This is a genomic window from Virgibacillus aidingensis (assembly GCF_010994035.1).
In the GTDB taxonomy this organism is placed as follows: Bacteria; Bacillota; Bacilli; order Bacillales; family Amphibacillaceae; genus Virgibacillus_N.
The window spans coordinates 173015-229702 of record NZ_WIXN01000001.1 but is presented as its reverse complement, the minus strand read 5'-3'; the positions used below and the strand labels follow the sequence as shown (position 1 = coordinate 229702).

General features: G+C 39.1%; 72 protein-coding genes and 1 tRNA gene (2 of these 73 only partly in view). 32 read left to right on the top strand and 41 right to left on the bottom strand.

What is annotated here, in order from left to right; translation table 11 throughout:
* The 6 genes from trpE to trpA form a co-directional block, all read left to right on the top strand.
* Positions 1-672 carry the final stretch of an anthranilate synthase component I gene (gene trpE / locus GHD25_RS01270; protein ID WP_164214526.1) on the top strand. 738 nt of this gene lie to the left of the window's left edge, so the window shows 672 of its 1410 coding nt (coding positions 739-1410); its start codon lies off the left edge, out of view; it ends in the stop codon at positions 670-672.
* Positions 673-746: 74 nt separating this feature from the next.
* Positions 747-1772 (top strand): anthranilate phosphoribosyltransferase, encoded by a 1026-nt coding sequence (gene trpD / locus GHD25_RS01265; RefSeq protein ID WP_164214525.1) that lies wholly within the window; start codon positions 747-749, stop codon positions 1770-1772.
* Positions 1773-2555: an indole-3-glycerol phosphate synthase TrpC gene (gene trpC, locus GHD25_RS01260; protein ID WP_164214524.1), complete on the top strand. Its 783-nt coding sequence runs from the start codon at positions 1773-1775 to the stop codon at positions 2553-2555.
* Between the two features lie 7 nt (positions 2556-2562).
* Entirely contained in the window at positions 2563-3186 is a 624-nt protein-coding gene (locus GHD25_RS01255) for a phosphoribosylanthranilate isomerase (protein WP_164214523.1), read from the top strand.
* Positions 3179-4372 carry a tryptophan synthase subunit beta gene (gene trpB, locus GHD25_RS01250; RefSeq protein WP_462943504.1) on the top strand — a complete coding sequence of 398 codons (1194 nt, stop codon included), beginning with the start codon at positions 3179-3181 and terminating at the stop codon, positions 4370-4372. Before GHD25_RS01255 ends, trpB begins: the two co-directional genes overlap by 8 nt.
* Positions 4359-5162, top strand: coding sequence for a tryptophan synthase subunit alpha (gene trpA, locus GHD25_RS01245; RefSeq protein ID WP_164214521.1), 804 nt, complete (start codon positions 4359-4361; stop codon positions 5160-5162). Before trpB ends, trpA begins: the two co-directional genes overlap by 14 nt.
* Before the next feature lie 59 nt (positions 5163-5221).
* Here the strand turns inward: trpA and GHD25_RS01240 are convergent, their stop codons facing one another.
* Positions 5222-5422, bottom strand: coding sequence for an SHOCT domain-containing protein (locus GHD25_RS01240; protein ID WP_164214520.1), 201 nt, complete (start codon positions 5420-5422; stop codon positions 5222-5224).
* Positions 5423-5638: 216 nt separating this feature from the next.
* On the opposite strand from GHD25_RS01240, the gene GHD25_RS01235 reads away from it, so the two are divergent.
* Positions 5639-6055: a cupredoxin domain-containing protein gene (locus GHD25_RS01235; RefSeq protein ID WP_164214519.1), complete on the top strand. Its 417-nt coding sequence runs from the start codon at positions 5639-5641 to the stop codon at positions 6053-6055.
* 50 nt (positions 6056-6105) lie between these two features.
* On the opposite strand, the gene GHD25_RS01230 is transcribed toward GHD25_RS01235, so the two are convergent.
* Positions 6106-6777 carry a response regulator transcription factor gene (locus GHD25_RS01230; protein ID WP_164214518.1) on the bottom strand — a complete coding sequence of 224 codons (672 nt, stop codon included), beginning with the start codon at positions 6775-6777 and terminating at the stop codon, positions 6106-6108.
* 102 nt (positions 6778-6879) lie between these two features.
* On the bottom strand, positions 6880-7089 hold the full coding sequence (locus tag GHD25_RS01225) for a heavy-metal-associated domain-containing protein (RefSeq protein WP_164214517.1): 210 nt from the start codon (positions 7087-7089) through the stop codon (positions 6880-6882).
* Between the two features lie 144 nt (positions 7090-7233).
* On the opposite strand from GHD25_RS01225, the gene GHD25_RS01220 reads away from it, so the two are divergent.
* Positions 7234-7563, top strand: coding sequence for a four-helix bundle copper-binding protein (locus GHD25_RS01220; RefSeq protein ID WP_164214516.1), 330 nt, complete (start codon positions 7234-7236; stop codon positions 7561-7563).
* A gap of 676 nt (positions 7564-8239) precedes the next feature.
* The gene (locus tag GHD25_RS01215; protein ID WP_164214515.1) at positions 8240-8455 is read left to right on the top strand and encodes a spore coat protein; all 216 of its coding nucleotides are present in this window, start codon (positions 8240-8242) and stop codon (positions 8453-8455) included.
* A 132-nt stretch (positions 8456-8587) separates the two neighbouring features.
* Here GHD25_RS01215 and GHD25_RS19860 read toward each other — a convergent pair whose 3' ends face one another.
* Positions 8588-8842, bottom strand: coding sequence for a hypothetical protein (locus GHD25_RS19860; protein ID WP_240452169.1), 255 nt, complete (start codon positions 8840-8842; stop codon positions 8588-8590).
* Between the two features lie 21 nt (positions 8843-8863).
* Between GHD25_RS19860 and GHD25_RS19855 the strand changes: the two genes are divergently transcribed.
* From GHD25_RS19855 to GHD25_RS01195, 4 genes are all read left to right on the top strand, one after another.
* Positions 8864-9199 (top strand): spore coat protein, encoded by a 336-nt coding sequence (locus GHD25_RS19855; protein WP_240452168.1) that lies wholly within the window; start codon positions 8864-8866, stop codon positions 9197-9199.
* Positions 9200-9223: 24 nt separating this feature from the next.
* Positions 9224-9652 carry a spore coat protein gene (locus GHD25_RS01205; protein ID WP_164214513.1) on the top strand — a complete coding sequence of 143 codons (429 nt, stop codon included), beginning with the start codon at positions 9224-9226 and terminating at the stop codon, positions 9650-9652.
* A gap of 228 nt (positions 9653-9880) precedes the next feature.
* Positions 9881-10210 carry a DUF2642 domain-containing protein gene (locus tag GHD25_RS01200; protein WP_164214512.1) on the top strand — a complete coding sequence of 110 codons (330 nt, stop codon included), beginning with the start codon at positions 9881-9883 and terminating at the stop codon, positions 10208-10210.
* A 13-nt stretch (positions 10211-10223) separates the two neighbouring features.
* Positions 10224-10436: a hypothetical protein gene (locus tag GHD25_RS01195; protein WP_164214511.1), complete on the top strand. Its 213-nt coding sequence runs from the start codon at positions 10224-10226 to the stop codon at positions 10434-10436.
* 191 nt (positions 10437-10627) lie between these two features.
* Here GHD25_RS01195 and cysC read toward each other — a convergent pair whose 3' ends face one another.
* From cysC to sat, 3 genes are all read right to left on the bottom strand, one after another.
* Positions 10628-11230, bottom strand: a complete 603-nt coding sequence (gene cysC, locus GHD25_RS01190) for an adenylyl-sulfate kinase (RefSeq protein ID WP_164214510.1) — start codon at positions 11228-11230, stop codon at positions 10628-10630.
* A gap of 12 nt (positions 11231-11242) precedes the next feature.
* Positions 11243-13021: an SLC13 family permease gene (locus GHD25_RS01185; protein WP_164214509.1), complete on the bottom strand. Its 1779-nt coding sequence runs from the start codon at positions 13019-13021 to the stop codon at positions 11243-11245.
* Positions 13022-13315: 294 nt separating this feature from the next.
* Positions 13316-14470 carry a sulfate adenylyltransferase gene (sat, locus tag GHD25_RS01180; protein ID WP_164214508.1) on the bottom strand — a complete coding sequence of 385 codons (1155 nt, stop codon included), beginning with the start codon at positions 14468-14470 and terminating at the stop codon, positions 13316-13318.
* Between the two features lie 436 nt (positions 14471-14906).
* Here sat and GHD25_RS01175 point away from each other — a divergent pair, with 436 nt between their 5' ends.
* Positions 14907-16052 carry a polysaccharide biosynthesis C-terminal domain-containing protein gene (locus GHD25_RS01175; protein ID WP_164214507.1) on the top strand — a complete coding sequence of 382 codons (1146 nt, stop codon included), beginning with the start codon at positions 14907-14909 and terminating at the stop codon, positions 16050-16052.
* Positions 16053-16216: 164 nt separating this feature from the next.
* On the opposite strand, the gene GHD25_RS01170 is transcribed toward GHD25_RS01175, so the two are convergent.
* On the bottom strand, positions 16217-16870 hold the full coding sequence (locus tag GHD25_RS01170; protein ID WP_240452177.1) for a sulfotransferase family 2 domain-containing protein: 654 nt from the start codon (positions 16868-16870) through the stop codon (positions 16217-16219).
* Positions 16871-17149: 279 nt separating this feature from the next.
* On the opposite strand from GHD25_RS01170, the gene GHD25_RS01165 reads away from it, so the two are divergent.
* The 3 genes from GHD25_RS01165 (at position 17150) to GHD25_RS01155 (ending at position 21092) form a co-directional block, all read left to right on the top strand.
* Positions 17150-18742, top strand: coding sequence for a glycosyltransferase family 2 protein (locus GHD25_RS01165; RefSeq protein WP_164214505.1), 1593 nt, complete (start codon positions 17150-17152; stop codon positions 18740-18742).
* A gap of 334 nt (positions 18743-19076) precedes the next feature.
* The gene (gene wecB / locus GHD25_RS01160) at positions 19077-20195 is read left to right on the top strand and encodes a non-hydrolyzing UDP-N-acetylglucosamine 2-epimerase (RefSeq protein ID WP_164214504.1); all 1119 of its coding nucleotides are present in this window, start codon (positions 19077-19079) and stop codon (positions 20193-20195) included.
* 222 nt (positions 20196-20417) lie between these two features.
* Complete coding sequence (locus tag GHD25_RS01155; RefSeq protein WP_240452176.1) at positions 20418-21092, top strand: sulfotransferase family 2 domain-containing protein; 675 nt, start codon at positions 20418-20420, stop codon at positions 21090-21092.
* 442 nt (positions 21093-21534) lie between these two features.
* Here GHD25_RS01155 and GHD25_RS01150 read toward each other — a convergent pair whose 3' ends face one another.
* The 4 genes from GHD25_RS01150 to GHD25_RS01135 form a co-directional block, all read right to left on the bottom strand.
* Entirely contained in the window at positions 21535-22542 is a 1008-nt protein-coding gene (locus GHD25_RS01150) for a polysaccharide biosynthesis protein (RefSeq protein ID WP_164214502.1), read from the bottom strand.
* Positions 22543-22896: 354 nt separating this feature from the next.
* On the bottom strand, positions 22897-24177 hold the full coding sequence (locus GHD25_RS01145) for a glycosyltransferase family 2 protein (protein WP_164214501.1): 1281 nt from the start codon (positions 24175-24177) through the stop codon (positions 22897-22899).
* Between the two features lie 279 nt (positions 24178-24456).
* Positions 24457-25029 (bottom strand): CotY/CotZ family spore coat protein, encoded by a 573-nt coding sequence (locus GHD25_RS01140; protein WP_164214500.1) that lies wholly within the window; start codon positions 25027-25029, stop codon positions 24457-24459.
* A gap of 652 nt (positions 25030-25681) precedes the next feature.
* Positions 25682-25966: a hypothetical protein gene (locus tag GHD25_RS01135; RefSeq protein WP_240452167.1), complete on the bottom strand. Its 285-nt coding sequence runs from the start codon at positions 25964-25966 to the stop codon at positions 25682-25684.
* A 49-nt stretch (positions 25967-26015) separates the two neighbouring features.
* Here GHD25_RS01135 and GHD25_RS01130 point away from each other — a divergent pair, with 49 nt between their 5' ends.
* Complete coding sequence (locus tag GHD25_RS01130) at positions 26016-26354, top strand: thioredoxin family protein (protein WP_164214499.1); 339 nt, start codon at positions 26016-26018, stop codon at positions 26352-26354.
* Between the two features lie 45 nt (positions 26355-26399).
* On the opposite strand, the gene GHD25_RS01125 is transcribed toward GHD25_RS01130, so the two are convergent.
* Genes GHD25_RS01125 through GHD25_RS01110 form a run of 4 tightly spaced genes read right to left on the bottom strand, consistent with a single transcriptional unit; the run spans position 26400 to position 29529 of the window.
* Complete coding sequence (locus GHD25_RS01125; RefSeq protein ID WP_164214498.1) at positions 26400-27623, bottom strand: hypothetical protein; 1224 nt, start codon at positions 27621-27623, stop codon at positions 26400-26402.
* 11 nt (positions 27624-27634) lie between these two features.
* Positions 27635-28456: a hypothetical protein gene (locus GHD25_RS01120; RefSeq protein WP_164214497.1), complete on the bottom strand. Its 822-nt coding sequence runs from the start codon at positions 28454-28456 to the stop codon at positions 27635-27637.
* Positions 28453-29142, bottom strand: a complete 690-nt coding sequence (locus tag GHD25_RS01115; RefSeq protein WP_164214496.1) for an ABC transporter ATP-binding protein — start codon at positions 29140-29142, stop codon at positions 28453-28455. Before GHD25_RS01115 ends, GHD25_RS01120 begins: the two co-directional genes overlap by 4 nt.
* 12 nt (positions 29143-29154) lie before the next feature.
* A complete protein-coding gene (locus tag GHD25_RS01110; protein ID WP_164214495.1) occupies positions 29155-29529 on the bottom strand; it encodes a GntR family transcriptional regulator in 375 nt (124 codons plus the stop codon).
* 195 nt (positions 29530-29724) lie between these two features.
* On the opposite strand from GHD25_RS01110, the gene GHD25_RS01105 reads away from it, so the two are divergent.
* Complete coding sequence (locus GHD25_RS01105) at positions 29725-30480, top strand: exodeoxyribonuclease III (protein WP_164214494.1); 756 nt, start codon at positions 29725-29727, stop codon at positions 30478-30480.
* Between the two features lie 213 nt (positions 30481-30693).
* Here GHD25_RS01105 and GHD25_RS01100 read toward each other — a convergent pair whose 3' ends face one another.
* The 5 genes from GHD25_RS01100 to GHD25_RS01080 all read right to left on the bottom strand — a co-directional run bounded on the left by GHD25_RS01100 (position 30694) and on the right by GHD25_RS01080 (position 33633).
* On the bottom strand, positions 30694-32091 hold the full coding sequence (locus GHD25_RS01100) for a hypothetical protein (RefSeq protein ID WP_164214493.1): 1398 nt from the start codon (positions 32089-32091) through the stop codon (positions 30694-30696).
* Positions 32069-32314: a hypothetical protein gene (locus GHD25_RS01095; protein ID WP_164214492.1), complete on the bottom strand. Its 246-nt coding sequence runs from the start codon at positions 32312-32314 to the stop codon at positions 32069-32071. Before GHD25_RS01095 ends, GHD25_RS01100 begins: the two co-directional genes overlap by 23 nt.
* Positions 32315-32513: 199 nt before the next feature.
* Positions 32514-32717, bottom strand: a complete 204-nt coding sequence (locus GHD25_RS01090) for an efflux RND transporter permease subunit (protein ID WP_164214491.1) — start codon at positions 32715-32717, stop codon at positions 32514-32516.
* Positions 32718-32728: 11 nt separating this feature from the next.
* Entirely contained in the window at positions 32729-33367 is a 639-nt protein-coding gene (locus tag GHD25_RS01085; protein WP_164214490.1) for an SdpI family protein, read from the bottom strand.
* Positions 33367-33633 carry an autorepressor SdpR family transcription factor gene (locus GHD25_RS01080; protein WP_164214489.1) on the bottom strand — a complete coding sequence of 89 codons (267 nt, stop codon included), beginning with the start codon at positions 33631-33633 and terminating at the stop codon, positions 33367-33369. Before GHD25_RS01080 ends, GHD25_RS01085 begins: the two co-directional genes overlap by 1 nt.
* A 362-nt stretch (positions 33634-33995) precedes the next feature.
* Here GHD25_RS01080 and GHD25_RS01075 point away from each other — a divergent pair, with 362 nt between their 5' ends.
* Positions 33996-34391 carry a hypothetical protein gene (locus tag GHD25_RS01075; protein ID WP_164214488.1) on the top strand — a complete coding sequence of 132 codons (396 nt, stop codon included), beginning with the start codon at positions 33996-33998 and terminating at the stop codon, positions 34389-34391.
* A gap of 171 nt (positions 34392-34562) precedes the next feature.
* Here GHD25_RS01075 and GHD25_RS01070 read toward each other — a convergent pair whose 3' ends face one another.
* Together GHD25_RS01070 and GHD25_RS01065 are read right to left on the bottom strand one after the other, a co-directional pair.
* Entirely contained in the window at positions 34563-35510 is a 948-nt protein-coding gene (locus tag GHD25_RS01070; RefSeq protein ID WP_164214487.1) for an MBL fold metallo-hydrolase, read from the bottom strand.
* A 386-nt stretch (positions 35511-35896) separates the two neighbouring features.
* Complete coding sequence (locus GHD25_RS01065; protein ID WP_240452166.1) at positions 35897-37198, bottom strand: alpha/beta hydrolase family protein; 1302 nt, start codon at positions 37196-37198, stop codon at positions 35897-35899.
* A 204-nt stretch (positions 37199-37402) separates the two neighbouring features.
* Here GHD25_RS01065 and GHD25_RS01060 point away from each other — a divergent pair, with 204 nt between their 5' ends.
* Complete coding sequence (locus tag GHD25_RS01060; RefSeq protein ID WP_164214486.1) at positions 37403-38017, top strand: spore coat protein; 615 nt, start codon at positions 37403-37405, stop codon at positions 38015-38017.
* Positions 38018-38426: 409 nt separating this feature from the next.
* Here the strand turns inward: GHD25_RS01060 and GHD25_RS01055 are convergent, their stop codons facing one another.
* Together GHD25_RS01055 and GHD25_RS01050 are read right to left on the bottom strand one after the other, a co-directional pair.
* Complete coding sequence (locus GHD25_RS01055) at positions 38427-38603, bottom strand: hypothetical protein (RefSeq protein WP_164214485.1); 177 nt, start codon at positions 38601-38603, stop codon at positions 38427-38429.
* Between the two features lie 21 nt (positions 38604-38624).
* Complete coding sequence (locus tag GHD25_RS01050) at positions 38625-40577, bottom strand: aconitate hydratase (protein WP_164214484.1); 1953 nt, start codon at positions 40575-40577, stop codon at positions 38625-38627.
* 243 nt (positions 40578-40820) lie between these two features.
* Between GHD25_RS01050 and GHD25_RS01045 the strand changes: the two genes are divergently transcribed.
* On the top strand, positions 40821-40991 hold the full coding sequence (locus tag GHD25_RS01045) for a YfhD family protein (protein WP_164214483.1): 171 nt from the start codon (positions 40821-40823) through the stop codon (positions 40989-40991).
* A gap of 172 nt (positions 40992-41163) precedes the next feature.
* On the opposite strand, the gene GHD25_RS01040 is transcribed toward GHD25_RS01045, so the two are convergent.
* Together GHD25_RS01040 and GHD25_RS01035 are read right to left on the bottom strand one after the other, a co-directional pair.
* Positions 41164-41664 (bottom strand): GNAT family N-acetyltransferase, encoded by a 501-nt coding sequence (locus GHD25_RS01040; RefSeq protein ID WP_164214654.1) that lies wholly within the window; start codon positions 41662-41664, stop codon positions 41164-41166.
* A gap of 161 nt (positions 41665-41825) precedes the next feature.
* Entirely contained in the window at positions 41826-41993 is a 168-nt protein-coding gene (locus GHD25_RS01035; protein ID WP_164214482.1) for a hypothetical protein, read from the bottom strand.
* A gap of 282 nt (positions 41994-42275) precedes the next feature.
* Here GHD25_RS01035 and GHD25_RS01030 point away from each other — a divergent pair, with 282 nt between their 5' ends.
* The 9 genes from GHD25_RS01030 to GHD25_RS00990 all read left to right on the top strand — a co-directional run bounded on the left by GHD25_RS01030 (position 42276) and on the right by GHD25_RS00990 (position 48755).
* The gene (locus tag GHD25_RS01030) at positions 42276-42434 is read left to right on the top strand and encodes a hypothetical protein (protein WP_164214481.1); all 159 of its coding nucleotides are present in this window, start codon (positions 42276-42278) and stop codon (positions 42432-42434) included.
* A gap of 138 nt (positions 42435-42572) precedes the next feature.
* The gene (locus GHD25_RS01025; RefSeq protein ID WP_164214480.1) at positions 42573-42857 is read left to right on the top strand and encodes a YesK family protein; all 285 of its coding nucleotides are present in this window, start codon (positions 42573-42575) and stop codon (positions 42855-42857) included.
* A gap of 32 nt (positions 42858-42889) precedes the next feature.
* On the top strand, positions 42890-43321 hold the full coding sequence (locus GHD25_RS01020) for a YueI family protein (protein WP_164214479.1): 432 nt from the start codon (positions 42890-42892) through the stop codon (positions 43319-43321).
* Between the two features lie 147 nt (positions 43322-43468).
* Positions 43469-43717: a DNA alkylation repair protein gene (locus tag GHD25_RS01015; protein ID WP_164214478.1), complete on the top strand. Its 249-nt coding sequence runs from the start codon at positions 43469-43471 to the stop codon at positions 43715-43717.
* Between the two features lie 146 nt (positions 43718-43863).
* A complete protein-coding gene (locus tag GHD25_RS01010) occupies positions 43864-44760 on the top strand; it encodes an ABC transporter ATP-binding protein (protein WP_164214477.1) in 897 nt (298 codons plus the stop codon).
* A 13-nt stretch (positions 44761-44773) separates the two neighbouring features.
* Complete coding sequence (locus GHD25_RS01005; RefSeq protein WP_164214476.1) at positions 44774-45520, top strand: ABC transporter permease; 747 nt, start codon at positions 44774-44776, stop codon at positions 45518-45520.
* Positions 45521-45552: 32 nt separating this feature from the next.
* The gene (locus GHD25_RS01000) at positions 45553-46002 is read left to right on the top strand and encodes a LytTR family DNA-binding domain-containing protein (protein ID WP_164214475.1); all 450 of its coding nucleotides are present in this window, start codon (positions 45553-45555) and stop codon (positions 46000-46002) included.
* A 1-nt stretch (position 46003) separates the two neighbouring features.
* Positions 46004-46414: a DUF3021 domain-containing protein gene (locus GHD25_RS00995; protein ID WP_164214474.1), complete on the top strand. Its 411-nt coding sequence runs from the start codon at positions 46004-46006 to the stop codon at positions 46412-46414.
* A 355-nt stretch (positions 46415-46769) separates the two neighbouring features.
* A complete protein-coding gene (locus GHD25_RS00990) occupies positions 46770-48755 on the top strand; it encodes an acetoacetate--CoA ligase (protein ID WP_164214473.1) in 1986 nt (661 codons plus the stop codon).
* Between the two features lie 70 nt (positions 48756-48825).
* On the opposite strand, the gene panF is transcribed toward GHD25_RS00990, so the two are convergent.
* On the bottom strand, positions 48826-50259 hold the full coding sequence (gene panF, locus GHD25_RS00985; RefSeq protein ID WP_164214472.1) for a sodium/pantothenate symporter: 1434 nt from the start codon (positions 50257-50259) through the stop codon (positions 48826-48828).
* Entirely contained in the window at positions 50256-50540 is a 285-nt protein-coding gene (locus tag GHD25_RS00980; RefSeq protein ID WP_164214471.1) for a YhdT family protein, read from the bottom strand. Before GHD25_RS00980 ends, panF begins: the two co-directional genes overlap by 4 nt.
* A gap of 192 nt (positions 50541-50732) precedes the next feature.
* Between GHD25_RS00980 and GHD25_RS00975 the strand changes: the two genes are divergently transcribed.
* Positions 50733-50805, top strand: a tRNA-Ala gene (locus GHD25_RS00975).
* Between the two features lie 116 nt (positions 50806-50921).
* On the opposite strand, the gene GHD25_RS00970 is transcribed toward GHD25_RS00975, so the two are convergent.
* The 12 genes from GHD25_RS00970 to GHD25_RS00915 form a co-directional block, all read right to left on the bottom strand.
* A complete protein-coding gene (locus GHD25_RS00970) occupies positions 50922-51200 on the bottom strand; it encodes a helix-turn-helix domain-containing protein (RefSeq protein WP_164214470.1) in 279 nt (92 codons plus the stop codon).
* A 136-nt stretch (positions 51201-51336) separates the two neighbouring features.
* Positions 51337-53664: a phage tail tape measure protein gene (locus GHD25_RS00965; RefSeq protein ID WP_164214469.1), complete on the bottom strand. Its 2328-nt coding sequence runs from the start codon at positions 53662-53664 to the stop codon at positions 51337-51339.
* A gap of 97 nt (positions 53665-53761) precedes the next feature.
* The gene (locus GHD25_RS00960) at positions 53762-53917 is read right to left on the bottom strand and encodes a DUF3954 domain-containing protein (protein ID WP_164214468.1); all 156 of its coding nucleotides are present in this window, start codon (positions 53915-53917) and stop codon (positions 53762-53764) included.
* A gap of 15 nt (positions 53918-53932) precedes the next feature.
* Positions 53933-54268 carry a hypothetical protein gene (locus GHD25_RS00955; protein ID WP_164214467.1) on the bottom strand — a complete coding sequence of 112 codons (336 nt, stop codon included), beginning with the start codon at positions 54266-54268 and terminating at the stop codon, positions 53933-53935.
* The gene (locus tag GHD25_RS00950) at positions 54268-54885 is read right to left on the bottom strand and encodes a hypothetical protein (protein ID WP_164214466.1); all 618 of its coding nucleotides are present in this window, start codon (positions 54883-54885) and stop codon (positions 54268-54270) included. Before GHD25_RS00950 ends, GHD25_RS00955 begins: the two co-directional genes overlap by 1 nt.
* Positions 54886-55059: a hypothetical protein gene (locus tag GHD25_RS00945; RefSeq protein ID WP_164214465.1), complete on the bottom strand. Its 174-nt coding sequence runs from the start codon at positions 55057-55059 to the stop codon at positions 54886-54888.
* Positions 55049-55276, bottom strand: a complete 228-nt coding sequence (locus tag GHD25_RS00940) for a sigma factor-like helix-turn-helix DNA-binding protein (protein WP_164214464.1) — start codon at positions 55274-55276, stop codon at positions 55049-55051. Before GHD25_RS00940 ends, GHD25_RS00945 begins: the two co-directional genes overlap by 11 nt.
* Entirely contained in the window at positions 55269-55622 is a 354-nt protein-coding gene (locus tag GHD25_RS00935; protein WP_164214463.1) for a hypothetical protein, read from the bottom strand. The genes GHD25_RS00940 and GHD25_RS00935 overlap by 8 nt, the downstream gene beginning before the upstream one ends.
* A 253-nt stretch (positions 55623-55875) precedes the next feature.
* Entirely contained in the window at positions 55876-56064 is a 189-nt protein-coding gene (locus GHD25_RS00930; protein ID WP_164214462.1) for a hypothetical protein, read from the bottom strand.
* Positions 56061-56234, bottom strand: coding sequence for a hypothetical protein (locus GHD25_RS00925; protein ID WP_164214461.1), 174 nt, complete (start codon positions 56232-56234; stop codon positions 56061-56063). Before GHD25_RS00925 ends, GHD25_RS00930 begins: the two co-directional genes overlap by 4 nt.
* On the bottom strand, positions 56231-56440 hold the full coding sequence (locus GHD25_RS00920) for a hypothetical protein (RefSeq protein WP_164214460.1): 210 nt from the start codon (positions 56438-56440) through the stop codon (positions 56231-56233). The genes GHD25_RS00925 and GHD25_RS00920 overlap by 4 nt, the downstream gene beginning before the upstream one ends.
* Positions 56441-56518: 78 nt before the next feature.
* Positions 56519-56688: the 3' portion of a hypothetical protein gene (locus GHD25_RS00915; protein WP_164214459.1), read on the bottom strand. 19 nt of this gene lie beyond the right edge of the window; only the last 170 of its 189 coding nucleotides appear in the window; its start codon lies off the right edge, out of view — the gene reads right to left on this strand; it ends in the stop codon at positions 56519-56521.

The following is a 56688-nucleotide window of genomic DNA, read 5'->3' as shown; positions in this document are numbered from 1 at the left end:
AAGTCCAATCCCTCTCCATATATGTTTTATATTGATTTTGAATCCTACATTCTTCTCGGTTCTTCACCGGAGAGCCTGATTCAAACGAGAGGAAAAGAAATTATGACAAATCCTATTGCCGGCACAAGGCCGCGCGGCAAAAACCAAAGAGAGGACGACATCTTAACATGTGAGTTGCTGGCAGATAAAAAGGAAATTGCCGAACACGAAATGCTTATCGATTTAAGTTTAAAAGACTTTGAAAGCATCTGTAAGGCAGGAAGCATAGAGGTTCCAACCAGAATGGAAGTGGAAAAATACGAACATGTCATGCACATGGTTTCGGAAGTGAGAGGTTATTTAAAAGAAAATCATACAAGTTTTGATGCATTAATCTCCTGCCTCCCTGCCGGCACTGTGTCCGGAGCACCGAGGCTCAGGGCCATGCAGATCATTAATAATCTGGAAGAGAAAAAACGCGGGGTGTATGCAGGGGGGATCGGTTATATCAATTACAGCCATGACCTTAATGTCACCCTGGCCATCCGATCCCTTGTCATTAAAGATAACCATGCCTATTTACAGGCAGGCGCCGGGATTGTTTCCGATTCGGTGCCGGAAAAAGAATTTGAAGAGACGATGCATAAAGCAAGGTCCTTAATGGAAGTGAGTGAAAATATATCTTTAAATTAGTAATCCGGGCAGTATATTCTGGGTATCTCTGATTCATCCAAATGAATCACACAAGATTAGAAAGGAGTTTATCAATGAAAATTTATTTGGAAAAATTGATGGCACAGAAAAATTTGACAGTAGAGGAAATGAAACAGGCAGTCCTGCATTGTTTTAGTCCGGAAGCAAACGACGCAGAAATTGCTGCATTTTTAACAGCGCTGCAAATAAAAGGAGAAACGGCTGATGAATTAACCGGACTGGTTGAAGTAATCCGTTCCAAATCCGCATTTAATGCCAGCCCTCTTCCAAACATAATGGATAATTGCGGTACAGGCGGTGATCAATCCAACAGCTTTAACATCAGTACAACCGCTGCTTTTGTTATCGCAGGTGCCGGAATCCCTGTCGCCAAACACGGAAACAGAAGTATATCAAGCAGAGCCGGAAGTGCCGACGTGCTGGAGCATTTGGGTGTATCCCTTTCATTCAGCCGGGAGCATATGGAAGAAACACTCAGCAGCAATAATATATCTTTTCTGTTTGCACCTCATGTGCATCAAGGCCTGAAGCCTTTTACAAAGGTTAGAAAAAATTTGGGACTGCCAACTATTTTTAACGCAATTGGCCCATTAACAAATCCGTTTGACCTTGACACTCAGTTAATTGGTGTCTACCGGTATGACTTGCTTCCGCTGATGGCAGAGGCATTGAGGAAACTGAAAAGAAAACGGGCAATTGTACTGCACGGGGCCGGCGGATTGGATGAAGCATCACTTTCAGGCGAGAATCATTTGATTTTGCTTGATCAAGGAAGATTAACACCTTTTACTCTTCACCCGGAAGAAGTCGGGTTACCTGTATACACAAATGAACAGATTCGCGGCGGGAATGCCAAAGAGAATGCGGCTATTACAAAAAGTGTGCTGAAAGGTAAGCCGGGGCCATACCTGGATACCGTTCTTCTCAATGCAGGGATTGGTTTGTTTGCAGGCGGAACAGCGGAAAGCATTTCTTCGGGGGTTGACATGGCAAAAGAAAGTATTGCTTCCGGGCGTGCCATGGAGAAATTGGAAAACCTCATTCAATACAGCAGAAAAATTCCATCAGAGGTGATATGAATGTCCATTTTGCAAAGAATTTTGGTTCAAAAAGAGAAAGAAGCAGCCGAACTTCTCGGTCAAACGTTTCAACAGCAGCATAAAAGAGCAGCTACAACTTTCAAAAAAATTATTAGCCGATCCGATGATATGGGAATAATTGCAGAGATCAAGCGTGCTTCTCCATCGAAAGGGAATATTCAGCTTGATGTCAACCCTGCAGACCAGGCAAAGAAATATGAGGAGTACGGAGCATCGGCCATTTCCGTATTAACTGACCGTCATTTTTTTAGCGGTTCGATGGATGATTTGCGTGCAGTAAGAGAAGCTGTCGACTTACCGGTCCTATGCAAGGATTTTATAATTCATCCGATTCAAATAGACCGGGCGAAAGCTGCGGGGGCAGATATTATTTTGCTCATTGCAGCTGCATTGCCGGAAGAAAGACTTGAGTTACTGTATAACCACTGCCGGAAGTTGGATTTGGAAGTTTTGTGCGAGGTTCATAATGAAGCAGAAATGCGGACAGCGCTGAAACATGGTTTTGATATCATTGGTATCAATAATCGGGATCTCAACACATTTGAGGTAGATTTGAATACAACTAGCCGGCTTGCAGCACAGGCAACAAATCCGGATACCATCCTTGTCAGTGAGAGCGGCATAAAAAACAATACCGATATTCTCCATGTGAAAGATGCGGGTGCGGATGCTGTCCTTGTCGGGGAAACATTAATGGCAGCAGATAATTTGAATAAAACATTTCAAATGCTGACAGCAAAAAAACATGTGAAGGGAGTTTGATCAGCTTATGCTCGTCAAAATTTGCGGTATTACTTCCACAGAGATGGCAAAGAAGGCGGCTGAAGCCGGTGCAGATATGATTGGATTTGTATTTGCGCCAAGCAAACGCCAAATTACACTTAAAGAGGCAGCCATCATCACACGCGCCCTTCCTCCTTCCGTAAAAACTGTCGGAGTATTTGTAAATGAAAGCATTGCAAAAATGCAGGCAATCAGCGAGCTTACAGGATTGGATTATATCCAGCTGCATGGAGATGAAGCCCCTTCCGTCGCGAAAAAACTTCGTACCAAAGTGATTAAATCCTTTCCAGCAGATAGCCTGTGTTCAAAAATAAAGGAGACCCGGCATTATGATTTTATTCTCATCGACAGTCCTGCCGGGAAATACCGGGGAGGAAACGGCAGGACCTTTGATTGGAAGCTGGCCAAAAATGTACCAAAACAAAACGTTATACTGGCAGGGGGACTTACTCCTGAAAATGTGCAACAGGCCATTGACATCGTTCAGCCTGCCGGTGTGGATGTCTCCAGTGGTGTAGAGACAGACGGTGTGAAAGACCCGGAAAAAATAAGAAAATTTATTCAAAATGCCAAAGGAGGCAGTCCCATTGAAAAAATATACAATGCCTGATATAGAAGGGAAATTCGGCGTGTTTGGCGGGAGGTTTGTACCCGAAACTTTGATGCCTGCCCTGAAGGAATTGGAAACAGTATACGAAAATGCCATGAATGATCCTGATTTCATAAATGAATTCCATGATTACTTACGCCAATATGTCGGCAGAGAAACTCCGCTTTTTCATGCCGGAAACCTTACGGAAAAAATACAGGGAGCAAATATATACTTGAAACGGGAAGATTTGAATCATACCGGTGCCCATAAAATCAATAATACCCTTGGGCAAGCACTTCTTGCACGGAGGATGGGCAAGAAAAAAATCGTTGCGGAAACCGGTGCCGGCCAGCATGGTGTTGCTACGGCTACAGTTTGTGCCTTGCTTGGTCTTGAGTGCATTGTTTTCATGGGTGAGGCAGATATTCGAAGACAGAAACTGAATGTATTTCGCATGGAACTCCTCGGAGCAGAAGTGCGCAGTGTGAAAAACGGCAGCGGAACGCTCAAAGATGCGGTAAATGAAGCCCTCCGATATTGGGTAAGCAGCGTAAATGATACCCACTATATTCTCGGATCCGTCGTTGGCCCCCACCCCTTTCCCAAGATCGTACGGGACTTCCAGTCAGTGATTGGCCGGGAAACGAGGCGGCAGGCGCTGGAGCAAAACGGAACTCTCCCCGATGTGGTTGTTGCCTGTGTCGGAGGCGGCAGCAATGCCATGGGAATGTTTTATCCTTTTATTGAAGATGAAGACGTGAAATTATTTGGTGTAGAAGCAGGAGGAAAAGGCACTCATACTGAGGAACATGCCAATGCCCTGAATGGAAAAACAGGCGTGCTCCATGGAACGATGACGAAATTGCTCCAGGATGATCATGGACAAATTCAGGAAGCCTTTTCCATCTCCGCAGGGCTGGATTATCCGGGAGTGGGTCCCGAGCACAGCTATCTGCACGAAGCAAAGCGTGTCACTTACACTGCCATTACAGATGAAGAAGCTTTGGAAGCATTTCAGACTTTATCAAAAACGGAAGGGATCATCCCGGCTCTGGAAAGCTCCCATGCTGTTGCTTTTGCATTAAAACAGGCAGAAAAAATGAGTCCGGAAGAATCTATTGTCATTTGTCTTTCCGGCCGGGGTGATAAAGATGCGGAACAGGTCAAACATATATTGGAGGAATACGAACATGGGAATAGATAATTTAAATCGCACCTTCCAGAAGAAGCTTTCCAATAACGAAAAACTGTTTGTCCCATATATCATGGCAGGAGACGGCGGTTTGAATATTCTGGAAGAACGTATTGCATTTTTAGAGGATAGCAATGCCTCGGCCATTGAACTTGGCATTCCGTTTTCCGATCCGGTTGCCGATGGCCCTTCGATTCAGGAAGCTGGAATACGGGCGCTCCAGGAGGGCACGACACTTGAAAAAGTACTCAGCACATTAAAAAACAGCATAAAAAAAAGAAGCGTGCCGATTATACTCATGACCTATATTAATCCCGTTTTACAGTACGGACCGGAGAAATTTGCAGCGGATTGTGCAGCCTCAGGTGTGGACGGTGCCATTATACCCGATTTGCCGCTAGAGGAAGAGAAGCTCATCTCTATTCCTTTTAAAAGGCATTCCCTCGGACTGATCCGGCTGGCTGCCAGAACGAGTTCGAAGGATCGCCTGAGAAAGCTTGCTGCCATATCGGATGGGTTTTTATATGCCGTATCCGTGATGGGAACGACCGGCGCAAGAAGCATGCATGATAAGGAAGTAAAAGATTATTTGACTAAACTAAAAGAATTAAGCACTGCTCCTGTCTTGGCAGGTTTTGGCGTCTCCAACAGCGAGCAGGCACAACAGTTAGGTTCCTATTGTGATGGGGTAATCGTCGGCAGTAAGATTGTAGAGTTATTTCATGAAGGGAAAACCGGAGAGATTAAAAAGCTGATCGCAGAAAGCACCAAAAAACGGAATTCTGAATCTGTTTTAAAGTAACAGGAAAAAGGCACTGACAATTCGGAAGTCAGTGCCTTTTTTAGATCCGCTTCTTCCGCTTATTTCCCTCTTTTTCTCCGTGCTTCCTCATATTCCTCTTCACTTATTTCTCCCCTCTCCATTCTTTCTTTCATAATCACGAGCGAGTCCCTGGCCGAAGTCTCCGATTTTTTTCTTGTGAAACGAATGAGGATGATAATGAGCACGATCAGAACAATGATGGTGAGTACTATTCGTACAGAGTACGGTAAAGGCCACATATGAATACCTCCTTGTTGTTACCATTACCTTTTTCCGCTAAAATATAACCTTTGCTTTGGGACAGAGGGACAGGTTTACCGTCCCACTGGGACAGTAAACCTGTCCCTCTGTCCCATGTTCATTTTTTTGTCATCTGTTCTCCATAAATTATGGATACTTATTTCTTATAATTACTATTGTAATAGTAAAAACATACATTTATGGAGGGGATTTAAATGAAGAAATTTTTATTAACCGCTTTATTTATAGGATTGCTGATCACACTGGCTGCCTGTGGCGGAGATGATGACAATGCAAGTACAGAAGCAGAAGATACTGCTAATGAGACTGCGGAGCAAACGGAAGATACAGCCGTTTCCGGAGATACAGTGAATGAAATTAACCTTATATCAACAAACTTTTCATTTGGCGATGAAGATGCTTATACAGTAAAGGCAGGGGAAGAAGTTACAATCACGCATACGAATGAAGAAGGTCATCATGGTATTGCGATTGATGAATTTGATGTAAATATTGAAGGTGATGGCGAGGCAACTTTCATACCGGAAGAACCGGGCGAATACGAGATTTATTGTAATGTGTTTTGCGGTGAGGGCCATGATGATATGGTTGTAACACTGGTTGTAGTTTAATGCTTCACACAAAACCAGGCTTCAATTGATTGAAGCCTGGTTTTAAACAATTAACTGACCCATTGATATCCGACACCCCAAACTGTTTTAAAATGATGATCTATAGGAAAACCGGAGGCACGTATTTTATCCCTCATGTTTTTTACATGCGAGTCAATCGTTCTTCCTTCTGTACTGGAACGGTATCCCCAAAGCTTTTCAATCAACTGCTCTCTGGCAAAAACCTGATTAGGATGCTTCATCATGCATCCAATAATTCGAAACTCTTTCGGTGTTAATTTAATCTGATGATCATGATAAATTAATTTATGGCAATCTTCCTGCCAGCACAAACCATTCACTTCCACCGTGGGGGCTATATTCCTTCTGGAAATCCAAACATCAATCCGCATTGAAAGATCACTTTCGTTAATTGGATTAATTACAAAATCATCTGCACCTTCTTGAATTGCTTTCATAATTAGCTTCTTTTCATTGCATGCAGTCATAATGATTAATGGTACATCCTGAATCTGTTTTATCTCCCGGCAAAGACCCCAGCTGTTTTTCTCTAAAATATTAATATCCAGTATAACTGCAGCAGTGTGGTGTTTCTCTAGATACGATATTGCAGAAGTTATTTGCTGCTCCAGATGGTAAGTATAATCGTGATGCTGTAAATAAAAAGCCCAAATATCAAGAATAGGCTGTTTTTCATGAATTACTAAAATATGATCAGCCATTTTCAAAGCCTCCTGTTTTCCATATGAGGAAAGTTCACTTTAAAATTTCCCTGCAGCAGATAAAGCGTGGAAAAAGCTGCCCTAAGCTTAAAGAGCAGCTTTTTAAGCAACTACCGGGTATCCAAGCTTTTCGATGATCTCCTGTAATGCTTTTTCAGATACTTCCGTTTCATCGTATTTCACTTTTACTACACCCGAGTTAAATAAAACACTCGCTTCCTCTACCCCGGATTTCTTTTCCAGAGTCCGCTCCATTTTTATGATACAAGACGGACATGACAATGGTTCCAATTGAAATTCAGCAGACTGCATTGTCCATTCCTCCTTAGTTCTATTGTATCTCCAGTATAAATTATTTTCTGAAAGAATAATTTGACATGGGTCAAATTTTCATAAGTTTATGTTTAATTTTCTGCGGGAAGCTTCATTATAAATATAAAATTGGAGGGATAAGTCATGGCACATCAAAAATATGCAGATACAATACACGTGCTGCATAAATGTATGGAAGCATGTAACCATTGTTATGATGCTTGTTTAAAGGAGGACGAAATCGATATGATGCGGGATTGCATTCGACTTGACCGGGAATGTGCAGATATGTGCGGATTTCTGGAACAGGCCTTAATCCGGGATACACCTTTTGCCGCCCAATTGGCTAAAGTTTGTGCAGATATTTGTGAAGCTTGCGGTATGGAATGCCGGAAACATGATCATGACCATTGCCAGCAATGTGCCGACGCTTGCTTTCGCTGTATGGAAGCGTGCAGGGAATTGGCGGCTTAATCATTAAAGTATACACATGTATTGCCCCTTGCCTTGGTCTAAAGGCAAAGGGGCCGGGATATATACCGATCTTTACATGGAGAAAATCCTTTAACAAACGACTTACCAGCCCCGGTAATATACGGAGATTCCCGGAACCAAGCTGAAATGCTCGTCCCACCGTAAAAACCTGCGTGAAGAAAGGATCTCACTGGTGCACCACAAACGTGAGGAGACTCATCAGCCGGCTGCAGCAAAGAAGATACCGGGAAAAGAGCGAAAGGAGTTTGAGCGGATCTTCCGCTTGTCCCAATGATGACCATGAGGGATATTCCCGGTCTACTCTTGATTTTTTTGGACTGACTGCCAGACCCTAAACTATGTCCCGGCACCTTTTCCTTCGTTTAAAGCAAATTTTTTAGTCCGATTTCCAACCAAGTGTTTGTCATGATGATTTTTGCCCTTTCCCCAGCGGATACTCCCACACCTTTACTGCTAAACAAAGGATGACTCCTCCTGACAAATGGTTATCCATTATATTTGCCTTACCTCTAATATATATGTGTCATATCATAGTATATCTATCCCATTTTATATGTAGATTCTTTGCCCGCAGCATCATAGACAAAAACATAGTCAAATATTCGCTTTCAGCCATAATATGTAACTATATTAGGAGAAGGAAGGAGAAATTGACATGAATGATTCATCTAAACAACCATTCGTCCCCGAAAAGGTAGTTCAATTGATGGTGGATAGTATATTTAAGAAAAACGGCATTAAACCAGAAGAAATGAAAAGAAATATAAGTGATGAACAAAAGCAAATGCTTAGGGAAATGGTTAACGACTTAAGGAAACAAGTAGACCAATTCAATAAAGGTAATAACGATATTACTAAATCAAGTGACTAGCATCTATTAAAGAAAACACCTATTAATAGGTGTTTTTTTTATTTTCTCCTAATCTAGTGCATGTGTACAATCTTACTGGCCGAATAAACAATAGTATATTCTATAACTAAAGAAAGGAGTGTTCATATGACGTCATATAGACGCTATGATACTGCTCGTCCTGGCAGCAAAAAAAGTAGACAGTTTTTCATTCAGGGCAAGCAGAAATCCGAGGAGCATTGTTGCAAACCAGCGCCCGAGTTTGACACTAAACATTGCCATAAATGCCATAAATGCGATAAGTGCTGTAAATGCACTGAACAAAGTAAAGATAAAAGTAAAGAACACAGCCATAAATCCCCATTTGATTACTACTTCAACGGCAATCCAGATGCTACAGTACTCCAAGATGGCGATCAGGTCTCATCTTTGGATCAGGAATCAACCGAATTAATTTGGGTGAAAGAATCCTGCAATATCGAGGTTAATACGACGGATACGCAAGCTGCCGTTTCCCTTCAAGCCGGTTTGGAATTAGCAATTGCCCTGGTTATTAACATTGCCATAGCAAGCAGCGAGCAGGCTGATGGTGTATCACAAGAACTCTTGCAGCACGTAAACACAGCGCAAAGAAATAAACAAAAAATATTTATCTATAATACAAAAGATGCTAGAGTGACCACCACTGACACGGACCTGGCAATCAATATTCAAGCATTGCTGCAAGTGTTAATAGCATTGGTTGTCATGATTGATATTTTATAAAAAAATTGAAAAGAGGTGTATAGTATGTCAAAAACAAAATGGCGTGCGCTCGATCATTGTGATGATACCGGACAAAACGATGAGACAGTGCTTCAGGAAGGCCAACAGTCTATAACTACGCAGCAAGACTCATTTGAATGGATTATCATTAAAGATTCAGAAGATATTAATGTTACAACTACCGATACGCAGGCAGCAGTTTCATTAGAGCTTGGGATTCAGGTGGCAATTGGGGTCGTTCTAAGCATTGCTATAGGGAGCTCAACTCAGGCTGATCAGGTAGTTCAGGACCTCAAGCAAGTTACAAGAAATAGACAGAGCAATCGCCAGAAAACGATTGTAGAGCAATCTAAAGACGTTGATATCGTTACTAGAGATACGGATATAGCTATTAACCTTCAATTATTAATCCAAATTCTTGTTGCCATCGTTATCAGCCTCGATATCCTCTAAAAATAAGTTTAATGTAAATCAAGGAAAGTGAGCGGGGAATAAGTGAGTGTATAGGTACTTTCTCCGTTCCCCAGCTTTTTATCGGGTTCAATAAGAATTCTTCAGCTCTCTTTTGATTATAGTGGAGAAGCTGGAATCAATTTAAATAGAAAGGAATGAATTATTTTGTCACCATTAACAGACCGTCAGAGAAGCTTACTGACATTAGCCAATCAGTTGTCTCAAAACTTGATTAATAATACTGGTAATAATAGTGACAGTAATAGTGGTATAAACACGGATGTTTCCGTTGATTTACCGGGCTTGGATCTTGATGTAGATTTAAATTTGGGAAGAAGAAGACCAGATCCGGCTCCGCCTGCTCCCCCTGCCCGTCCTACTACAATGAGAGAAGTATTACTATCTTTAGTTAATGAACGGGTTCAAGTGACCACTCCCATGGATGTCATAACCGGAACATTGATCGCAGTAAGAAATGACTATATCGTAGTTATTGAAAATTCCGGAGCTCAAGTTTTGATCCGAATTGATAAAATCGAACTAGTAAGTGAATTGTAAAGGAGGGATATGTGTGTTTGAAAATACTTTTGCTGCCGAGTTGGCAACACGTATTGGAACAACTGTAGAAGTATTTACCGATAACGGTATGACAGATGGAATTCTCTCCAATGTTACCCCGGATTTGGTTCTGGTTATTGAAGTGACCACCGGGTATGAAAATGAAAAAGTATATGTATCCGTAGATGCGATTAATTATGCCCGTTTTCCAGCTGCAGCAGTATAAATAAATAGCAAGGAGAGAAATTAACGCAGTTTTTAAATACCCTGACAAAAAGTCAGGGTATTTATTTTCGGAATAAGATATTAAGGTGTATCCCAAACGCTTAAGCAAGATTCCATTCTTCTCCTTTAATAATTCATACTGTTATTTCTAAAATTAATTCTTCCCCCGGCCAACTCCCTATTCAGCAATTTTTATTCAATATATCCATTCTTTTTCAAATAAGTCATAATCGTCTTGACCGATTCCTCCATGCTCTGTTTATCCGTATTCACTATAATTTCGGGGACTTCCGGTACTTCATATGGTGCGTCAATCCCCGTAAAGTCTTTAATCTCACCTTTACGGGCTTTCCTGTATAACCCTTTCGGATCACGTAATTCACATGTTTCTATACTCGCATCTACAAAAACTTCAATGAATTCCCCTTCTCCCAGCAAATTACGTACTCCATCACGATCTTCGCGATACGGTGAAATAAAAGCAGTTAGTGTCATTAATCCGGCTTCCACCATCAGTTTTGATACCTCCCCGATGCGGCGAATATTTTCTTTACGGTCTTCCGGACTGAAACCAAGATTTTTATTTAAGCCATGGCGGATATTATCTCCATCCAAACGGAACGCTCGGATACCTGCGTTATGCAGTTTTTTTTCCAGTTCAACCGATATAGTTGATTTGCCTGACCCGGACAAACCCGTAAACCATAACACTGCACTTTTATGCTTATTCAGCTGCCTGCGGTGCTCTTTTGTTACTTCCGAATGATGCCATTCAATATTTTCCGATTTTGCCATAAACGTTACCTCCTAAAACCATATATAATAAATAATAAGAACAGAAGTCACCATTACTAATGAACTTAACGGAAACCCCACCTTAACGTAATCCTTGAACTTGTAGCCTCCGGGACCGTATACAATCAGATTTGTCTGGTAACCAATTGGAGTAATAAAGCTTGCCGAAGCAGCTATTGCAATGAGTACAGCTACACCCTGCGGATCAACAGCGAGTGTAAGTGCCATTTCAATTCCGATGGGAAGCATCATCACAGCTGCAGCACTATTAGTGATAATTTCTGTAAATACGTTTGTCAAAACATAAATCATAAATAATACGGCCAATAGACCCAGTGATTCCCCAAAACCTAACAGGCTGTTTGCGATCCATTCCGCCAGACCTGTTTTCCTCATGGCAGTACCAATCCCAAACGAACTGGAAATCAATAATAAAACATTGAAATGAATATATTTCTTCGCTTCCTGAGGTGTGATAATCTTTGCAGCCAAAAACACCAATACTGCGAGCGCCATCGCTGTAAACATACTAAGCCATCCGATTGTTACCGTCATAATCCCTGCAATCAGCATAATAATGGAAAACCAGCCTTTCTTCCTGCTCTGATTCAGGAAAGCAGGAGTATCCAGCGGTGACACTACAAAAAAATCATTCGAATGCTGATATTTCTCAACAAAGTCAGTACCTGCCAAAAGCAATAAGGAATCTCCCGGCTTTAAAACTATATCGCCAATCTTGCTCTTGATCCGCTCATTATTGCGATTTACCGCAATAATACCTGCATCGTAGCGTGATCGAAACTGCAGTTTTTTGATGGATTTGGATAAAAGTGATGATTGGCTGGACACTATGGCATCTACCAGCTTTATTGATCCATCTTTAAGGTCATCAAGGGTAATCGTTGTACCTGTTTCCAGTTCCAGACCTTTCATCTTTTGCAATTCAGCAATAGTTGAAATCATTCCGGTGAAGATCAGCCGGTCACCACACTGAATAAGCGATGTTGATCCGACCGGTGATATCCTCTCCTCCCCGCGGATAATCTCGATAAGATAAAGCCCTTTCAACTCGCGCAGACCGGCCTGCTTAACAGTCATGTTAAGAAACCTGAAATCTTTTGTCACATGCATCTCTGCAATATACTCTTTGTAATTTTCTTTCACTTGCTTGCCAAATCCTTGATTATCCGGAAGCAATTTATATCCGATGGTAAATAAATAAATGAGCCCTGCCACCGCAACAGGAATACCGACGGCAGCTAATGTAAATATTGAAAATCCCTCCATTCCAAAATCGAGCAACAACCCATGAACGACAAGGTTTGTAGATGTCCCCATCAATGTGATCATTCCGCCCAAAATAGTTGCATATGACAATGGAATTAAAAACTTTGATGGAGCAATGCCTCGTTCCTCACACCATTTTTTAATTATAGGGGTAAATGTCACAACAATTGGTGTATTGTTCAGAAAGGCAGAAAATGCAGAAGTAGGTACAAAAAATCGAAGCATGGAACCGATAAGCGTTCGGCTGTTTTTAAGCCATTTTTCCATCAATTGTTGAATTAAACCGCTCTTTTGTACAGCTCCTGCCACGATAAACAATAATGCTATCGTCAGCATTCCTTCATTGGAAAAACCGCTTAATGCCTCATCCACTGTTAAAATGCCGGATAGCAGCAAAATTATCAATACTGTAAAAATGACCATGTCCGGCCGGGCCACTTCGAAAATCAGCACGGCAAACATGGTCAGCAGTAAAATGAGAAGAAATACCATATCAAACGACATTGGATCCAAATCTCCTTTTTGTGTTTGTTTAAAATCCACATACTTCGCCTATCAGGAGGATATTTTAAAGTTTGCAGTAGATTTGAACAGAGGAGGCCGAAAGATTTTGTAACTTTACCATGGAGGATATAATCTTTATCTTAACTCCTGGACTTAATGCAGGGTCTTACTAGACAAGCTATTAAGATAGAGTTTTTTTCACTTAATGGAGGATAGTATAGATGAAAATAAGCTCGTTTTCCTCATAGATAATACCGCGGAAATTTTAAACGTTAAAATAAAACAGAGGACTCATTATTCGCTTCCCTGCATTCCCTTAATCAGCACATCTGCAACTTCCGGACGTGAAAACTCTTTTGGCGGACGTTGGCCGTTTCGGAGCAGTTCACGCACTTTTGTACCGCTTAAGTGAATGTGATTTTTCTTGTCATGCGGACATGTCTTCGAAGATGCCATATTTCCGCATACTATGCAGTAAAACGCATGTTCAAATTTGAATATTTGAATACCAAGTTCTTTTTCATATTCTGCTATTAGTTCCTGGGCTTGATAGGTGCCGTAATAATCTCCAACACCAGCATGATCCCGACCAACAATAAAATGAGTGCACCCATAATTTTTTCGGACAATGGCATGCAAAATCGCTTCTTTCGGTCCGGCATAGCGCATTGCAGCCGGGTAGATGGCAAGGCGAACACGATCTTTCACATAATAGTTTTCCAGGATGGCTTCATAGCTTTTCATGCGGACCGACGCGGGAATATCATCCGATTTTGTTTCACCGACAAGCGGATTCAGAAGTAATCCATCTACTGCTTCAAGGGCTGTCTTTTGAATATGCTCATGCGCCCGGTGAACTGGGTTTCGTGTCTGAAAGCCGACAATTGTTTTCCATCCAAGGTTATGAAACATCCGTCTTGTTTCCACTGGATCCATGTAATATGGTGCAAACTCGCTGTGATCCGGACGATGAAGCATCGTTATTGTTCCGCCAAGATAGACATTTCCTTTTTCATAGACTTTCTTCACCCCGGGATGTGCCGCATCAGTGGTGCCATATATTTTTTTTGCTTCCTTCTCCTGATCGTAGGTATACTTATCTTCCAGTCCGATGGTTCCATAAATGATGCCATCACTTCCTTTTAAGGCAATGCTTTCCCCAATATGCAGCTTTTCAGCCTTTTTTTCTGTTACCGGCAGTGTAATCGGAATGCTCCATATTGTACCATTTGCAAGACGTGTATTCTCTACCACATTCTCATAATCAGCCTGCACCATAAATCCTTTCAGCGGACTGAAACCGCCTGTTCCAATCAATTCCAGATCAGAAATAACCCAGGAATCTACCGTTATCGATGGAAGTTTTTCCGCGTCCCGGAGCACTTCATTTCTTTTTTGCCCGGTTAATTCGCGGTTTATTAATTTTCCTCCGTGCGGTTGATTGACCATTTGGAAGCCCCCTTGTGCTTACATTTCCCCTACTTCATCCATAGGTTTTTGAAATTTAACTATTAATTTACTTTATTTAGGAATGAGTTACATATATCAGTTATTAATAAAACTACTGATACACTATCATATTGTTTAAATAATAAGTTGGAACCACGCATACCTAATTCGGCTTTCATGACAGTGGAAAAGGCATTTTGCTTACTAATGCTATTTTTCTATCACACTTGAACTGAATTATTCCTTCTTCTCAATATCTCGCGATGAGGCGTAAATCTGCCATTGGTTTATATCCTCTTTTATATAGAGTTACAGCCGTATATTTTTTTGTGAACATCTCTTCACATTTCACATATTATGCAGAAGGGTCATTTATAGCATTAAACGATTGACCGGACTAATTTCAAAAACTATAAACTAAACGGGGGAAATTGTTATGATCAATGTACTAGTTACCGGTGCAGGCGGATTTATCGGTAAAAATCTGATTAATAGGCTGCACAGAGAGGAAGGAGTTTCCATTAAAGAATATCATCGCGGTGATGACTTAACGCAGCTTTATCAATATCTAAATGAATCAGATGTCATCTATCATCTGGCGGGAGTAAACAGGCCACAACAAAATGCGGAATTTGCAAGGGTCAATACTGGTCTTACTGAACTGATTGTTAACTATTTAATAGAAAAGAAAAAAAACCCGAAAATTATTTTTTCCTCTTCTTCCAAAGCAGCACTTCATACACCTTATGGATTAAGTAAAAAAGCTGCCGAGGAAGTGTTAAAAAATTACAGTGATAAGACAGGTGCAGATGTTTATATATATCGGCTGCCGGGCGTCTTCGGCAAGTGGGCCAGACCACATTATAACTCCGTTGTTGCTACCTTTTGCCACGAAATTTCCCATGATAAAGAAATTGAAATCCATGATGCAGAAAAAGTATTGGAGCTTGCATATATTGACGATGTTACAGAAAATTTTATAGGTTGTCTTGCTAAGGAAAAAACAGAAGAGAAATTTTATCACCATATTGATCAAACTTTTTATACAACGATAAGTGAATTGGCTCACAAGCTATACGAAATTAAGAACAGCCGAAAATCATTAATTATTCCTGACCTGTCTGATAAATTTACAAAATACTTGTATTCCACCTATCTGTCTTATTTGGATGAGAATAATTTCTCTTATACGTTGCCGGTACACCAGGATAAAAGAGGCAGTCTGGTTGAATTAATTAAGTCACAGCAGGCAGGCCAAGTATTTATGTCGACCTCACGAAAGGGGATCATAAGGGGAAACCATTACCATCATACAAAAGTAGAAAAGTTTTGTGTTATAAAAGGAGATGCAGCCATTAAATTAAGAAAGATTGATTCCGAAGAAGTGATCACATATACGGTATCTGGCCAAAACATTGAAATGGTAGACATCCCCCCCGGGTACACCCATTCGATTGAAAATATATCTGACGGGGAGATGGTTGTATTGTTTTGGGCCAATGAAATTTTTGATCCGGATAACCCGGATACCTTTTTCATGAACGTCCAACAAAATGACACTGAGGAAAAGGATGGGAAATAGCCTTACTAGATTAAAATATACATTTAAAAGAGACATTCTTTTCAGCAGCCTATCCCAAACCAAATAACTTTCCTTATCTTTAACGCAAAAGCAGGCGGAATGCATGCTAAAATAAAGGGGTATTGCCAATAAACAATACCTCTTTAGGCATTACTTTGAATAACCTATTCCTTCATCGCATCAATTTCATTTATTAACTTCTCTTTTGCATACTTGTATAATTCTAAATCCAGGGTGTTATTTTGTATTATATTGGAGAAGTAGTTTGCGGGTATTTCTTTTTTAAAAGGCCGGTTTTTGTTGACATTTTCTTTGTGATATTCAATGTTATTCCACCCCAATCGATGTTTCATCAAAGAGAGAGAATCGTCAAACATTTCAGCTATTCCAACAACAGAGAAATGCTTATTAATTGTCTCCTTAGCCTGAGCCAGATCGGGGGAAGATCCTCCGCAAAAATATCTGGTTTGCAGATTACTAAAATCATATTCTTTAGAATTAATGAATTCAGTGAAACTCTTTTTATTTACCTCGTTGTGATATGGGTGTAATTCTGTTTCCTTAATATAAAAATATAAAGAAATAACTTGTTCAACGGGATTACGCATCATAGTTATATAAGTACAAGGTTTTGAAAATTGATGGTGTATGCCAAAGTAAAAATGTCCCATGAGAGAATTGGATTTTTCAATATCTTTCACATTCATGTCTGTATTTCCGGTAAGCACTACATTTCTATTGTATTGCTTTTGAATAATTGAGCTTAATGTAGTTCCACCGGTTTTAGGGATATGCATAAATATTAACAAATTATCCATAATATTCAACTTGTTAACCTCCAATTGTTTAAACTATTATTTACATTATTTAGCTGTAAATTAAAAAGGAAGTACTATTTATTTATAGATATGCATTCGGAGAGAAAATGTCAGAGACAAATTGCTCAGCAATATTATTGTCTACTTAGGGACGCTTTGAAATTTTAGTTAAAAACCCGTAATTGAAATCTTTCATTTATAACTAGGTTTGCGCCGTTTCTAAAGCGCATTGCCCGAATATACTTATTTTATAGTATGTATATATAGGGAGCGATGTAAATGGAACCAGACGTAGGGATTGTTATGCCTGTCTATAGACAGGACAGCAGCATATTTAAAGAGGCAATAGAATCAATCATTAATCAAAAGTATCCCTATTTTCATTTGGTGATCGTCATTGATGGAATGACACCTAATGTAGATAGCATTGCAGCAGAATATGCCTCAAAAGATTCTAGAATAACAGTAATTCAAAGAGAAGAAAACAGAGGAACCGATGTTGCCCTTAATATTGGATTTGACTTTTTGCTGAAAAAAACAAACATCCATTACTTGACGTGGGTATCAAGCGACAATATTTATTATCCTGAATTTGCAGGGGTATTGAGAGAACGATTGGAAAATTCGCCTCCACAAGTAGGTTTGGCATACAGCAGCTTTGATTTATTAAATGACGGCGGGATACAGCATAAAGCAACAAACTCATGGAATAAACGCCTGAACCAGCCAAAAGAAAAATTAATAAATGAGTATTTTATTGGTTATGCATTCATGTATAAGAAAGTTTTCGCACAAAAAATAGACGGTTATCGATTTATGCCAGTGGAGGATTATGATTATTTTTTACGTTTAACCGAACATTGCGACATCACATTCATACCGAAAAAGCTTATGGCCTTCAGACTTAATTCACCTTACAGTAACTCGTTGCAGATGAAAAATTCCTTTGAAAAAAATAAAAGAAGAAATAAGCGATTGCGGCTCATATTAAAGGAAGCCCGTAAACGCAGGGCTAAGATCCGTTTATATGAAAAGTCTATTAAAAAACGTTCCCTCTCCGGTCCGACGATTGCAAATAACCGGATTATATTATATATCCCGTTTAATAATCTTAATGTCCAGCAGACATTACCCAAAGAGGTTGAATCGGATCAACCCGAAGAAAATGCTCACCTTACAGAAGAATGGATCAATAAAAGGGTTGCTATTTTCATGGATTTCACTCTAAAAAGTCTCACTAACCAATCCAACCAAAACTTTCTTGCATTTGTTGTGTACCACGACAGCTCCAGACAATTTATTGAAAAGGCATTGAAAAACTTCCCCGATCTCCCTTTTAATATTAGGTTTGTTTCCAGCAGTGAATATGAAGAAGCAGTGATAAAAACACTGGACGGCTATAAATTTTTCTATGAACTCCATCTCCACAGCGATGATGCATATCATAGAAACTTTATAGAACAGCTTTATCAGTATAAACCTGCTCCTCAAACGAAAGTTTTAATTTGTCAAAATGGCTATATTTATAATTCCCTTACAGAAGAACTTGGAGAGTATTATAATTTTTCAAGTTCATTTAATTGTTTAATCTATAAAGTAACAGATTATTTAAAGGGGGTAAGACATGATATTTTCCAACCGTCAGAAACCGGAATATGGACCGGAGCCATAAGGCTTCCACATGAAATTATTAAAAACCGGGTTTATATTAATCATGCGCACAAATCTAATTCAGCTTTCTTCTTCGAGGATGAAAAAAAACATATTTGGAGAAATAAAAAAGGAGAACCACTAAATTTAATCGGAAGAACAATTACCGATAACGAGGAAAAACAAAGGATTTTGCGGGAGTTTCTGGGACCGGATTATTAGATACACTCTAAAACATTAGCACTGCCTGCAGAAATGGAAATTTACAATTACAATTCACGAAATCAATAGATTATAAGAGCCGGTACCAGAGAAACATCCAGACCCAAATTATGTTTGTTTCATACATGTCAGGACAAACACAATTGAAAAACTGTTAAGTACACTTTTGGGTTATACTGCAGAATTTAAAATTCTATATGAGAAGCGATGACTGTATAAATGAAAACCCGGGGATTGAGCAAATAAATTAATACGAAATAAACGGCTTGCCGGGGATATGAAATACCTCTATCCAAAAAATCCAGAAATGTAATGTAACGAGGTGTAACTTCTTATGCAAAAGAGAAAAGTAATGACTATTGTCGGGACGCGACCCGAAATTTTGCGTTTATCTTCTGTGATAAAGGCATTTGATAAGTATTTTGATCATATTCTGGTTCATACAGGACAAAATTGGGATTACCATCTTAATAAAATTTTTTTTGAGGAAATGGAAATCAGAGAACCTGATTATTTCTTGAATGTCGTTGGCAGCCATCTGGGTGATACTATCGGGAATATTATCTCCAAAACTTATGAGGTTTTGGAAAAAGAAAAACCAGATTCCTTATTAATATTAGGTGATACCAACAGCACATTATCTGCCATTTCTGCCAAACGATTAAAGATTCCTATCTTTCATATGGAAGCTGGAAATCGCTGCTTTGACCAGAATGTCCCAGAGGAAATAAACAGGAAAATTGTTGATCACACCAGTGATATCAATCTGCCTTATACAGAGCACAGCCGCCGTTATTTATTAAGTGAAGGAATTCCAAAAGAATATATATTTGTTACTGGTTCGCCAATGACTGAGGTGCTTGCTACCTATATGGAAAAGATTAAGAAAAGTGATGTTCTCGAAAGGTTAGAACTGGATAAGAAAAAATATATATTAGTGAGCGCACACCGTGAAGAAAATATTGATGACCCCAATCATTTTGCCAGTCTTACAGAATCCTTAAATACAGTGGCAAAAACGTATAATATGCCGGTTGTTTACTCCACCCATCCAAGAAGTTTAAAGAAAATCCAAGAACGGAATGTAACTTTTCATCCATTAGTTCAATCTCTAAAGCCTTTTGGTTTCTTTGATTATAATAAACTCCAGCAAAATGCATTTTGTGTTCTTTCAGACAGCGGCACACTAAGTGAAGAATCTTCCATTCTTAATTTTCCGGCTGTATTGATAAGAACAAGTACCGAACGTCCGGAAGTTCTTGATAAAGGTTCTATCGTTATCGGCGGCATTACCCCAAAAGAGGTTTTACAAGCTATAGAACTAGCTACTGAATTAGACAGCGGGGACAATGTGAAGCCACTTGACTATAATGACAAAAACGTATCGTTAAAAGTGGTTAAAATAATTGAAAGCTACACTAAAATAGTAAATAGAAATGTTTGGAAAAAGTGAACAGTAATGAGCAGACGTTCTATTCGCTTATTAAGAAATTGCTTCCTTACTCTCATTTAAAATCGCCGGAAAAAGAAGTTTGCAAAAAATGACGGAATGGTTCTAAATCAAAAATGTTTTCTCCCGTTCCAGCATTCAATGAATAAAATGTTCTTTGCTTTCGATTCTGTTCGTTCATATTCTAAGTAGTATTTTAACCCAATAAAAAGATAGGTGATTAAAATGTTAATCTTTGTGCATATACCCAAAACAGCAGGCGGCTCATTAATTTCCATTATAAGCAGCCAGTACGATTCACATGAAATATTCAGGATGGGCTTTCCGGAACAAAACACAGCAGCTAAAATAAACCATAACATAAAATGTGTGTTAGGCCACACATTTTATGGTCAGCACGAAGAGTTGGCCCCTCATATTTATGTTACCATGCTGAGAGATCCAGTTGAACGTGTAATCTCACATTATTATTACGCTAAAGATATTTTAAAGAGTGAAAAAGTAGAAAGATACAGCTTAGAGGAATTTGCACAATCAGGGTGGTATGCTAATATGCAAACACGCTATATCACTGGAGGAAAACCTGAATTAGAAAAGGCAATTAATCATTTAAAAACTTTTGGTTTTTTTGGTATCACAGAGATGTTTGCAGAATCTGTATTTTTAATGAAAAAGACTTTGGGGTGGGAAGATATCCACTACTCAGCAGTTAATGTAAACACCGGCAGGCCAAAAAAGGAGACGATACCGAAGGAAACTGTGGAAATAATAAAAAAGGCAAATCACCTTGATATACAATTATATCAATGGGCCAAAAAAGATTTTGAAGATCGTTTAAGTGCGTTAGATAACAAGTTAAGAAACGAGCTTGAAGATTGGATGAAATCCCTTAATTTATAATACGGGGACTCCGGGTTTAGGGTGGTTCCAATTAAAATAATTTTATCGATTGTTTCACCCGGAAAAATACCCTTCTAAATAATATGTTCCCAGCCCCAGTACCAGCGACTGATCCAGTTGCTGGTAAATTATTATTCCAACCTTTGCTTTCATTCATGTCTGCAAAAACGTGAAAACCCGTGGTGAATTAGGGGCCTAAATCTGAACTGGCGAGTAAGCCCTACCGCGATATACCTTTCTCTCCAATAATATAATTGTAGAATATGGATACTATACAACCGTAACTTTTAGTAGAATGATAAACGACATAACCAAAATCCGAAATGCTTCGCTTGAGCCTTTTAATATACATAAGAAGGAATAAATCACTTATGTGTAACTTCGTCTAATAGCATTAAAAAAATCCCCTGCTACTATTTTAGTGACAGGGGATTTTCCTCATTTATCGTTTACGGGATGTTGATTCGATAACATTTGCTTTCATCAGAATTTGTTCAATTTCGGCATTGGACATTAATTCATCGTTGGATTGATATTTACTAAAGGTGACTCTTGGCAAATTTTCGTATCTTTTCTTCACAAATGCTGAAGCATCTTCAGGTAAAATGACATAGTAGTTTTCATCAAATTTATAGGTGTTCCGGGATTCTGCATGGGATACCAACACCTCGTGAAGTTTCTCCCCCGGACGTACTCCAATCTCATTTATTACAATATCTTTTGTGGCAAAATGTTTTTCAAGAACCTCAATCAGATCAACAATGCTGCAGGCTTTCATTTTCATGACAAACGTTTCCCCGCCAATCGCCTGTTCGGATGCGTGTATCAATAAATCAATAGCTTGGGAAACCGTCAGGAAGAAGCGTGTCATACCCCTGGAAGTTAACGGAACCGCATGATGAGTTGCAATCTGTTCCTTAAAAAAAGGGATCACACTGCCATTTGTCCCAATAACATTGCCGCCGCGAATACAAGTAAAACGTGTATGATTGCTCAATTGATTAGCCTGGGTAATTAATTTTTCACCAATTGCTTTTGTTAGTCCATAAAAATTGATTGGCTCAACAGCCTTATCAGTAGAAACATCAATGACTTTTTTAACCTTTTGATTTAAACTTGCTTTGATAATATTCTCGGTACCATTTACATTGGTTTTTAGAGCTTCAGAGGGCTGGTCTTCACATATTGGCACATGTTTAAGTGCCGATAGATGGAATATATAATCTACATCTTTTGCTGCTTCATTTACTGCTTCAAAATCTCTCACGTCACCAATTACAAATTTTAAGATTGGATTATCTGAAAAAGCCCTTTTCATTTTTACCTGAGCAAATTCATTACGTGAGAATACCCTTACTTCCTTTGGTTGAAATGTCAGCAGTTTTTTAACGAGTTCATGTCCCCAGGACCCGGTCCCTCCGGTAATCAATATTGTCGTATTCTGAAACACATTTAAACAACTCCCTCTAGCGGTAATACTTATCGTTTATATATTCAGGAATATAATAGATCCATTTTGAACACAGCCGGTAATTTGGATAACAATGATTTTTTCACTAGATTTCTGATATGTGCAATCATGCCCTGATTGATCACTGACATCCTTAAACCAAATAGGTTATACTATAACTTATGAGCAAGATAATAGACTGTACATGATACTCGTTTACAGTAAGGCAAAAAAGGCAGTTGCTGAAGTCCAATTGTGCTATATTGCGAGGTGGATAACCCCTTTAGCCGGCTATCTCAGATTGTTAAAATATATATTAATGAAGAAGTCAACTATGCCTGACTTCCCCTCTGTTTATTGAAGCGTCTTTAAAAAACCATTCCAGCTTGAAAGGTGATTTCTTGTAATGCTTTCCTTATGTTCTCTGACATTGTATACCGTAAAATCTTCATACTTGAATCCGAAGGTCTTTATTAACTGATTTAATACACTTACATCTTCATAAAGCCTTCCATCTTCAAATGCAATTACCGGGAATCCACCGATCTCTTTTAATGAAGCAGTCCGGTATATTCTTGGTCCAAGCGGAAACCGATACGACAGCAGATCTTTTCTCCCGTTAACTGCTTTTCCTTTGGCAACTCCTTTAAATAGGACCTCTCCCTCATACTGCTTCCACTTTCTCAGATTGCCATACAGGACAGAAATATCTTTAGGCAGATACTTTAATTGTTTTTTAATTACAGAAACAGCATCAGGATCCAGCCAATCATCCGCATCCAGCTCCAGTATAAATTCAGAGGAAACATGAGGCAGCAGATCATTTAAAGCCCTTGCTTTACCCCCATTCTTTTTATGAAAAACCCTGACCGGTTCTCGATCATTCCAATGTTTAAGCTGTCGAAAGGAATGATCTGTTGAACCGTCATCCATAATTAATAGCTGTTCCGGCTGTACACTTTGCAGCAGGCAGGAGGAAATGGCATTATTTACGTATTTTTCCATATTATAATTTGCAATAATGACAGAAAGTGCTGGTGCTTCGGTATCAGGCTTTACAAAGTTGTATTTCTTTATTATTTCCTCCCTTTTAACTTTATTTGTAGTGCTATTTTTCCTTACTGAACTGATCATACCCTGACTAAATGATTTGAATGAATTGTCTACTGTGGATAGCCAGGCAGGGAAAAGAGCTTCTTTAAACGGGATCTGGGTATCCGGCAGAAGTTGATGTTGTTGAAGATATGAAGTGCGTACGAGTAAAGGATGCGGCAGTCCTGCTTGATTAAGGCTACAGCAGCTGGTCACTAATACTTTTTTTGAATGGGGTAAATAAAGGGAATCAGCTTTTATACCAGGAGAAAGGTAATCCGTATCATGAAGTAATAGCAGATAATCACTGCGGATCAAATTGATTTTTTTATTCAGTGTTTCCCCTGCATCCTGATTTTCAACATAAATACATTCCATTTGTTCAATCCATGCATATTCTCCAAGGATACGCAATGGCAAGCTCGGCTTCTGCAGAATAATAACTGACTCCAGTCTCTCCCCGACGTTTTTTAATGATTGCAGCGCTCTATCAAGTAACTTCTTATCAGAATAGTGTACAAGCACAGCAGTGATATCCTTCAATTGGAATGCTCCTTTCTAAGTTTTTTTCCCTGAATAAATAGAAGATGTAAGAACTAAAAAAACTGTAACCAGATACATAAAAAAGAAAAGCCACATGAAATACTTTAAACGGATTTCAAGTGTTTTCCCCTCATGTTTATACTACTTAATGACCGTTTTACCATTTGTGACAGCCATGTTCTAACACTTCTACGTATTTCTCATGATGTGATCGGCATAAGCACTTGATATAAATACCTGACACTCAGAAATTTACGGGCCGGGGAGAGCCAATTAAACTTAACAAAAGGAATGAGAGACGGGTGACTCATTTGTTTGTATTGGCGTAATTGGATCCAAGCAAGTAATTCCAATAAATTTATCCACTTCAATGGTTATACATATACCGGTTGCCTGAAAACCTATAACCGGGTCATCAGCAGGAAAAAAGGGAGCAATAGTTTTGCTGCAGCATTCTGATTCCGGCATTAAAACGCTGCACTTTTCTGTGACTGGCAGCAGTAATTCCGCTTTTAGACAACAGTCACTGTCTTTTACAAAATGTTTTGCACGAAGGATTGGAGTTTCTGCACTCCCAAACAAATTCTCGCTTTTCTTACCCATTGGGGCCTGAAACACACCGCTTCCGATAAACGGTTTAGCATCTTCACTGTAAAGTATAAATGGAATGGTAGTGTTTCCTGTTCCAGGGCTGTTCCCTTTCCGCAATTGTTGTATGGCTGAATTACATGCGGAAGAATGCGTTTCAGCCGCTTTTTTCTGCGCACGAATGATGCGATTAATGGTATCTTTTACACAATCATCAGATTTTTTTTCTTGTTCGAAAAATCCTCTGCCTCTATATTTACCCATAATGACACTCCTTTTTGTTCGATAGATGCACTATTAATTTATGCAGGCTCTAGTTTAGTAGATTGTATGTAAGTCTATTTTTTTAGGAATTAGTAAAATAGACCAAATATAATATAAATAGGCATAAATTGGTTTTATACATTTGCAGAGGTTGTCCGATTAAGAAACTATCTCGTTAACGCGCTGGTATGACAGATGCAACTATGCCCCATCAGGGATGGCTTTGGTACTGTGGTTGGTTTGCTTTCCTAAAAATACTTTCATCATGTGCAGGAAAGCCGGTGACCAGCCGGCTTTCCTAAGGAGTAAATTCATGGGTAAATCATCAACAAGCTTGCAGTGATTTATATTATTTATATGTAACGACCTGCCAGCATGTCTCGGCATTTCCCCTATTAGACGAACACAGTTTTCAAGTTGTATAGAAATTTCTCTCAGTATTATTGAAAGTAGACTTGTAACCAAGCTTTTAAATATCAATGAAGTGGACTATTCAGCATGCGGGCCGGAGGGATAAACATAAAGGAATGGCCAAGGATAGATGTAAAGCGGTTTACTACGGCAATGAGGCAGTTCATGTAGATGCTTTAATCAGACGTATCCTTTACTAAAAAACAAACCCGCTTCCCCCAGGCGGAAAACGGGATTACTTTTATTTCGGCTTATCACTTTTATGCTTTCGTTCACTTTGCGAGGCATCCTTTGATTTTAAATGTTCTCTTTCATCCTTGGCTTCAATTTTCAAGTCCTCCAGTGGTATATCATCCGCAAATTTCTGGTTTTCAAATCTATCCAGTTTATTCCGTTTTTCCACGCCGCTGTCCTGGCGATTCTTTTTATCTTTGGCCGGTGATTTATTCACTTCTTTGTCCATAACATCCACCTCCAATTTCTCTTTTAGATATTTTCCTTTTTTCCACCGTGTATAAACATTCACAGCAGAGACACTCCCTGTTATAATATTTTAAAGAAAGGTGGGATCTGGGTTGCGGGAATTTACGGAACTGAAAAGTATTTCACATATTGATGGGTTTATTGAGGAGAATCAACTGGCTTTTCTTTATATATCCCGAAACAACTGCAGTGTCTGTCATGCCTTATTGCCGCAGGTGAAGGAATTAATGGACAAATTCCCTGATATCCAACCGGCACATATCGTGGCAGATAATGTGGAGGAAGTTGCCGGCAGATTCTCTATTTTTACTGTTCCTGTTCTTCTGCTTTTTGTTGAGGGGAAAGAATATGTAAGAGAAGCCCGCATTGTCCATTTGGATCTTCTCGAGGATAAAATTCAGCGTATTTATGAAAATCTGAGAGACATTTAAATATAGGGACCGATCCTTCGGTGGACCAGTCCCTGTCTCTCCAGTTCAGCGAATTGCCATATCAAAAATATGGAAGAAGTATTCCATTGATTTTACATTGCCATTTAACCCTGTTATCTGTCCTTCATATAATAATTCACCTGATTGTACATCAACCACAAATATATTTGACAGTGCATATTCCTCATTTGTTTGCGTGATGATATACATTTTGCCATCCTGTATTGCTGTTACCGGCGGACCCGAATTCATATTTATATTGTCTCGTTCGAATGTGAAAGACCGTTTCTCATCCATCTTCTCATTTTCCAGATCAATCACTACGATCTCCAATCCATGTTCATTATTTTTTGGGAAATATAACATGGAATCCCCCTGCGAATTCTCCAGCAAAACCGTATTCTCTACCCCCTGAAGCGTATCGGGCAGTACAAATTCGGTGAATTCATTTGTTTCCATATCAATGGAAATGACCTTACTCTCTGCAAACTGAGAGTAATAGCCACCCTCTTCATCTGTTTCCCATTCTTCCATCACAAATATCGCATGAGTGTCCGATTGCAACTTACTGCCGTCGCCCGGTTTATATACATGGGTCATTGTTTGATCCGTGCTTCCTTCTGAATAAGATAAAATCATCTCATTGCCAGTCAGGATTTGATCCCCAATATTAAATTCGTATACATGAATTTCCGTCGTAAAACCGTCCATCGACCCATTTACATGATTGCGGGTAACAACTTTTACCTTTTCCCCGTCCATATATACCTGTTCAACATATATAAAGCTGTCTTTCTCATCATCTGGAACTTCCACTGTAAATGCCGTCTGCTCATTATCCTCTTTATCCAGTACCTCTATTCGAAATGACATTTCACCGCTATTTCCTGTTACGTCCGCATAAACTATATGTGTCTCGCTTTCAGCCAGCTGTGATAAGCTATTTTTTCCCCGCATAAAACTCTTGTAATCCTGCTGAAGTCGTTTCAGCTCCGGAAACCTGTCTCTTCTGTCCAGCCGGTCAAAGTATGATAAATCCCTATTATACTGTATCCCCTCAGCGGTGATTTGAAAATCATTCCCCTTTATGTTTCCTTCCATGTAATTACCATAGAGCACTAAATCCTGCACTTCTTCATCATTTCCACCAAGTGTTTCAATTTCAAATTCCGGATAATTGCTTCCGGCCAAGGCAGACTGGATATAAAAAAAGCCAATGGTCCCCACCGTAATAACAGCTATACTAATTAATTTCCAGTACTTTTTCATTTTTCATCCTCCTATACCATGACCTTTTTCGTTAATAAATAATGGCTCACCCAGATGGACATTGCTGCAACGATAAGTCCTAAAACAGTTTCTACTGCTAAAAGTTCTATCGGGTATAAATAGTCGATAAATATAAAGAACGGCATTGTAAATATAGCAATGGACAGAATGCCATACACACCGCCCAGCAAAATACCTTTCAAGCGAAAACTGCGTTCAAAAAGTATTGCTGTAAACACAATGAACACGACCATAAACCCGATGCCATAATAGATCAAAAATTCAACAAAGCTTTGCGGCAGTATAATTTGTAAATAGAAAAAGCTGTCAATCAGTTCGGTTACTGACATGTCCAATCTGAGATCTACTGGAACAATCCATTTCAAAATAGTGCTCAGCAACGGAATGAGAAATAACTGCAGAGCAACGAGCCCAAGCACCAATAAAAAGATGGAAGTTGCTTTCGCCAGGTAAATATTAATTCTGGCAGTCGGCAGCATGAGTAACCGGTAAATAAATGTATTTTTTGCAAACCAGTCTCTATACCAGATAAAGAATGTATAAAAAATCAATGCAGCAATACATAGGGCGATCGGCCCCAAAAACCACAGGCTGGCAGTTACCTGAAACATACTCATTAGACCACGTTCGGTAATAAACTGTTCTATAGATACTCCGTGCTGATAAATCGCTTCACTTGCCGAGTTAACATACTGACTGGATATCATGATCGTGCCTGTGACTTGTGATATGACAGTTATCGCAATTAACACGAAGTACAATTTTATAAAACGGCTTATTTCAAAATTCACCAGCTTTATATACCTGTTCATGCCTTAAACACCTCCCTCATAACATCAACAACAGACTTTCCTTCTGTTTCCCGCATTTCCTCCGAATTAAATTCCTTCAGCACAACACCCTGATCAAGCAATACAACTTTATCGATTAAATGTTCAATATCACCGATTTCATGGGTGGTAATAATCACACCCCGATCTTCAATCAAATGACTCGTAAATACCTCTGCAATCTGTTCCCGGCTGAAAATATCAATGCCGGAAAAAGGTTCATCCATTAATATAAAATCCACATCCATTGCCAAACCTAAAAGCAGATTTACTTTAGCTTTGTTTCCCTTTGAAAGTTCAGAGATCCGGTCACTTTCCTTTAATTTGAAAAATCCAAGGATTTCACTCGCGCGCTTTTGATTCCAGGTGTTATAGAAGTCCTGCATAAATTCCATCGCCTGGCTAATGGTCATTTGCGGCAGCATCGTCATCGCATCAGGAATAAATGTTACATTTTCATAGCTTCCTTTATGTATCTTTTCTCCATTGATTAAAATTTGACCGCTGTTCACTGGGGTCAGATTCATAATCGCGTTAAGAATGGTCGTTTTTCCAACTCCATTTACACCGATAATACAGGTAATCTCCCCTTTTTCTGCTGTAAAAGAAACACCATTCAATACCTTTTTCCTGCCAAATTTTTTTGTGATTTCTTTTATCTCAATCAATCGTATTCCCTCCTATTCATTACTTTCGTCCTCGTATTTCTCTGTAATCAGCTCTATGATTTCATCAAGCGGTACATTGATAGAACGAATTGAGCTGACAAACATATCGATTGCTTCCGTAATCAGCTCTTCCCTTACAGAACTCAATATCTTTTCATTCGTCGTAATTTTGCTCGGCTGATTACTTTCTGTATAGATCAAACCCTGTTCCTCCATTTCTTTATACGCCCGCTGTGCTGTATTTGGGTTAATTTTCAGCTGATTTGCAAGTTCACGCCGCGAAGGAATTTCCTCTCCGGGCTCAAGCATGCCTGTTGCCATTCTTTCTTTAAAATGCCGGACTACCTGTGTATATACCGGATCTCTTTTATTAAAATTCATTTTCATTAAGACAGCACCTGCTTTCCTTTTCTGCCGTTTTTGTATTAATCGATTAATACACTGTGAGCAAAAAATATGTACTAAGTGGTTAATACGCCTTTGAGTGTATTATATGCGTAATACACTTCATATGTCAATATCTTTTTTGTCATGTATGCTACAATGAGGAAAAAGTGAACCAGAGGGGAAATACGGATATTTATGAAACTTGTATCATGGAATGTAAATGGAATTAGAGCTTGTGTACGAAAAGGATTTATGGAATACTTCCGGAAAATAGATGCAGATATCTTTTGCCTGCAGGAAACAAAAGTGCAGGCCGGTCAAATTAATCTGGAACTGGAAGGCTACCATCAATACTGGAACTATGCAGTCCGCAAAGGGTATTCCGGAACTGCGGTATTTACAAAGAAGAAGCCGTTGTCCGTAAAATATGGGCTCGGTGAACGGGAGATTGAGGAGGAAGGCAGAATTATTACCCTTGAATTTGATGAATTTTACCTGGTCAATGTCTATACGCCGAACTCGAAAAGAGACTTAACCCGGCTGGATGATAGACTTAAATGGGAAGATGCGCTTTTTCACTATTTAACTGAGCTGGATAAAGAAAAACCGGTTATTTACTGTGGAGATTTAAATGTCGCCCATCAGGAAATTGATTTAAGAAATTATAAAACAAATCATGGAAACTCCGGATTTACAACGGAAGAACGCGGGAAAATGACACGCCTGCTGGACTCAGGCTTTGTCGACAGTCTCCGTTATTTTTATCCGGATCAGGAAGGCATTTACACTTGGTGGTCGTATATGAAGACGGTGAGGGAAAGGAATATCGGATGGCGGATTGATTACTTTATTGTGTCTAAACGACTGATTAAAAAAGCACAGGATTCAACTACAAACCCTGATATAATGGGAAGTGATCACTGTCCAATTATATTAGAAATCAACTTATAAAATAAATTCTTGAGGAACACATTTCAATTTAATAATATAATAGAATATTAAAAATAAACTTTATACGGGGCGTATGCAGGAAGTGTATATATCTACACTTCCTTTTTTATCTTAAATCGCTCGGCCAAAGGAAATTTGGGCGCTACTTCCTTTAACAATGAGCATTTTTGAAAGTGATGGGACACCCTGCCCAATCAATATATTTATACAAACTTACCTTGTAATTGGTTTTCTTAAATAATAAGTTTCAATGATAAAGAACATAATGATCACTATAGATAAATAAGTGAAATTCACTAAAATTGGCAGAGTCAATATCTGTAATTGTTTTAAGAACAGGTCAAAAAAATTCACAAATAGTAATAAAAATAAAATAATATATATCCTATTTTCTTCAGTTATTTTCACCATGAATCCAATCAAAGAAGAGAGAACAGTAATAAACAATATAAAAGTAATTGTTTCAAACAATGTTGATATTTCCGCACTAGTAGTAATAGTCGTTAGAGTTAAAAATAACATGTATATAAAACAGTTTAAGAGAAACATGATTAATAACCTTGAATAGAGATAGCTGGACTTTGTTACATTCAATTGAAAAACAGTAAAAATATACTCTCGATAGTGAATGCCAATCATTAATGGTAATATCAAAATGATTGCTTTTAATCCGAAATTATTAAATATTAAAAAAATCGTTGGAAAATACATTGGGTCTAGTGTTTGGTAAATTCCAATAGTAAAAATAATTATAAATAGAAAAAAGAAGCTTTGCTCTTTTAACACTTGATCTCGAAACATGTGAATAATTTTCAGCTTTGCCTGCAGAATAAATTTATTTTGGTGAACTATTTTTGCATTCTTGTATTTTGGAGAAAGTGGACCAGCATCCTTTTGAATAATATTTATATTTAAAAAAGATAACGAATATCTAATAAAAAGATAACCAATACCTATAGCCAGCGAAAGAACAACCGCAAAATGCAGTAACCAAGACTCATATAATATATCAATGAAAGGATCTATAAAATATATTAGTACAATAATAAGTGCCCCTTGGAATAATGCATTAATCCAAAACCTTTCCTTCACACCGATTATACGCTTTATAATTATCTTATTCAGCATCCACAAAGTAAATACAAGAAAATAACTGATTACACAAAGCAGCACTGCTAAAAACAAATAAAAATAATTAACAGGGTAGCCCTGCAGAATATAAAATATTAGTAATGGGGCAGTTAATAAAATTAGAGTTAAAAAGTAAAGAAAGAAGTGCAATACTATTTTAGTAAGAATTATTTGATAAGCTTTCACGTTTGTATTGAGATAGAGATAAATATAATTATTATCCTGGAAGCTATTACGGGAAATAATGACAAAGAACATGGCAAGTATTAAACTGAATTTAACTGCAATAGTAAAAGTTGCGGATAAATTCAAATCCATGTTATAGAAGATTTGCAAGATTGACATTCCCTGTAAAGTATAGGCCAAAAAAATAATTAATAGAAATGAAGCAAAACGCAATCGACTCCTCTTACAAAAATCCCATACTAATGATTTTAATTTATCAAATTCTATTTTTTTAACTGCTTGATATACGAACATCATCTATTATCTCCTCTATATACTTAGAATGATCTGTATTTACTTTTGTATATAAATCTTCTAACAAAATATTTCCGTATGTTGTTTTTACTTCAGCAGAGGTACTGCTTAGCTTAACTGATCCATCTCTAATAATCACAATATGATTATATAATTCTGCAGCAAAATTTAAATCATGAGTAGAAATTAATATCCCGACCCCCTGAGACTTTAATTTTTGCAATATTAGTTTTAAAGAAATTACTGTATCAGGGTCTAATCCATTTGTAGGTTCGTATTTGGAACATTGATTACAATCGTGCCAATAAAAAGAATAGCTGTTAAAATAAGCGCCTCTCCTTTGAGATTTAATGTCGATTCAAGTATACTTCTGTACCGCTTAAATGGAGTTGTTTTTTTAAATTTAAATTTCATATGATTGATTATAAAAGCTTAACAAGTAATGGAATTATTGTTACAGCGACTAGTAAGGAAGCCAGCATGGCGCATACGACTGTAATTGCAAATGGTTGAAATACTTCACCTACGACACCGCTTACAAATGCAAGTGGAATGAACACTGAACGTAATTTTAGATAAAAACTACTTGGCAGTTCCTTTGAAATATTTAAGGCGTAAATCTCCATATAGAAAACCTCTATGCTCTATATTTATAAATATAATAAGATATATTTATGAGTAAAGTTATTACAGCAATAAATAGTATAACGAAAAAGGTTATTAAACTGATTCCAGATGGCAATACCACAGTTACCAACATCAAAAATCCTGAAATCACAAATATTCTTGACATGTTAAAAAATAATTTACGACTTCCCTCTTCACTGACTATCAGTTGGAACTTTTCTGGCTGTGAAGTCATCTTGTAAGATTTTTCTTTAAATCGTGGCATATAATTTCCTGTAACAATAAACGTAATTCCTGTAACCAATGGAGATATAATATCTACATTAATAGTCATAATTGTCCCGTTAAAAATAATAATACAATGTGTAACTAACAAAATGAACAGGATTGCCAAGAATATTGCTCTGATTGAACTTTTCAAATTTCTAAACTCCTTAGTACCTCCTCCTAATTTATTCAAATAATAATAAATGACAAATAAAACAATCATTATGGATGGAATAAATATTAAAACAAACCATTTTGGAGTTACATTCGTTTCTTCAGTAAGTGATGAACCTAAATTCAGTTGGTTCGGTAATTCGAACAACCCCCATACACTTACAGATGTAGCAACCAAAATTAAAAGTATAAACATCCAATTTTTCATTAATTTTCCTCCTTTTGTTGGAATGAAACTATCCACTTGAGTAAGTCTTGAAATACTGTACTATTTAACGAGTAAAAAATATGCTGCCCTTTACGACGATCCTGGACAAGTTCTACTTCTTTCAGCAAATTCAAATGGTGAGAAATACTTGGCTTGGTCATATCAAAATGTTCTGCAATTTCTCCGGCTGTCATGTCCTTTTCTTTTAATAAATCTAATATTTTCAACCTTGTATTATCCGACAATGCTTTGAATGTCTTATTCATTTATATCTAAGCTCCTCAGCCATATGTCATTAGATATTTAGATAATTTTCTAATGATCTAAATATAAATGATTTAACTGGTATTGTCAACTGATTTTTTTAAAAATTTAAAATGTGGTATGCTTGACATTAATACGACTTTCCCTTTTAATAATATTATTAGCTAAAGTATATCCGCTTGATATTACCCCGCAATAACCAGTTCCCGGCCTTGTCCATGCTCCCACCTATAAATTCTCAAACGGTGTTTTTTGAGGCAAACTGTGGTGCATAGATTGCTATTGGAAATGGAAGATTTACATTGATTCCCTTAAGGAAACTGTTCTGCACAATAAAATCTGCATATAAAAGGTGTGATGAATGATGAATACATACAGCAAAATCTTATTACGATTTTCGGCAATCTTTGCATTGATTGGGGCATTTATCGGCTCCCATATGGCTGGAGCAGGAGGATATGAATTTCGGACAATTCACGCCCATATTTTGGTTGTTGGCTGGCTTACCCTTTTTGCCTGGGCTGTGTATTATAAAGTTTTTACACCGGCGAATGAAAAGCTGGCTGCACTCCATGTATGGACAGCAATTATTGGTGCAATTGGTCTGACCGGAGGTATGTGGCTCTACTATCTAAGACCATTTAATCTTGGAGAAACGCTGGTTACAATTATATTTATCGTCGGTGGAACCATTTTACTTATCAGTTTTGCATTATTTGTTTTGCTGACCTTTATGGAGACAGCAGAGGACAAGAATTAGGTTCATCCAGTAACGGGAGAAACCGTGGAGTTTCTTTTGAGGAACCCTGAAATTCTGTATAATTGATGACGGTGAATGAGTGGAGTACTTGCATGATTGGCAGGTATATTTTAAATAATTGATGGAGATAAAAGCAGCGGTATCCGCTCTATACAGATCCGCTGCTTATTTCTACTGCTTCAATTTTTGAAAATAATCTATAATCCCCAGTGCACAAACCTGCATATCAAGATTAATAATAATATATACTTCATGTTCCTCATTAATCCCAAGGCCCTGCAGATGTGACTTTACTTTTTCAAACAATCTTCCCGAAAGTTCATCATATCCTTTTCCTTCTGCAAAAACCTGTTCCCCCTCTTCGACAAAAACTTCCAGCCATTCAGATACCTGATGAAGTGCTTTTGGCGGATTTTCCGTCATACCGTAGTGACCAAAGTAAATCCGGTCTACATTCATATCAAGGATCCGCTGGATAGATTCCTGCATGGCAGCCGGATCAAAATGATTTGGGGAAGTAGACGGCAAAAAGAAACCAACCCCGTCATGAATAAGCTGCTGATATCTTACACCAACAGTGTCTCCGGTAAAAATACCATTGCTGACCGGATCATAAATACTAAAGTGATGCTTGGCATGGCCCGGCGTATACAAAAACTCAAGGGTACAATCCGGTCCAATTGTCAGCGTGTCCCCTTCGTCTTTTATAATCAACCGTTCAGCATCAATCGGAACAATCGGATCAAATAATTCGGAGAAGCTTTCACCATAAATCGCCCTTGCCCCGGCTGCCAGTTTTTTCGGATCAATTAAATGCCGTTCCCCCCGGGGATGAACAATCACTTTGGCATTTGGACATTCCCTCAACAACAGTCCCGCTCCGCCAGCATGATCAAGGTGAATATGTGTCACAATAATGTATTTCACCTCATCCAGCGAGAAACCCAAGTCCTGCAAGCCCTGTTTAATATATTTCACCGACGGGCTCGGCCCTGTTTCTACAATGGTCAATTCTTCTTCATCAATAACGTATGTACCCGTTCTTTCCGGCACACCTAAATCAAATCCATCGATTAAGTGAATACGTGCATCAATTTGCTCCGGCTTTTTATTTTCCATGGAAAAACCTCCTGCTATATGCTTGCCCATATCATATACTCCAATTATACAGACAAATATCCAAACAATCGAATAGAAAAGTACAAGTTTTCAATCTATGCAGCAAAAAAATAATAAGCACGTTTCGGATATTGATTATGGCGATTATCAGGAATCCGGAATCCCTGGAAAAAGTAACTGAATAATATAGCTGGGCCGCCAGTGAAACAAGGCATAGACAGACCTCTCCAGTTCACGCTGCTGTAATTATATAAATGGCTGTGGCAAACTCTCTTGGAAAAGAGAACAGCCTTGCTTTCAGATGGTGTTTATCATGCACCGTGCAAGGCTATTATACAGTTTAAAACTTTAATTATGGAAATAAACCCTTTTCTCCTGAAAGGTATTTAGTCTATAAATTCATTTTCCGCAAAAAATGTAACGATCCCATCCATGAATCCATCTGCCAATGGAAGTTCCGGATCACTGTATGTCTGCAGATTCCCTTCCCTGTCTTCAGGGGCTTCTTTTAAAATATGATTCATCCCTTCAATTAAAAGGAATTCAGCTTCCGGTTTTGCTTCACTGAGCAATTCCGCTTCCCGGACAGGCACTTGTAAATCATTGTCCCCGTTCACAATAAACGTTGGTATATCCAACTTCGCAATCTCTTCAGCTGGATCATATTGCATCCAGGAAGAAATAAAGGATTGGACGGATGGACGGAACACGCTATACAGTTCCTGACTGACATTTTCCACCGGATTCCCTTCCTTTAACTGTTCCAGAATATGCTCGCTTTCTTCCATAATTTCTCCGGAAAACTCTTCACTTAATTGATCGGCTAAAACTTCGTCAATGGAATTTCCCGCACCGGCAATAGAGACAAAAGCATTTACTTCACTTTCCTGTGAAGCGAGCATACCAGTCAGTGAACCCTGGCTATGTCCTATAATTCCCACATTTGTATATGCATCATCCTCATTTAATAGCTTCAACCAGGATACAGCGTCTGCTGTAAACTGTTCAAAACGCATATCTTCCTCTGCTACTAAAGCCTGCATATTTTTCCCTGCGCCGCGCTTATCATAACGAAGACTGGCTATCCCATTCTCCGCAAGTCCCTGAGCCAAAAGTTTCAAACTGTTATTTTTTCCTGGAATGCCGGGCGAATTTCCATCACGATCTGTTGGCCCTGAGCCGGGGATAATGATAACAACCGGGAATGGGCCGTCTCCTTCAGGTGTTTCCAGTTGACCATAAAGCGTCCCTCGTTCTGTTTCCACCTGGAGAAAATCCGCTTCTTCCTCATCTGATGCCACAGCATCTATCTTATTTAATTGAAAGGGAAAAGTCTGCCCATGCTGCTTAAAAGTTCCGGATATCGTATCCTCCTCTACTTTTCCGTCAAAAGTAATATATTCCCCTTGCATTTCCATCGTAAAAAGCAGTTCATTATCTTCCAATTTTATTGTGGACAGCGGATAATTTTGCAGTCCCTGCACAGGAATACTTATGTTGCCTGTCAGTTCTTCCCCCTGATCGAATTCAATGATAAATGGAAGAGGCTGATTCGGAATCTCAATAGAACCATTCCACTCACCTGACAGCGGCTGCTGCACGGTATTTCCCTCCTCGTCATTATTTTCATTGCTGCATCCTGACATTACGGTTATTATAGCAAAAATTAATATGAATGCTTTTTTCAACTTTACACCTCCAACAAACCTAATGCGTTAAAACACCATTTTCTTCTTATAATACGACTGTGAACCTTAATGGTTTCAAACAAAAAATGATACAATTTCCTTCTATAATTTCAAAAAAATTAGTCTCCCTACTATAATATGTATAATCTTGTTATTTTTGATAAAAATAACGGTGATATTGAATATATTTAAGGAGGAGACAGCATGCAGAATCAGCAGCAAAACCAAAATATGCAGGATTCAAGTCAAATGCCTGCAAATCAAAGCTTTGGCGGGCATGAAATGTTTGACGCCCATGAGGCAATATCCAGTTTGGTAGGAGGAATGGAGCAATACTTACTATATGAGCAGCACATCCAGGATCCCGAATTAAAAACTATGCTTCAGCAGCACAAGACCTATTTATCCACACTTTACAATACGCTTGTAGAAACGTTAAAGACCGGACAGGAACCAACTGTAGAAACACAAACCTACAATATGAGCCAGGATAATAATGTCATTTACGGCATGCAGCCGTCACAGCCGACTACCCCTGCACAAACTGTGAATGAAATCAATGATCAATGCGTTTCCAGTTATATGATGAGCTGTTTAAAGCAGGCTGCATCTGCTTTTACAACTACTGCACTGGAGACGACCAACCCTGTCATGAGAAGGGTTTTCGCAGACAGTATTCCAAATTTGATTGAAATGGCTTATGAAGTCTTTTTATACCAGAACAAAAATCAGTATTATCAAGTGCCGCAACTAAAGCAGCAGGATATGCAGCAATATATGAACAGCTTTGGGCCGATTCAGGGGCAAATGCCGCATTAAAGCTGATTGACAATGATTAAAGGAAAGGACTGCTCCACAAGTCGCAATCATTGGCTTATGAAGGCAGTCCTTTTCTATTTAACCTACCCGTCTCATTATCTAATTGATGTGAAAAGCATATTTTTCTGATAATAGTTGAGAGATAATCAGGCTGATTATTACTTGTATACCGCCCCTGAAATACATAATTACATGGAAAGTTGTCTATTCATGTACCATTAGACAGCTCAATGATACATGGTTGAACGAAATCCCGGTGAAGCGTGTGCTATAGAACGATCCTATGATACATGGCTGAACGGCAACAGCTGCCTGCATGCACCAAAAAGTACAATATTACTCACTCAAAATAAAACCGATGAGAAATAAATATATTTCTCATCGGTTTTTTCAATCCTGCTTTTTTACATCAATCAAGCATTCGATTATTTTCATCCACTGACATCACTCTTGCTGTTCGCTCCTTATCTGAGACAGCGTATATTCCATCCCCATGACATACGCCGCACCTGTACTGCCATCCTTCATCATCCGAAAGCATGCCTGTTCCTTCACAGGCTTTGCAAATATTATCCCTGTGAGACATCATGATATCTCCTTTACCTGATTATTTTGTTACGGCCCGATCTTTAACCCAATTAATAATGCCGCCTTTTAACATTATTTCCTTTTGCCGTTCGGATAATGCATGGGTCACCTTTATTTTCTCCTCTTTTCCTTTTACATTCATTTCAAATTCATTTTCGTTTTTTATCTTATCTTTCAAACCTGAAGCTTCCAGCACATCCCCTTGTTCGATCAGATCATAATCCTCTTCATTTACAAAAGTTAATGGCAAAACACCGAAGTTAACGAGGTTCTGCCAATGGATGCGGGCAAAGTCTTTAACCAGTGCCACACGCAAACCGAGATACCTTGGCGCCAGTGCAGCATGCTCCCTGCTTGATCCCTGGCCGTAATTATTACCGGCCACGATTGCATGACCGCCTGATTCAACTGTTTCTTTTCCTCTCTTATAATACGTTTCATCAATGATTTCAAACGTAAACTTGCTGATTTCCGGAAGGTTGCTTCGGTATGGCAAAACACGTGCCCCGCCGGCAAGTATTTCATCGGTTGATATATTGTCTCCCATTTTTAACAGCACCGGTATTTCTATTTCATCAGGCATGTGATCCATTTTAGGGATGGAAGCAATATTCGGGCCTTTGTGCAGTTTTACCTGTTTTGCTTCTTCATATGGAATTGGCTCATCCAGCAATTTTTCATCCACAGTCGGATTTTTTGGTTCTTTCACTTTTGGATACTTCATTTCCAGTGTTCTTGGATCCGTAATCACCCCTGTTAAAGCAGAAGCTGCGGCCGTTTCCGGACTGCAAAGGAACACACTGTCCTCCCGTGTTCCTGATCTTCCCGGAAAGTTTCTCGGTGTCGTACGCAGACTATTGCGCCCTGAAGCAGGTGCCTGCCCCATTCCAATACAGCCGTTGCATCCAGCCTGGTGCAAGCGGCCGCCTGCCTGCAGTAAACTTGCAATATGACTTTCTTTTACAAGATCAGTCAGCATTTGCCTTGATGTTGGGTTAATGTCATAAGAAACACCAGGGGCGATCTGTTTCCCATTTACGATTTCAGCTGCAATCGCAAAGTCCCTATATCCGGGGTTGGCAGAAGATCCAATGTAAGATTGATAAATTGGTGTTCCGGCAACTTCCGAAACCGGGACGACATTTCCCGGACTCGTCGGTTTGGCAATAAGCGGTTCCAGCTCTGAAAGATTGATTTCTTCGTCTATATCATATTGGGCCCCTTTATCAGCGGTGAGTTCCACCCAGTCATCTTCCCTGTTTTGGCCTTTTAAAAAGTGCTTTACCTCTTCATCGGACGGGAAAACAGTTCCTGTTGCACCAAGCTCTGCCCCCATATTTGCAATAACATGACGATCCATGGCACTCAGTGCTTTTAAACCCGGCCCATAATATTCAATCACTTTTCCAACACCGCCCTTTACATCATGACGGCGCAAGAGTTCCAGAATAACATCCTTTGCACTTACCCAATCCGGCAATTCACCAGTTAGCTTTATTCCCCATACTTTAGGCATTCTTACATAAAACGGCTCTCCTGCTATGGCCATGGCAACATCAATTCCTCCGGCACCCATAGCAAGCATACCCATACAGCCATTTGCACAGGTGTGACTATCCGATCCAAGCAAAGTTTTTCCGGGCTTTGCCAAACGCTGCATATGGACTGGGTGACTCACCCCATTGCCGGGACGGCTATGGTACAAACCAAACCTCCTTGCAGCGCTATGTAAAAACAAGTGATCATCCGGATTTTTATTATCTTCCTGAATTAAGTTATGATCCACATATTGGGCAGATGCTTCTGTCTTTGCCCGGTCCAGCTCCATAGCTTCCAGTTCCTGCATTACTAATGTTCCTGTCGCATCCTGGGTCAGTGTCTGATCGATTCTCAAACCAATCTCCGTACCTGGAGTCATCTCTCCGGAAACAAGATGGTCCTTAATTATTTTTTGCGTTATATTCATCGCCATCAATAACCCCTCCTTATTAAAAACGTATGCCTATATTATGTGATAAATATGAGAATTTATTTGTGTATTATTCATATTCACGGCAATTCAACAGTCTAAACTCCTGTTTACGTTCTTTTTGGCTAAAAGTCGCAGAAGCTGCCTTTTATTAAATTGGCGTATGTTAATAAATTAAGGGTAAAAATAATTTGATGGCTGGCGTGCATACTAAAGAATGAAAAATTAAACAAGAGGTGATTTTCAATGGGCAGAGATGATTATAATAAATTAAAAAATAACTTTACTTCTCAAACCCTGAAAGAGCAGAAATCAGCAGGGCGGGATATTGAGTTTGCCGAAGAACTGATGGACCATGACGATAAAGAGGCACAGGCAAGAAGCCGGGCCGCCGATAAACGAGCGAAGAAAAAGTAAAAGCACCTAAAAGAGACTCTCCTCAGGGAAAGTCTCTTCCTGCCCTTTCATTCCAAATCCGGATAAACTCCAGTTCCTTGATCCTTCAAATTTGCTGCCCAGGAGAACGAAGAAGTAAAAGGGGTTTTCCTGAAATAACCAAAAAGGATAGAGCAGCTGCCTGTTGTATCTTTCATAAGGAAATTTTCTTTACCTTTAATACCATGCGAAGCGTTCTTAATGTGTGGCCGGCAAAATCTTCATCAAATTCGGATACGGCTGCAAAACCCTTTGATTCATAAAAAGTTTTTGCTCTTATATTATTTTTTTCCACACTGAGGTGAATTTCCCTTACTCCCTGCAACTTTTCAATTCCTTCTTTCAATAGTGCTGTACCAGCTCCTTTTCCCTGGTACGCAGGAAGCAGATAAATGGCTCCCAATTCCACTTTTCCATCCGGGTCTGACCGTGAGTAATTCGCAAATCCTATGATAGTACCATCTGTTTCCGCAACAAAAAAATATGAATTTTTTAACCGCCGTTTCATGGAATAATTGCTGTAGGCATTTTGTAAAAATTGTTCCTGAATGTGCCGGGGGATAATACCTTCGTATGTATCATGCCAGCTTGTTTTAGCAACATGCTGTACAAGCGGGATATCTTTCTTTTTCATTTTACGGACTTGGATTACCAATAAAATCAGCACCCTTACCTCTATAGTATTAATCATACTATCATTTTATATTTTTAATATCTATAGTTTTCCAAAAGTTTATTTTTTCTCAGTGCCCATCTGTATTTAAATTTATCCACACCAAAACAGTTACATTCAGTACATACCGCCTTTTATACAGGCTATTTATTTTTATTCGATTTTCTCTTCTCTTCCTCTTCCAATAACTTTTGTCTCAATGCCCTGCCTGTATCAGAACCGTCAATTCCCCTTCTAACTCCGGCTGCAATGACTAGATACAAAATAATAAATGGAATGATGTACACAATAATGGTTAATAAAAACTCCATATGACTCCCTCCTTGCCAATATTATTCCCATTATACTTGTTCCATTTACCCTCCCGCAAAAATTATATATGTAATATTAAAAGGAGACGGAATATCCTATGGAATGAGGAAATGGGCACCAGGCAGCAAAATTAAAATGAGTAAGAAAGAAAAGGCGGAGTCACCTGAGAGAATAAGTGCAGGTCTCTTGAAATTTCTTGAAAGAAATACAAAGAAATATCAAAACACGATAAAAGAAGTTGTGGACAGATGAGATATTAACATATGTGGAGGGCGCTGCAATTGAAAAATTTAGTCCGTGAAACAAATGGGATAAAGCCACATAATTTATTGGCATATGAAACCAACTTCCAACAAGCTGCTTCACCTCCTGACCATTCATGGGCTCCTTTTTTGTCTTTAATACAGTTTTTATTTATAATGGATATGACTTTGAAATGACCGGCAAATCGGAAGAGCTTACTTTACAGTTAATGTCGCAGATAAAAAGGATACGTTTGATGAATTAACGGAGATTACCGGAAAATATAGTACAGTATGATAGTCTTTAACGATTTCAGGGAAAAGGGGTGGCCGCTAATGCTTCCATTTATCATTGTATCTATCATTACAGCTATTGTCCTGCTTGGCTTCAACTGGTTTTTTTCAAGAAAAAGATCGCCAATGCGTTATATCCTTCCAATGATTGTTGTATTGATTAGTATTGCCCTTATTTTTATCTCATTTGTTATTGGGGAATGGGAAGGTATGGGGATAGGTCTTTACGGTTTCGCGATTTTCATCGGTGCTGCTTTATCCCTAATTATTACAGCCTTCATTTCCAGTGCGAAAGATCTAAAGAAATCACTCAGGAATAAGGCTTGATTGCCAATCATAATAAAAAGCGAGGCATAACAATGAGTAAAAAATCAGTAGATGATTATATTACAGAAGGATTATATGGCAAACGGAGGCCTAAGGAAGCAGAAAGAAAAATGTTTCTTGGTACACTGCGGGAGCGAATTGTCATTGCGCTTACCATCGGACAGGTAATGACGGATAACGGCCTGAAACAACTGGAGGAGGCGATGAAGAAACATCAGGATGCAAAATTACTAATTAATGGACATGTTTCTTCCCGTTTTCTAAAGGAGGAAAAAGCCCTGGCCGATAAATATAATATTCCATATACTTCTATAACAAATGAGAACAGTGATACAGATATCGGGGCTGTACTAACTTACGATTACGCTATTGACAAAGAAGAGATTTTTATAGAAGAAGTAAAAGAAGAAGAAAGTTCCGAAACAAACTCCTTTCTGGCCAAAATCAAAAATATGTTTTCATAACAATGGTCAAGCACAACAGGCTTGATCATTTTTCATTCCACTTCCCGGAGGATTTGTCCTCCTGCATATTGTTTATGTAAATCTGCTGAATATTATTTCTCCATAAACACCAACATAAGACTAATACAATCTGGTGGAGGTGTTTATATGACTCAAGCCTACTTATGTCCAAATTGCAAAACAAACAGATCCAGGTTCAATTTAATCGAACAGGTTGCCAAACCGGTTAAACTGGACCCTGGGACCGGCGAATTGCTTCAGGAATATACAGATGAAAATCTGGAAATTTTCCACACAGCATATCATGGGCCGCAGTATAAAGTACAATGCGCTTCCTGCGGCCTGATAGAAGATGAAGCCACATTTATTAAATTTGCTGCGTACAAGCAAAAGTAAGGATGACATCACCTTTTCTGAGGTGGTGTTTTTTTATACAGCATTTTCAGCATTTCAAACATGGTACTGTGCATGTTATTCCACTTTTCATTTCAATTGCCTGTCCCTCTGCCATAATAAAAGAAAACCAGAAGGAGCTGGTAAATTTGCTTACCATCCGTAACGTCACAAAGCATTATGACAGCATAGAGGCTGTAAAAGATGTTTCCATTAGTATCCCGGAAGGCGTCTGTTATGGCCTGGTGGGTCCAAATGGAGCAGGAAAATCCACCTTAATCAAAATGATTGCAACCATTATTCGTGATTACAAAGGAAGCATTCAATTTAATGAAAAAAAACTTAACAGCACACTAAAAAACAAATTAGGTTATGTCCCCCAGGATATCATTCTGGAAGAAGAAATTAATGCGATTGGAAATTTAAATCTGTTTGGCAGGATTTACGGTTTAAAAGGAAGTCAGCTGGAGCTGCGCACCCGGGAAGTGCTGGAGCTAATTGGGCTCCGCGATCGGGGCAAGGATAAAGTTATCACTTTTTCGGGAGGTATGAAACGGAGGCTGAACATTGGGTGTGCAATTATGCATAATCCGGATCTCATCATCATGGATGAGCCGACAGTCGGCATTGATCCTCAGTCGCGAAAATATATTTTTCAAATGATTGAAGAATTGAAATCTGCCGGCTGTACCATCATCTATGCCAGTCATTATATGGAAGAAGTTGAAAAGCTATGTGACTATGTTGCTTTTCTTGACAGAGGACAAATCGTAGAGAATGGCGCTGTCGGTAAATTGCTACAGCAATATGCAGTTCCATCCATATATATAAAAGGAAACATTTCTCAGGATAAACTCGAACAATATGGCACTGTTTCAGCAAAAAAAGATGGATTTCTACTTTATACAAAGGAACCACTTGCAGCAATGGGGAAAATAATAGCTTATTGTCAGGAAAATAGTGTTGACGTAGAACGACTGGAACTTGTCCGGCCGCGGCTGGAAGATGTATTTTTCAAGTTAACCGGAAGTAATCTGAGAGACTAAGGAGGTGTACCAGATGATAGCGATTTTTAAAGTGGAATTAAAAAAACATGCACAGGACAAAGGACTGTTTTTTTGGATGCTGGGCCTTCCTATTTTATTTACAATCATCTTTATAGCCATTTTTACAGCGAATACTGATGCAGCAATGAGACAGGAAGTCATTTTGTCGATCATACCCGGTTACGTTGTTATGTTTGTATTTTTTATTATGATTTCGATGGTCCAGGTGTTTATAAAAGACAGGGACAAAGGCACAACGTCAAGACTGGCCAGCACTCCACTGTCAAGCTTTCATTATTTGCTTGGAAAGTGGCTTCCCTTTATGTGCATTGTACTTATTCAGATTATTGTGTTATTTTTATTTGGAAGACTTGTATATGATGTGCCATTGGGAGAACCGATTACACTGCTGATTTTATCTTTATTCATCACATTTACAGTTACTGCTATCGGGCTCGCCATGTCGCTTACGGTAAATACGGAAAATATGGGAATTGCCATCACACAAATTATTGCGTTGGGCGGTGCAATGCTGGGCGGCTTATGGGTACCATTTGAAATGATGCCGGACTTTATGCAGACGATCGGCCGTTTTCTGCCGCAGTATTGGGCACACCAGTCCTTCCAGGATGCCATGGCGGGAACTACTGAGTTGACGGAACTGATAAAAACGCTGGCTATATTATTTGCAGTTGGTTTAGCCGCAATTATTACTGCCATGATCCGCTATCCATCTTTTCTGAGAAAATCTGTCGGCTAGCAGAATGTGTGAAGTGCACTAGGGGGATAAGGATGAAAGTAAACATCGATATTGATGATAGTCATGAAGAGACAAAGATAACGATCCAGACAAAGGAATGGACGCAGGAGCTGGAGGAAATTGTGAAAATTATTAAGAAGGAAAAACAGCAGCGCTTATTTGGCATTGATAAAGATCAAACCGTACTTCTGGATCCCAGGGAAATCGATTTTATTCATGCCGAAAAAAGAAAAATATTTGCAGTAGTAAAAAACCGGCATTTTGAAGTGAAAATGAAGCTGTACCAAGTGGAGGATTTCCTGCTTCCCCATGACTTTATGCGCTTCTCCAAGTCTGTAATCGGCAATATTCATCGTATTGACAAATTTGAAGCATCTTTTAACGGAAATCTATGTGTTTATTTTCAATCCGGCAACAAGGAATATATTACCCGAAAATATGTAAGTGCTATTAAAGAAAGATTGATGAAGGGAGGGCAGTAAAATGATACTTGAAGTTTTAAGACGCAGTATGATGGGGATTGCTTTTGGAGGTATATTTACATTTATTGCCCTTACCATTATGAAAGTCAATGCATTTGAAGCTACCATCCCGGAAATATGGGTGCATATGGGAGCAAGTTTAATCTTAGGCATATATTTTGGCATATCCTCTTTAATTTTTGGAGACGATGACAGCAATATCATAAGAAAGTCAGTGATCCACTTTTTTATGACTTATACTGCCTGGCTTCTAATCGCAGGAACTGTCGGATGGATACCGCTTAATATGTCAGCAGTAATATGGAGCACGCTCGCTTTTATCCTGCTTTATGCATTAAACGCTTTAGGATGGTACCTTTACTTTAAAAAGCTGGAATCCACGCTGAACAAGCATCTGGAAAATCAAAAATAGGGGTCCCAGGTAATCTGATGATTCAGTTTCGAAAGAGAAATTAGTAACTTAAAACAACTATATGGGAGAGCAGGTAATACTTGGTTCAAGAAATGCATTCAATGCCATATTCATCGTTGTTTTGTGAACTGGTATTTTTAGTTATATATTTCGGGATCCCATCCATTGTAACGATATTTTCAATGCAGCAGTTGGTACATTTATAATATGGACAATTTTACTTCCGCTTGTTTATAAATTTTCCTGCTATAGAATTAAAAAGACTTTATAAAAGTGGGTATTTTATCGATCCTTTACACATGGTAAGCGATTTCATATAATGATAATAACTTATTAAGTTGTCAGGAGGAGTGGAATGAGTCAAATTAAAGAAGGTACGCTGCTGTGGGAGCCTGATGAAAAATGGAAACAGAAAACCAATATACAGGCATATATGGAATGGCTAAACAATAATAAAAACCTGCAATTCTATGATTATCACTCCCTTTGGAAGTGGTCCGTAAATGAACTTGAAGCCTTTTGGGAATCCCAATGGGAGTATTTTGATATTCAATCAACAAAAACTTATACATCTGTGTTATCCACCCATAAAATGCCTGGGGCCAAATGGTTTGACGGAGCTGAAATTAATTACACCGAGCATATTTTCAGAAATAGAAAAACAGATAAACCCGCGATTATTCATGCTTCCGAAATACGCGAAACGTCCGAAATCACCTGGAATGAATTATATAAACAAACCGCTGCAATGCAGAAAACACTTAAAAACCTCGGTGTCCAAAAAGGGGATCGAATTGTTGCCTATGCACCAAATATCTATGAAACTATCATTGTGTTCCTGGCCAGCGCAAGTCTGGGAGCCATCTGGTCCAGTGCATCACCTGATTTCGGAACACAAAGTGTGATTGACCGGTTTAAACAAATTGAGCCAAAGGTAATGGTCACAGTAGATGGATATCTTTACGGCGGCAAAAATTTTGAACGGATGGAAACTGTAAAAGAAATCCAGGCTGAACTTCCAACATTGGAAGCCACTATTGCTGTTCCATATTTAAATCAAGATGCAGATTTTTCAGCGCTGAAAAATCCGATTATATGGCAGGATGCTGTCCAGACAAAAGGGTCACAGACCCTGACTTACGAGCCTGTTCCTTTTAATGATCCGCTTTGGGTGCTTTTTTCTTCCGGAACTACCGGAAAACCAAAGCCCATCGTACAAAGCCAGGGTGGTATTTTACTTGAACATTTAAAAGCGCTGACATTCCATTCAGATTTGGATGAAAATGATCGTTTCTTCTGGTTTACCACAACAGGATGGATGATGTGGAATTTCCTTGTCAGCGGATTGCTGACCGGGAGCACCGTTATTTTATATGACGGCAACCCCGCTTATCCGGATAAAAATATGCTATGGAAATTTGCAGAAGACACAAAAATGACCGTATTCGGTACCAGTGCCAGTTATATTACAGGCTGCATGAAGGATGAAAACCTGCAGCCCGGGGAAGAATATGATCTAAGTCATCTGAAAAGCATTGGCTCCACCGGCTCTCCATTGCCGCCGGAGGGTTTTAACTGGTGCTATGAAAATGTGAAACAAGATGTATGGATTGCCTCAGCAAGCGGAGGCACTGACGTATGTACAGCTTTCATTTCCGGAACGCCGATTTTGCCTGTGTATGCCGGAGAGCTGCAGTGCCGCGCCCTAGGTGCAAAAATTGAAAGCTTCAGTGATGATGGGAATCCGCAGATTGAGGAAGTCGGGGAACTCGTACTGACCAAGCCATTTCCATCGATGCCGATTTATTTCTGGGGTGATCCGGACGGAAGCCGGCTTTACGAAAGCTATTTTGATGTTTTTCCAGGGATATGGTGTCACGGCGACTATTTAAAAGTTACCGATAGACATACATGTGTCATTTACGGCCGATCTGATGCAACCATAAATCGCGCCGGTATCCGGATCGGCACAAGCGAGATCTACCGTGCAGTGGATCAGGTCAAGGCAGTGGCCGACAGTTTAATTGTCGACATACCAAAAGGAAATGATTCAGAAACACCGCTCTTTGTACAGATGAAGGAAGGGTATGAATTAACCGAAGATATTAAGCAGGCCATAAAAAGGCAAATTCGGACTCAATGCTCACCGAGACATGTGCCAACTGGAGTCTATGAAGTGGAAGATCTGCCAAAAACTTTAAACGGAAAAAAACTGGAGATCCCGGTAAAGAAAATTCTTATGGGCAAACCTGTAGAGCAGGTAGTGAATAAGGGATCACTGAGCAATGAAAAAGCATTGGATTATTTTGTCGAGTTTGCCGGGAAGGATGTCAAACTTTAAAATCAGAAAGGGCTGCCCTCCCTTAAGCCGGTAGCGGCTGATGGAGGATAGCCCTTTTCCGTGGACATTACTATATTCCTGCAGCCTTCTTCTGTGTTGCCAAGCTCACAAAAACATAAGCAAAAAAGGATAATATTACCGGCAATACAACAGAATGCAAACCAAGCGGCTGCGGGAAGAAGGAATCAGATAAGATATACAATCCTACCCCCGTAATCATTGATGCAAGTGCTCCGTATTTATTTCCTTTACTCCAATAGAGTCCGAGAATAATAGGCCAAATAAACGCAGCTTCCAAGCCGCCAAAGGCAAATAGGTTAAGCCAGATGATTAAATCAGGCGGATTTAAAGCCATGAAAAATACGATTACCCCTAAAACCGCAGTAATACTGATGCTTAGCCACTTTACCCTATTGTGCGGAGCATCCGGTCTCACATAATTCAAATAAACATCCTTTACGATAGTGGAACTCACGAGCAATAATAATGAATCGACAGTTGACATAATTGCTGCCATCGGTGCCGCTAATACCACACCAGCAAGCCAGGCGGGCATCACCTCTAATGCGATAAGCGGCATAACCTGATCCCCGATTTCTATTCCCGGCAAAATTGGTCTTGCAAACACACCTATCAGATGCATATTCAGCATGATAAAGCCGACTACAATGGTTCCTATAATAATAGCACGATGCATGGAACGTGAATCCCTGTACGCCATCGCCCGAACTGTAATCTGCGGCAATGCCACCACACCGACACCGACCAGAATCCAAAAGGAGGATACGAACGCCGGGCTCAATGTTCCTTCTGCGCCATAGGGTGTAATCAGATTTGGGTTTTCTGTATGTAAATCGGAAATAATAAAAGGAATGCCACCGCCGGCGATAATTACGGCTATCAGCAGTACCAGCGTACCGAGAAACATAATACTTCCTTGAACAGCGTCTGTTAAAGCCACTGCCCGAAATCCGCCAATTGTAACGTAAATAAGTACGGATAATGCAAATATAACTAGTGCGGTTGTATAATCAATCCCTATTAATGATTCCAGCAAACGGGCACCGCCAATCCACTGTGCAGCCATTGCAGAAAATAAAAATATTATAATGCTTAAAGCCGAAAACAGAACCACCCATTTGGACCGGTATCTGCTTTTTAAAAAGTCCACCATGGTTACAGCCTTATATCTTCTTGTTACGACAGCAAATTTTTTCCCCAATATCATCAGCACAAAATAACCTGTCACAACTTGGGTCATCGCTAAAAGCACCCAGCCCAGCCCTTCTGTATAGGCTGTTCCCGGCCCTCCAATAAAACTGCTTGCACTTCCATAAGTAGCAGTCATCGTCATTGCCAGCAGAAAGCCGCCCATGCTCCGGCCTCCCAGAAAATAATCTTGCATAAATGATGATGACCCTCTGACATATCTGCTTGCCCAGATTCCTACTCCAAAAATAATAATTAATATAATAACTAATGGAAAAATTGCTTGCCAATTCATTCGTTTTCTTTCTCCTCTTCAAACGGGATTTCAACAAAAAACTGTTTCACCACGAAAATAACCACGATGGAAATTACAATAAACCCGAGTACACAGCTGTAAAAAAACCAGGCTGGCAATCCAAATACATAAGTATATTCTGATGGGTCCTTGCTCCCCAAACCATATGCAAATGCATACCACCAAATGAAGTTAAAGATGGCAATTCCCACTCCGATTAATGCTTCCCTGTTTGCTACTTTGTTCAGGTATCTATCTTTTTCCAAATCTTTAGTACTCATGTTTAACTCCCTTTTATCCTAATAAATTTTTCGGAAAGCTCATTCCCTATAATATACCGCAAAGTCACTTGTCTGTAAATAATGAAAATTTGAATAACCTGATCTTAATACCAGCCTATAAACAAAATTTTCCCACATATATTAAATGGCTTGAAAAAAATCCGATTTCGTTATATAATTTCTATTTGTAACGGGGCATTAGCTCAGCTGGGAGAGCGTTTGTCTGGCAGACAAGAGGTCAGCGGTTCGAGCCCGCTATGCTCCATATATTGAAACGCCTGTCCTGCAAGGGATTGGGCGTTTTTTATTGTTTAAAGTAATTATAAATAAGTTATTTTTGATGACACCTTGATGACACTTTAGAAAATGTGACCCTAAAAACTATTGACTTGTCTTTTGATTTATCCAGTTCATTAGTGCGTTGTACGGAATGCGGATTTTGTGTCCTTCGCGTATACAAGGGAATCCGTTATGTTCTGATTGTCTACAAAGTTCATATGTTGCTGTACGCCCTATACGTAATATTTTGGCAGCTTCCGGTACTGTTAAGAATCTTGGAACTTCATGGTATCCGTGAGATTCGAGCAAACGCCTGATGTCCTCCAGGTGTTTTTCGTTTTCCTCCCGAATGATTTGTCGAATAATATCTTCAATAGACAAAGTCACTTCCTCCTTCTCACTTTCATCTATTATATAAGTTCAACAAATATTAAATTATTCCTTTTAAAAGAGGACTACCCAAATTTGGATAGCCCTCTGTTACTCTTGCAATTCACGATATTCGTATATTGCATTTTTACCTGTTACCCCTCAAATAGGCTTCAATCGTCATGTCGTCGCCCATAGCCGTATCAATAAAAGGTTTAGTTACTCTTGCTATTTCCTCACCGTCAAGCTGTGCTATAACCGTCATATTCGTTGTGCCGCCGCCACCTTCACGATATGGTCCTGCATGTTCCGCCGGAACAATAGCCTCTCCTGCGTGAATCATAGCTAAACCATCTTTGGTAACAAGGTTTGTACCTACGTCCAGGCTTGGGATATTAGGGATACTAGGGAAGCCGATAGTTCCGCCACCCCTTCCTCCAATTCCAGGAACCCATGAAGGGATTCTTGGCAGTCTAATATTAATTCTGCTGATTCCGTTCAACATTCCATTTATTGCGCTTATTACTCCATTTATTGCACCTTTTATTGAATCTACAATGCCATCCCATATTCTGCTTGTTGTCCCGGAAATAGAATCCCATACGCCTGTTATTGTGTCTTTTACAGCGTTGAAGGCTCCGGAAGCACTGTCTTTAAATCCGTTCCATATTCCGCCTAAAGTGTCTTTTATTCCATTCCAAACAGTAGATGTGATGCTTTTTAGTGTATTCCACGCGTTAGTGATTCCGTCCTTTATATTTGAAATTGCGTTGGAAATGTCCACCTTAATCATAGTCCATGTTCTGCTGAAAAAATCGCCAATCCAACTAAATATACTTTCGGTTGTCTTTTTTGCATCGTTCCATTTTTCGGTAAAGAAATCAACGATACCCGTTACAATGTCAGATACGGTTTCTTTTATGCTGTTCCAAGTTTCAGTGAAGAAATCACTTATCGCTGTGAATACTTCGGTTGTCGTTTCTTGAGCTTCTGTCCACTTTTCAGTTATCCATTCCTGTATAGCTATTAGCGCTTCGGTGAATGTTTCTCTGATAAATGTCCAGGTTTCAATGAAAAATTCCGAGATAGAAGTCCATAGTTCTGTGGCTGTTTCCTTTATCCAAGTCCATGACTCAGACAGGAATTCACCAATTGCGGTAAATACTGTGATGGTCGTTTCCTTAATCCATTCCCAGTTGTCGTAAATCAGTAATCCAAGGGCGATCACACCGGCGATTATCATTGGTATAGGATTCATTAAGAGCATAAACGCTTTACCAACTGCTGCAATAACTGGCATAACGGTTGTAAATGCAGAAATTAAACCGCCTACCACAAGCAACAATGGGCCAATAGCTGCTAATAATCCACCTACAATGACAATTGTATTTTGCATTGCCGGGGAAAGGTTCTGAAACCATTCAGCGATCTTTTGTATGCCTTCCATGAGTGGATCAATAGCCTTTTCTGCTAGATCGAGCAATATTTCACCTAAAGGCTGCAAGGCCATAACAATTTCATTCTTCATTTCTCCGAATCTTTCTCCTATTGTTTTGGTATCTTCGTTGGTGTCCTGAATTATCCCGGAAGTATCTTCAAACCCTTTCCCTAATTCATCCAGGGAAGGGATCGCTTCGTTTCGGATGGCTGTTGTCATCCTTTGCGCACCTTCTGCGCCAAATGTTTCTGTTGCAAGGGCTAGGGCTTCCGTTTCAGTTTCTGCATTTTGCATGCTTGAAATTACCTTATCCAGTTCTTCTTTGGAATCCTTACCCTCTTCTGCCCAATTTCTAAAGGCTGAATTCAGCCCCGGCATAACTCTTGAAACGGAAATACCCTCTGATTCCATCCGGGCCATTATTTCCGCTGCTTCATCCATTTCAAAACCAGCATTTTGGAGCACTGAACCGTATTCCGTCAAATGTCCGGATACTTCACCTAATCCGACCCCGTAGTCCTCTGTCATTTTATAAAGTTTTTCTAGTTCGCCCACACCGTCTTCGGCCGGCATCTGCCATTGCTCTAATGCTTTACCAAAGGCTTGAGAATTGGCCACTCCATCCTCGCCCAACATCCGGGAAGCGTCCATTACGTTTTTAGTTAAATCTTCTAATGTTTCCCCGGTTGCCCCGGTGTACGTGTTTAAGTTTGCTAGTGCATCAGAAACGGCATCCGCACTATCCGGCACATTTACAAACACACTATCAAACGATTCCTTTAAATCTTCTAAAACCTCACCAGTCGCCCCTGTACCTACTCGGATATTGTTATAAGCCTTGTCTACTTGGTCAGCAGCAGCAAATGCAATGGTTCCAAGTCCAACGATCGGAGCCGTTACAGCAGCGCTCATTTTCTTCCCAGTGCCTTTTAGTTTGTCTGCCACGCCGTTTAGGTTTTTCTGCATGTCTTTTATGCCGGTCTGTATGCCTTTTTGGTCTATCTTCGTCGAAATTCTGATACTTCCATCAACAGCCATTTAATCACCTCTTATTTTTGAAATAAAAAAAGGGGCATCATCAAAACGCTTTTTTTTGCGCTCTGACAATGCCCCGGTTGTTCCGATAGCATTTAGCTTATTTTTTTGTGTAGCTTGCTTCAAAATGAGTTATTACACCATTTGACCAATTTACATGTAGTTTTCCGAATCCTGTTTCTGGCGGTTCCACTTCATCCAGTTTGCCATCTTTGAAGATGTAAACTGTATGTTCTTTGAAGTTTTCCTTATCCATGCTGCTATTCGCCCCTTATTCGATATATTTTCCTTTTTTCTTGCCCCTGGCATAATTGAGTACTTCCTCAGCTATTTCAGCCACCTTTGCAACTGAACGCCCCGATTTCTTGTATACTTCCTCAAAAACCCCCTCTCCTAAGGTTTCATTGAAAATATCCAATGACAATCGCTTAGTTTGTTCCAAACGTTTTTCTTTTAAACTATTGGTGCTAGTATCTGGAGTAGGTGTATTAATTAATTTTTTTTGCAATTTTTGATGCTTTTTGGCCAGTTTTTCATACTTACCGACTTTCAGTTTGTTTATTTCCATTTCGTACTGCTTTCCGTAAATTTCAACGTATTTTTTCATTAGTTCGCCTCTTCTGTTGAAATTGCAATATTGAATAGTTCTGATTCAATATTATTCAAGGAAGCATATTCATCATCTATAATTACCCCTCGGCTCCCTAGCGTGTTTACGGTAGCAAACTGCTGTTTTTTGCTCTCGTATTCTTGGCGTTCTGATTCATTCATGCCGCCAATATCATTTTGAATAACATAATGCCGGGCATTTTTTTCTAAATCATCCATGCCCCTGTTTTTCAATTCCATTCGTAACAGATTGATTTCCAGGAGATCATCAGTATTCAAGTCTTGCACCATGTACTTCAATTCATGATCCGGGGCTAATTTATATTTCATTTCAAATTCTTTTGCTTCATTTGGTCTATCTGCATAGCCTACGTCTTTATGTTTCCTGTTTGATAAGCGTTCAATATCTGTAGACAATTCACTTTTTAACTTTTGGTGATGTTCTCTAATTCCATTAGAAAGTTCACTGAAAATGTCTTTGCTAATATCTATCAAATAATCCTTTTTGTAATAGCCAAAACTAGCCAACTTTTCAAGTTCCGCCTTCTTTTCCTTAAATCTGTTTATCATGTTCTGATACTCTTTATCTTGCTTGTAAATATTTTTATAGCTCATTTATCCATTCTCCTTTAATTCAATTATTTTAGACTGTATTTCCTGCATTTCACGATGGAGCTTATCGCACCTCGGCCACCCTTTTACTTTCCGCTTGTTATAGGAATATCTAAGGGCGTTATATCTCGATTCCAGCTTTTTGATTTGCTCTTGGACATCAAGGCTAACTGGCATCAATATACCCCCTCATGTTATTTATTTTCTTCCTTGCTCTTTCCATATAAGTTTGAACGGAACTTCTGCTTATTTTCATCACTTCGGCAACTTCACTAAAGGAATACATGTACGCTGTATGAGCTAGCCAGCAGTTCCTTTCACGCCATGATAATTCGATTAAGATGTCATACAATACTTTCTTTTGGTGATCGGTCATATTGGAAGCATCAAGCATGTTTTCTCATCTCCAATTCCTTATCAATTTTATCCTCTACTTCCTGGAAAAGATCCTTATAATTCGGCTTGGAAATGAAGGCTTGCATATCTTCATCCCAATAGCCATTTACGCCATATGCCAGTTTCTTTCTATTCCATTCGTTGACTTCATAAACTCTCTTTCTATCAATCCCTTTTATCTGTCCAGGCATCCGGCCAGTTTGCAGCCATTCAAGGGCAAATTCCATATCCCGGAGCATGCTTCCAATTATTTTGCGTTCGGGATCATCCCTGTTCATATTTCGATACCGCTTATTTAATTGTTTTCTTCCTTCCCTGTATTCCGGAATTAAACGAAGCAGCATAAAGCGACATCCCTTCCAGTTTGTATTTATCCATTGAATACATAATGTATAAATATACGTAGTTTGGTTCCGAAAATATACATTATGTCAACTAGATACATCCCTAAAACCTTGATAAATCAATGTTTCTTATTTTTAGCAATAATGTTCTTTATACATATTTTATACATCGTTGATACATCAACGATTGTGGCACTTCTGATGTTTTCCAATGTCGGTAAAAATGCATAAAATCCTGCATAAAATTCCCCTTTTAGACCCAATGATCCAGGTCTCGAATTACTATCGCATTTTCATATTTTGGCTTTTGCAATTCCTCATAGTATTCCTCCTCACTTCCGAAATGGCAGCTTTCATGATTGCCCACACGGAAAACATATATTTTTGTTGGCATGGACATCTTAATTCTTTCTAATCTGCGTAATCTTGTTTGAATACTCATTCTAGAATGACCCTCACAATATCGGACATATGAACAGGATCTTTTCTTTGTTTTGGTTTCTGCGTGGTGGTGGATCCATCCTCATTCAATACTGTTACTGTAACGCCCATTAAATCAAAAATACGGTACGCCTTGTCCTGTGCTTTCTCTAGTTCCTTATCAGTCATCATTCATCCGCCTCCAATTGTTTCTCAAGAGCTTTCAAGCGTTCGTCAAATTCACCTTCCTTAATAGCTGTAAGTGCCACATTTGACAGATAAGCAATCGCCCGGACTTTATCTATTGGATCCAGTTCATCTTTACGCCTAAGGATGTTTATTTGCTCCTGCATCAGTGTTCTAATATGCTGCGGTTTATATATCCGTCTATCTTTCAACTATTGACCCCTCCCCTCAAAAACGTTGATATAATGCCAGTTTGCAAGAATTTAGTATTACAATTTGTGCCATATTAATTACCATTTTGTATGCAATGAGCCGGCATTGATTGCCATGATTTCTTCAAAGATTTCCGGTACTCTTTCCGGTGATTCTTCTTCCAAGGTAAACATAGAGAGTTCATCAAATAACTTTTTCAGTTTATAGTAACTTTCACTCTTCAAGATCCTTTTTTCTAGTTTCAATA

Coding starts and splice junctions, on each gene's coding strand:
- GHD25_RS01085 (WP_164214490.1), bottom strand. CDS start 33,367: ATGAAAAATTGGATGTTTATACTTTTAATTTTGGTTGCTACATCTGTA.
- GHD25_RS01140 (WP_164214500.1), bottom strand. CDS start 25,029: ATGGGTAAATATAGAGGCAGAGGATTTTTCGAACAAGAAAAAAAATCT.
- trpA (WP_164214521.1), top strand. CDS start 4,359: ATGGGAATAGATAATTTAAATCGCACCTTCCAGAAGAAGCTTTCCAAT.
- GHD25_RS01045 (WP_164214483.1), top strand. CDS start 40,821: ATGGGCAGAGATGATTATAATAAATTAAAAAATAACTTTACTTCTCAA.
- GHD25_RS00980 (WP_164214471.1), bottom strand. CDS start 50,540: ATGAGTACTAAAGATTTGGAAAAAGATAGATACCTGAACAAAGTAGCA.
- GHD25_RS01020 (WP_164214479.1), top strand. CDS start 42,890: ATGAGTAAAAAATCAGTAGATGATTATATTACAGAAGGATTATATGGC.
- GHD25_RS01255 (WP_164214523.1), top strand. CDS start 2,563: ATGCTCGTCAAAATTTGCGGTATTACTTCCACAGAGATGGCAAAGAAG.
- wecB (WP_164214504.1), top strand. CDS start 19,077: ATGCAAAAGAGAAAAGTAATGACTATTGTCGGGACGCGACCCGAAATT.
- GHD25_RS01175 (WP_164214507.1), top strand. CDS start 14,907: ATGATCAATGTACTAGTTACCGGTGCAGGCGGATTTATCGGTAAAAAT.
- GHD25_RS01170 (WP_240452177.1), bottom strand. CDS start 16,870: ATGGATAATTTGTTAATATTTATGCATATCCCTAAAACCGGTGGAACT.
- GHD25_RS01225 (WP_164214517.1), bottom strand. CDS start 7,089: ATGCAGTCTGCTGAATTTCAATTGGAACCATTGTCATGTCCGTCTTGT.
- GHD25_RS01055 (WP_164214485.1), bottom strand. CDS start 38,603: ATGTCTCACAGGGATAATATTTGCAAAGCCTGTGAAGGAACAGGCATG.
- GHD25_RS01240 (WP_164214520.1), bottom strand. CDS start 5,422: ATGTGGCCTTTACCGTACTCTGTACGAATAGTACTCACCATCATTGTT.
- GHD25_RS01100 (WP_164214493.1), bottom strand. CDS start 32,091: ATGTTCGTATATCAAGCAGTTAAAAAAATAGAATTTGATAAATTAAAA.
- GHD25_RS01205 (WP_164214513.1), top strand. CDS start 9,224: ATGTCAAAAACAAAATGGCGTGCGCTCGATCATTGTGATGATACCGGA.
- cysC (WP_164214510.1), bottom strand. CDS start 11,230: ATGGCAAAATCGGAAAATATTGAATGGCATCATTCGGAAGTAACAAAA.
- GHD25_RS00960 (WP_164214468.1), bottom strand. CDS start 53,917: ATGGATAAGGAAAACTTCAAAGAACATACAGTTTACATCTTCAAAGAT.
- GHD25_RS01105 (WP_164214494.1), top strand. CDS start 29,725: ATGAAACTTGTATCATGGAATGTAAATGGAATTAGAGCTTGTGTACGA.
- GHD25_RS01035 (WP_164214482.1), bottom strand. CDS start 41,993: ATGGAGTTTTTATTAACCATTATTGTGTACATCATTCCATTTATTATT.
- GHD25_RS01230 (WP_164214518.1), bottom strand. CDS start 6,777: ATGGCTGATCATATTTTAGTAATTCATGAAAAACAGCCTATTCTTGAT.
- GHD25_RS01165 (WP_164214505.1), top strand. CDS start 17,150: ATGGAACCAGACGTAGGGATTGTTATGCCTGTCTATAGACAGGACAGC.
- GHD25_RS00990 (WP_164214473.1), top strand. CDS start 46,770: ATGAGTCAAATTAAAGAAGGTACGCTGCTGTGGGAGCCTGATGAAAAA.
- GHD25_RS00940 (WP_164214464.1), bottom strand. CDS start 55,276: ATGCTTGATGCTTCCAATATGACCGATCACCAAAAGAAAGTATTGTAT.
- sat (WP_164214508.1), bottom strand. CDS start 14,470: ATGGTCAATCAACCGCACGGAGGAAAATTAATAAACCGCGAATTAACC.
- trpB (WP_462943504.1), top strand. CDS start 3,179: ATGCCTGATATAGAAGGGAAATTCGGCGTGTTTGGCGGGAGGTTTGTA.
- GHD25_RS01025 (WP_164214480.1), top strand. CDS start 42,573: ATGCTTCCATTTATCATTGTATCTATCATTACAGCTATTGTCCTGCTT.
- GHD25_RS01050 (WP_164214484.1), bottom strand. CDS start 40,577: ATGGCGATGAATATAACGCAAAAAATAATTAAGGACCATCTTGTTTCC.
- GHD25_RS01075 (WP_164214488.1), top strand. CDS start 33,996: ATGAATACATACAGCAAAATCTTATTACGATTTTCGGCAATCTTTGCA.
- GHD25_RS00930 (WP_164214462.1), bottom strand. CDS start 56,064: ATGAGTATTCAAACAAGATTACGCAGATTAGAAAGAATTAAGATGTCC.
- GHD25_RS00965 (WP_164214469.1), bottom strand. CDS start 53,664: ATGGCTGTTGATGGAAGTATCAGAATTTCGACGAAGATAGACCAAAAA.
- trpD (WP_164214525.1), top strand. CDS start 747: ATGAAAATTTATTTGGAAAAATTGATGGCACAGAAAAATTTGACAGTA.
- GHD25_RS01235 (WP_164214519.1), top strand. CDS start 5,639: ATGAAGAAATTTTTATTAACCGCTTTATTTATAGGATTGCTGATCACA.
- GHD25_RS01110 (WP_164214495.1), bottom strand. CDS start 29,529: ATGAAAATGAATTTTAATAAAAGAGATCCGGTATATACACAGGTAGTC.
- GHD25_RS00950 (WP_164214466.1), bottom strand. CDS start 54,885: ATGAGCTATAAAAATATTTACAAGCAAGATAAAGAGTATCAGAACATG.
- GHD25_RS00925 (WP_164214461.1), bottom strand. CDS start 56,234: ATGATGACTGATAAGGAACTAGAGAAAGCACAGGACAAGGCGTACCGT.
- panF (WP_164214472.1), bottom strand. CDS start 50,259: ATGAATTGGCAAGCAATTTTTCCATTAGTTATTATATTAATTATTATT.
- GHD25_RS01070 (WP_164214487.1), bottom strand. CDS start 35,510: ATGGAAAATAAAAAGCCGGAGCAAATTGATGCACGTATTCACTTAATC.
- GHD25_RS01080 (WP_164214489.1), bottom strand. CDS start 33,633: ATGAATAAGACATTCAAAGCATTGTCGGATAATACAAGGTTGAAAATA.
- GHD25_RS01215 (WP_164214515.1), top strand. CDS start 8,240: ATGAATGATTCATCTAAACAACCATTCGTCCCCGAAAAGGTAGTTCAA.
- GHD25_RS00945 (WP_164214465.1), bottom strand. CDS start 55,059: ATGCCAGTTAGCCTTGATGTCCAAGAGCAAATCAAAAAGCTGGAATCG.
- GHD25_RS01155 (WP_240452176.1), top strand. CDS start 20,418: ATGTTAATCTTTGTGCATATACCCAAAACAGCAGGCGGCTCATTAATT.
- GHD25_RS01220 (WP_164214516.1), top strand. CDS start 7,234: ATGGCACATCAAAAATATGCAGATACAATACACGTGCTGCATAAATGT.
- GHD25_RS01005 (WP_164214476.1), top strand. CDS start 44,774: ATGATAGCGATTTTTAAAGTGGAATTAAAAAAACATGCACAGGACAAA.
- GHD25_RS00935 (WP_164214463.1), bottom strand. CDS start 55,622: ATGCTGCTTCGTTTAATTCCGGAATACAGGGAAGGAAGAAAACAATTA.
- GHD25_RS01120 (WP_164214497.1), bottom strand. CDS start 28,456: ATGAACAGGTATATAAAGCTGGTGAATTTTGAAATAAGCCGTTTTATA.
- GHD25_RS00955 (WP_164214467.1), bottom strand. CDS start 54,268: ATGAAAAAATACGTTGAAATTTACGGAAAGCAGTACGAAATGGAAATA.
- GHD25_RS01000 (WP_164214475.1), top strand. CDS start 45,553: ATGAAAGTAAACATCGATATTGATGATAGTCATGAAGAGACAAAGATA.
- GHD25_RS00995 (WP_164214474.1), top strand. CDS start 46,004: ATGATACTTGAAGTTTTAAGACGCAGTATGATGGGGATTGCTTTTGGA.
- GHD25_RS01060 (WP_164214486.1), top strand. CDS start 37,403: ATGCAGAATCAGCAGCAAAACCAAAATATGCAGGATTCAAGTCAAATG.
- GHD25_RS01090 (WP_164214491.1), bottom strand. CDS start 32,717: ATGGAGATTTACGCCTTAAATATTTCAAAGGAACTGCCAAGTAGTTTT.
- GHD25_RS01185 (WP_164214509.1), bottom strand. CDS start 13,021: ATGTCGTTTGATATGGTATTTCTTCTCATTTTACTGCTGACCATGTTT.
- GHD25_RS01015 (WP_164214478.1), top strand. CDS start 43,469: ATGACTCAAGCCTACTTATGTCCAAATTGCAAAACAAACAGATCCAGG.
- GHD25_RS01125 (WP_164214498.1), bottom strand. CDS start 27,623: ATGAAAAAGTACTGGAAATTAATTAGTATAGCTGTTATTACGGTGGGG.
- trpC (WP_164214524.1), top strand. CDS start 1,773: ATGTCCATTTTGCAAAGAATTTTGGTTCAAAAAGAGAAAGAAGCAGCC.